The following is a 57,671-nucleotide window of genomic DNA, read 5'->3' on the forward strand; positions in this document are numbered from 1 at the left end:
ATGAAAGATATTAATAATATCTGGGAAGAGGCATTGTCATATTTGTCTTTGGAGATAAGTAGACCTGGGTTTGAAACTTGGATTAAAACCTTAAAACCTCTTTATATAGAGGGAGAAAAAGTCATACTCCAAACACCTAATAAATTTTCAAAAGAATGGTTAGAAGAATACTACTTACCTCTTATTGAAGAGGTAATTAGGAAAGTAACCCAGAAAGATCTAAAAGTTGAAATATTAGCTGATGAAAAGGAAGAAACCATCCCAGAAGAAAAGAGAAACGAATATTTTTCTACATCATATAATAACTTAAATCCTAAGTATACTTTTGACACCTTTGTAGTAGGTGATAGCAATCGCTTTGCCCATGCAGCTGCGTTAGCTGTAAGTCAAAATCCAGGTAAAGCTTATAATCCCCTTCTTATCTATGGAGGCGTAGGATTAGGAAAAACTCACTTAATCCATGCTATTGGTCACTTTATCCAAGAGAAGTTCCCTAAAACTCGAGTAGTTTATGCCTCTATGGAAAAATTTACAGTAGAGTTAATTGATGCCATCAAAGAAGACGGAATGACAAAATTTAGAAGTAGATATAGAAATATAGATGTCTTACTCATTGACGATATCCAATTCTTGGCTGGTAAGGAAAGAACTCAAGAAGAGTTCTTCTATACTTTTAACGCATTATATGAGGCTGGAAAACAAATTGTACTAACCAGCGATAGAGTACCCAAAGAGATTCCTACTTTAGAGGATAGATTAAGATCAAGATTTGAATGGGGACTTATAGCAGATATTCAACCTCCTGATTTAGAAACCCGTATCGCTATATTGAAAAAGAAAGCAGAAGCCGAAAAAGCTAAAGTACCTGACGAGGTTATAGAATTTATTGCCTCTCAAATACAATCTAACATACGTGAATTGGAAGGAGCTTTAATAAGAACTATAGCATTTGCCTCTCTAAATAATATGCCTATAAATTTAGAGTTAGCTAAAACTGTACTAAGAGACATTATTCAACCCCAAATAAAGAATATTACTATAGATAATATATTACAAGCCGTAGCTGAATATTTCCACATAAGTATAGAACAATTAAAAGGAAAGGGAAGATCTCAAGAGATCGCTATACCAAGACAAATTGCTATGTATTTAGCAAGAACATTAACAGATCTCTCCCTGCCCAAAATTGGAGAAGAATTAGGAGGAAGAGATCATACTACGGTACTACATGCCTATGAAAAAATCCAAGAACTCTATCAATCAGACCTCTCTATAAAAAAGGCTATACAAGATATTCAAAATAAACTTAGAAATTCTAATTCTTAAATCATTTACTTCTTAAATATTTAAAAATCTCAGAATCTGGCGTGATAATAAGTACATTCCCAGGAAGAGTCTTTTTATATATCTCAAGACTCTTTAAAAATTGGTAAAATTCGGGATTAGAAGATAATGCTGACTGCAAAATTCTACTTGCCTCAGCTTCTCCACTACCTTTTAACTCTTGAGCCTTTCTATAAGCTTCAGAAAGTATAAATACCTTTTTCTTTTCAGCCTCTGATTTTATTCTTTGGGCTTCTCTTTGACCTTCTGCTCTATAAAGAGAAGCCTGTCTTTCCCTTTCAGCAATCATGGAATCATATATCTTTCTTAAATTTTCTTCTGGCACAGATACCCTTTTCATTCTAACAGTGCTTATCTCGATCCCCAGCTCCTTTGCCTTCTCTTGAGATGACTTTGTAACTTCATCAAATACTTCTTCTCTCTTTATAGAAACAATATCATCAAAATCATATTGTCCTACTATTCTTCTCATTTCACTGTAGATAATATCATCAAGTCTGACTTGAGCTCCAATCTCATTTCTTACAGTTTTTAAGAATAATACAGGATCAGCTATTCTAAATAAAGCAAAAGAATCAAGAATCATAGACTTTTTGTCTTTAGTTACCACTAAGGTAGGTTCTGAATCATATTCAAGAATTCTTTTCTCAAAAAATACTATTTGTTGTATAAATGGTTTTCTGAAATATAAACCCGGCTCTTTTATAATTCTTACTGGTTTACCAAATTCTAATATTACTGCTTGCTTAGTTATATCTACAGTAAAAGCAGAAAATATAAAAATAACAAAAAATATTATTATTACTACAAGAATAGTAATTCCCCACTTCATTTATTCTCACCTTCCTGTCTAATAGTAGTAGTTTGAGTAAATAAATCTCCAGGAAGATTAAATATCTTCATTCCACCCTTAGGATCATCTATAACTACAATCTTTACTTGAGGAAGTATCATCTCCATTGCTTCCATAAAAAGTTTTGTCTTTATAAGAGAAGGTGTTTTATTATATCTTTCAAGTAAAGCTCTAAATCTCTGAGCATCTCCTCTCGCTTTTTCTATTTGCTCTGTTCTATAAGCCTCTGCTTCTGCAATAATCTTTGCTGCTTGTCCTTCTGCTTCTGGAACAATCTTATTATAATATGATTGAGCCTCTAAAATTAATTTATCCTTCTCTGATTTAGCATTTATAACATCTTGAAAAGCAGGTTGTACTGGATCTGGAGGGATCACATCTTGCAATTGTACATTAAGAATCTTAATTCCAAAATTATTACTATTAAGGATATTTTGTAATAAAATCTTTACATCATTTTGAATTTCATCTTTTGAAACAGTTAGAATCTCATCAAAAAGATAACCGCCCACTACTTGTCTCATAGATGCTTGGGCAAGATCTCTCAAAAACTTTTCTCCTTCTTTTACATAACTAATATATTTCACAGGCTCAGATATCTGATATTGAACTACAAAATCTAAATCTACAATTTTTCCATCTTTAGTTAGCAAAAGAGATTCCTCCTGAACATTTCTATATTTAGGGGGATTTAAAGTTATGGTTCTAAATCCTATCTCTAATCTTCTAATAGACATTACATCCACCTTTATTGCCTGATCTATAAAGGGTAATTTCCAGTGTAAACCAGGATCATGCACTGCTATAACCTTTCCAAATCTTTTGACTATTCCCACTTCTGCAGGTCCCACAAAGTAAAAACTTAATGAAAAAAATACCAATATCAAAACAAATAAGATGATCCATACTATACTTTTTAAAGGCACATTTTTCTTTAAAAAAGGAGGATAATCTTTAAAATTTCCCATATTTCAAACCCCCTTTACTTCCTTATAAAAAAGGAAAGGATTCTCAAAACCAAAATCACTATTGAAATAAATTTAGATATTTCCATCTCAATATTTTCAAGTTTATTATTTTCAACATTTTTTGACAATATTTCCTCTATTTTTAAATCTAAATCTTTTGGTAAATTTGTTTCTCTTTGCTTCTTTCTTGTTTCTATACACTCTTTTTGATATTCTTTATATCTTTTTAAAGATTGCAAAGGTACCCACATTCCGAAACAGTTATCGCAGTAACAAATTAAAACATCCTTAGGAATTACAAGATCTCTCAAAAGTTTTAAAGATGTTCTATCATTAGGACATTTAAGAGAATTACAATTTATCTGATCCTTAAAATCTATATCTAAAGAATAAACATCATCAGGCTTCATAGATACCAATTCATATTTATCAAACCATATCCCCCCACAATGTTCACATTGATCAATCTCTATATAAACACCATAATGGGATGAAACTTTTTTAGGAACAAGAACATTTGAACAACATGGACAAATTTTCATTGAATTTTACTTATGTAGGAAGGACTAATGTCCTCCCCATAATCTTATTTTACCTCCACTATAATTTCTTTTATCTTAACATTAATCCCTGAATTTTCCAATAGCTGAATTGATATTAAATTATCCTGATTTATACTAAATAAATCCTTCACATTATACTTTAGAAGGATAAAATCTTTATCCTCAATAGCCAAAGGTAACGTTACAGCTTTCCCATTAAGGTAAATAGCTAAGGATGGATCAATTTCCTCTTTCTTCTTGTTTTTCTCATCAAACATGAAATTTATTTTTAAAATCACATCTCTAAAAATAGCTAATGGAGGTACTTTAACTTCAAATCTTCCTGAAGGACGAATAGCCAAAACATAATCTTTACCTTCCTTATCCATAAACACATTTTCTGCTTTTACTACAATAAGATTTCCATCATATCCACCTTTAGTAAAATTAATATAGTATCTACTTACAGTCCCTATTGGTGTAAGAGTGAAGAGATAACTGCTTTTTTCACCTCTTCTTACCAATATATCAGTATTCAAGTCCACATAGCCATCAAGGGATAATGTAAGTTTATATCTACCTTCTATAAGGGTTAAATTTAAAGGAGTTGTTCCCTTAAATATACCATCTATAAATACCTTTGCTCCTTTAGGATTTGAATCTATATACACTTCTCCTAAATTCATAGGTTTTAATGTAACATTTATCTGTTTAAGATCTCCTGGGGCAAGATAGACTGCCTCATTATATTCTTCGTATCCACTTAAAGAAATCTTCACATTATAGGTACCAGAAGAAAGATCAGTAAGGGATAGGGGTGTCTTTCCTTTATATACACCATTAATATAAACATCTGCTGAGGATGGATTAGAGAATATATTTAATGTGGCGGGTAAAGGAACAAGAGTAAAGTTGTAAGTTGATACCTGACCTGCATATACGTCAACAAAACTCACGTAGTCCTTATAACCACTTAGCCTCAATTGTACCTGATATCTTCCAGGTGATACATTATTGATAACAATTGGCGTCTTTCCTCTATAAACTCCATTAAGATAAAGATCTGCACCCTGTGGATAGGAATTGATATTCAGTGATCCATAAAGAGGTACAAGACTATAAAATACATAGTTTGTTTGATTAGGTAATACATTGACATTCTCAACTTTTTCTTGATAACCAGGATAGGTTACCCTTAATTGATAAGTCTTATTGGCAGGTAAATTATATAATGTCAATGGAGCATATCCTCTAAAGGAACCATCTAAGTAAACACTTGCCCCTTTAGGCTCAGTGTCCACCCTCAAATTTCCATACACAGGTTTAAGATTAAAAGTATAGTCTCTGTCTCTACCTTCTTGAACTACTATATTTGTTGAATAATCTTCATAACCCTCCTTTTTTAGAGTTATCCTATAGTTCCCAGGGTATAGCATTAAGGTAATAGGAGTATCTCCTTGCAATTGACCATTGAGATAAACATGTGCTCCCGAAGGATTAGAATAGATGTTTATCTTAGATTTAGATTGTACCTCTTGTTGTACATAGAAATATGTGACCTTTTGAGCCCATGTTTTTCCTTCTTCCTTCTTCAGGGATTTTTGAAGAGTCTCTAAAGCTTTCTCTATATTTTTTTCTATAACACTTCCAGGAGCCATAGTTTCAAATTTCTTACCAGGAAAGATCTCAATAGGTTTTTTAGTTATGACTCCTACAATATACTCCTTACCATAGGGAGGAGTTACCTTAAAGCTATAAGTTGGCTTATCAGGGAAAGTATATGTTCTATCTTTTTTTATAAAATTATCCTTTGAATAGGAATTAGGAAATATCAAAGTAAACTGACCATCTGGTGTTATATCAAAAATATAAAGGTAAGCATCATCATTAGCCTTTGCATATATTATTAAATTTTCCCCAACCTTATATATGCTTCCTTCTGGTTTATTTAACCACAAGTCAAGACTTAAAGATGTTTCAGGATTTGGTACTATTATAATCTTCTCCCAGTCTTTTTCAGGTTGAATTTGTACTTTTTCCTGAGAATAAGAAATACCTATAAAAAGGATTAACAATAAAAGAAAAACAAACACACATTTCCTCATACACTCTAACCTCCTTTTGAAGTTCTTTTTAGATGAGTATACAATAAGTTAGAAGTCTCTTTAAGTGATATAGCTCACTTTTATCAACCATTAGTTAATGCTTTTTTCTTCTTTTTATTTTCATACATTAATATATCTGCTTTATTAAGAAGTTCTTCAATAGATTTTCGCTCATCTGGGCTAAAGATAATACTTCCATAGCTTAAAGAAAGTCTATACATTCTATTTTCCATACTATTTTTCTCCTCAATCTTCTTGTTTAATCTTGTAATTAGTTCATCCTTATCCTCATCCTTTTCTATAATTCCTAATACCACAAATTCATCTCCACCAACTCTTGCCAAAATATCATTTTCTCTAAATGTGCTTCTTAAAATTTCAGCAGTTTCTTTAAGAACCATATCTCCCACATTATGCCCCAAATTATCATTTATTACCTTCAAATTATCAAGATCAATAAATATGAGCACAAGCTTTTTCTTCAATCTCCTTGTCAAACTTATGGTATGTTCAGCCAATGTGATAAATCCCCTACGATTATATAGGGATGTTAGGGGATCGGTATTAGAGATCTGTTTTAACTCTTCTTCTAAGGCTTTTCTATAAGTGATATCTAAAAATGTATATAATACAGCCGGTTTACCCTTGTATGTAGTATTTATAGCACAGACCTCAATGTGAATAGGCTTTCTATCTATGCTTCTTATGCACTTGAATTCATCAATAATATAACCAAGCTTTCTCTCAGTCAATTCCTTATACCTTAATAAGAATCTCTGCCTATTCTCAGAAACCATCGACTTTGCCAAATCATTAATATTGTTAAATTCTAAAGGATAACCCAAAATTTCTATAAGTTGAGGATTGATATATACAATTTTCTCATCTTGTACAATACATACCCCAATTAGGGATTGTTCCGAAAGAAGTCTAAATCTATCTTCTAACTCTTTATAAGTTTCCCATAGAAGATTTTCAAAAATCACATATGCAAGTAAATTTGACCATATCAATAGATAGGATGTAAGTTTATCATCTAATGGATCTATCTTTTTAAACTCTAAAATGAGTATTCCCAAAATAGAATTATTCTTCCTTAAAGGGATTCCAATAGTGGATAACGATTTTAATGTCATTGTCTTTATTTGGCTTTTTCTCACATCTGGAAAATACATTACTTTATCTTTATTTATTACATGATAATATGCATATTTATCATCATCTTTTTTAAATTCTCCTACTAAGGATTCAGTAAAATGCCTAAATTTTAAATCTCCATTATCCAAAAGTATTACACAACCAAATTTTACTTCAAAAATATGGATAATCTTATCAAATATGATTTTCTCATTATCTAAGTTGTTTTTTCTTCCTAATCCCTGAAAAACCTCTACCAAATTATTAAAATTTATTTCATCAATCTTATCCTCTATGGTTGTAACCGTACCCATTATTTTCCCATTATTAGCCAATGGATAAATAGAAAATTCTTTATAACTCTCATATAAGTCAATTTTCTCACCATTCATAGCTCTCATGTAGTATAGAGATTTATCCTTAAATTGAGGGACTACATCAAAAAGGTTTTTCCCTATAACCTTCTCATTACTTTTTAGAAAAGTTTGTTCAAAAGCCTTATTATAAAAGATTAATTTTAAATTTTCATCTGTAAAAAACACAGGATAATTTATATGGTTATATATGAATGTAGGTAACAGATCTTTTAATTTCAGCCATTGCATTATAACCATTTTTTTATACCTTCCCCCTCTTTGATCATTCGAACAATTTCTTTTAATTTATCACAAATTTTAAAAAAAATGCAATACCATTCAAATAATCTTCATGATAAAATCTTACTATGTTAAATCAAATCTTTAGAAAGGAGGAGAAAAATGAAAAAAATACTCTACATAGTTTTAGATGGACTGGGAGGCACTCCTGATCCAAAACTAAATGGAAAGACTGAGTTAGAAGTAGCCAAAACTCCCAATATGGATGCATTAGCCCAAAAGGCAAAACTTGGGCTTATGGATCCTATTGGGCCTGGCATAGCTCCCGAATCAGATGCAGCAGTACTTAGTATCTTAGGTTTTGATGTAGATAAATACTATACTGGAAGAGGTCCATTAGAGGCTCATGGCGTTGATATTGAAGTAAGAGATGGAGATTTGGCATGGAGAGCTAATTTTGCAACAGTAAACGAAGAAACTCTTGAAATATTAGACAGAAGAGCTGGAAGAAATTTATCTACTGAAGAAGCAAAAGCCTTAGCAGAAGAAGTAAATCAAAAGGTTAAATTAGATGGTGCCGATTTTATTTTTAAAGCAACAGTAGGACACAGAGGAGTTTTGGTTATAAGAAGGAAAGATGGCAAACTTTCAGCTAATGTAGAAAATATAGATCCAGGGTATAAGAGACATGGACCTTATAGCATTGCTATTGCAAATCCATCTAAGGAAGTTCAAAAATGTGTGCCTCTTGATGATTCGGAAGAAGCAAAAGAATCTGCAAGACTTACTAACGAGTTTGTAATGAAAGCTTTTGAGGTATTAAAAAATTCTGAGATAAATAAAAAGAGAAAGGAAGAAGGTAAAAAACCAGCCAATATAATTCTCTTGAGAGATGCTGGCGATTCCCTACCGAAGGTTCCTACACTACAAAGTTTATATGGACTTAACTTTGGAAGTATTGTAGAAATGCCTGTAGAAAGAGGAATAGCTCTTCTTACAGGTATGAAAGAAGTACCCATAGAAGATTCCACTGATTATAAACTTTGGGCAGACAAAGTGTTATATGCATTAGAACATTATGATGGTGTTTATGCTCATCTAAAAGGGCCAGATATACCAGGACATGATGGACTATATGATAAAAAAATTGAAAGTATAGAGAAAATAGATTCTATTTTCTTTGAAAATTTATTACCTAAATTGGATCTATCCAAGGTAGTAATTGCTGTAACTGCTGACCATGCAACACCTTGCTCCTTAAAATCCCATTCGGAAGATCCTGTACCATTAATGGTCATAACTTCGGGAATTACACCCGATGGCTTAGATTATTTTGGGGAGAGTGCTTGTAAGAAAGGAAGCATTGGAAGAATTAAAGGAACCGAATTAATGCCTTTACTTGCAAAAATCGCAAAGGAATAGGAGGTTGCTTTTAAAAGGAAATAAATTTATAATAAATATAAAAATATTTTAAGAGGGGAGTGAACAACATGGCATCAAAAGAACTGTTAGATCTTTTAAATGATGCTATAGCAAGAGAGATTCAAGTATCCATTCAATATATGTGGCAACATGTACAATGGAAAGGTTCTGAACATTTTGCTGTAAAAGATGAGCTTAAAAAAATATCAATCCAAGAAATGAAACATGCAGAAATTATAGCAGAAAGGTTATTCTACCTTGGCGGAATTCCTACTACTAAACCATCCCCTATCTTTGTAGGAGAAAACTTGAAAGAGATGTTAGAACAGGATGTTAAAGATGAAGAAAATGCTATAAATCTTTATAAAAAGATTATTGAGAAGGCAAGATCGGAAGGAGATATTACTACAGCAAAGATCTTTGAAGAAATATTAAAAGACGAGGAAGAGCATCACGATACCTTTACTTCTCTATTAGAAAAATAGCCTCTTAGGGAGGGAGATTTTCTATCTCCCTCCTTCTTTCAATATCCTCCTCATAATCCTATAATGAGCCCAAAACTCTTCTTTATCATTCAATTTTGGAAGATCAATTTCCACATTATACTTTCTCTCTAATGCTTTTTTTATAATATAATCCGCAAGATGAGGATTTTTTGAAAGAAGAGGTCCATGGAGATAAGTACCTATAAGATTTTTATAGATAATACCTTCGGTAAAATCCTTTCCATTATTACCATATCCTTTAATAACTTTACCTAAGGACTTATAATTGTGATATGTTCTTCCACCATGGTTTTCAAATCCAACAAGAGTCTTTGGATATATAGGAAGATCCACTTCTATAAGTATATTTCCTATAAGTCTTCCTTTTTCAGCCTTTGTATAAAAATTCAATATGGATAAACCATCAATCTTATTCCCACAAGCATCCAAGTAATAATCGCCAAGAAGCTGATATCCTCCACATATAGCAAGAAATACTATGTTTTCTTCAATCAAATCCTTTAGTATATCCCTAAACTTAATCATATGAGAAAATATAAGCTCTTGTTCCCTATCAGAGCCTCCACCTAAAAAAATAATATCTGCATTCTCTATATCTTCTTCTCTATCTCTTGTAAAATTTAAAACCTCTACTTTTATCCCTCTCCATCTTGCCCTTCTTTCAAGGACTATAATATTTCCTCTATCCCCATAAAGATTTAAAAGATCTGGATACATGTGAAGAATCTTAAGTTCCATTCCTCAACCTCTTCATTATCAATTTTCTACTTTTAAAAAGGGCAGTATAGGTAGTAAGAATATATGTTTTAGCCTTAAAAGTTAGTATCTTAAGAATAGCATTATTAAGATTATTCTCTAAAATAATCTTATTAAGGGGTATTTCTGCATATTTTAATCTAACCAAAAGATCTTCAGCCCTTGTTCCCGAGCATATTATGGTAGAAATGTTATCATCTTTTATCTTCTCAAAATCTACATCCCATATCCAGGATACATCTCTACCATCCGCTACATTATCATTTAGTATTAAAAGAATTACTTTTTCATTAGGATCATCTTTAATAGTATCTAGTACTTGATTATAACCAGCAGGATTTTTTACAAGTACAAGAATTCTATCGTATCCCCCTAAGTTAAATTTTTCCAGCCTTCCTAATCTAAAAGAAAAGTTAGAAATTATATTTTTTAAACTTTCTTTATCAATACCTAAAACCCTACCCACAGAGTAAGCAGAGATTACATTATATAAATTATAGACACCAGGATATCTAAAGTTTAAAAAAACATCTTCATCCCCATCCTTTATATGAATAAGCCAATAATTTTCTTTATATTCTGCTGATAATATATAGTAATCATAATCGGGATTTTTAAAACCACATTCACAAAAGTATCTACCAAGTTGAGCATAATTAAAAAATTCATACTTAAGTCTTTTTCCACACTTAGGACAATATATACTCTCTTTTATTTCTTCTGTATCCTTTCCTCTTACCTTATTTCTTATACCATAATAAATTTTTCTGTTAGAAAGGTCAGAAAATCTGGAAACAAAAGGATCATCAGCATTAAGTATTAATATCTGTTCCTTACTATCTTTTATAGCACCTTTAATTTTTTCAACAGTAGTATCTATCTCCCCATATCTATCCAATTGATCTCTAAAAAAATTAGTAATAACAACATAATGGGGTTTAAGATCTTTAAAAACAAAACGAAATATCCCTTCATCCACTTCAAAAACCCCAAAATCATAATAGGATGGATTTCTAATAAAAGCAGTAGCAATACCAGTTCTTAAATTTGCACCCTCCAGATTTCCTAAAGCCTTATAACCTGATTTTGTAATTATCTGAAAAATAAGATTATTGGTAGTAGTCTTACCATTTGTACCTGTAACAAGAATAATCTTCTTAAACCTATTTTTTATCTTTATTAAAAATTGGGGATCTATTCTCAAAACTACTTTACCAGGAAAGGTTGTTGCATTCAATCCTAAGATTTTCATAAACAAATACACGAGTCTTCCTACAAATAATGCTAAAGAAAATTTAATTTTTTCTAAGTTCATTTCTTAAACTTTCTAATATCTTTTGATAATCTACGTCACCATTTTCTACTTTATCCATTAAACCTTCTAACTCACGTGTAAAATCTTCCTTGACAAACCTAAAACGATCTTCATTAGAATTAAGATAGTTATAAACCTTCTCACCCAATGGTGTGGGGATCAAATATCCATTCTTCTCTATGACATAACCTCTCTCAAGAAGTCTACTTACAATGGTAGCATAAGTAGATGGCCTACCAAGACCTCTCTTTTTCATTTCTTCCACCAAGGATCCTTGAGTAAACAGAGGTACCTTAGGTACGGTATAGAAGAATTTATTATTTATCACGTCTACCTCACCTTCTGGAACTCTCACAACTTTTATAGGAACAACCTTATTAAAACCATCTTGTATTATCTCTTCAAATAATTCCATACTTCGTACCTTATCAAGTACCTTTATTGTGATATCATAGCCTTTAAGTACAATATTTCTCATCTGAGATGCAATAAACCTCTTAAAGATAAGATCATAAATGGCTAAATGATCCTTAGTAAAACCTTCCATTTCTCCCGAATATATCATAGATTTAATATCTTCCACATCAAGAACTCTTGTAGGCCTTATACATTCATGAGCTCCTCCCTCTCCCCATGTTCTACCTCTAAAATATTCTTCTCCAAATTGTTCAGTTATATATTCTTTAGCTATATTTATTCCTGTATCGGATACCCTGGTAGAATCAGTTCTATGATAGGTGATAAATCCCCTTTCAAAAAGATCCTGTAAAACTTCCATAGTCCGAGAAACTGATAATTTATATCTATCAGAAGCATCTTTCAAGATTACATCCGTTGTATACGGAGGTAAAGGGGCCTTTTCCTCAATCTTTCCTTTCTCCTTTAATACCTCTACCTTAGTTAAAGAATTAAAGAACTTTTGTGCTTCTTCCTTATTTTCAAATTCAAATCTCAATTCCAACCCTTCTTTTCTAATAATTACCAAATATATCTTTTTGTTATGTTCCTTAGCCCTTTCAATTACCCAACCAAGAACTGGAGTCTGTACTCTTCCAGCAGATAAATAATTTCGAGAAAATACCTTTTGAATAAGCTGAGAAAGCTCAAATCCTACCCATCTGTCAGATATTCTCCTCACTACTTGAGCCTTAACCAAATTTTCATTTACATCTCTAAACTCTTTTAAAGAATTTAATATGGCTCTCTTTGTTACCTCGTGAAATTCCATTCTCTTAATATCCTCAGCAAAAATAGCACAAAGATTTTTAAGATCCCAAGATATTTTTTCTCCTTCGGTATCAGGATCAGTAGCTATAAGAATCTGATCAAATTCTTTACTGGCTTCCCTTAAGGCATTTACAATATTTTCCTTTCCCTCTATTGTTTCATAGACTGGAATAAATTTTCCATTTTCTAACACCCCAAAATATCCCATCTCCTTATTTAAATCGAAAATATGCCCAAAGGATGATGTAATAACCAAGTATTTATCTTCAGTAATAACCTCATAGAGCTCCTGACCATCTATATTTCTAGAAATAGGTTTCCCAAAAAAATTTGCTATGGTTCTTGCTTTATGAGGAGATTCCACAATTAACATTACAGGTCTTAGGAAGTCATCTCTTCTTCCCTCTCTTCTTCTAATCCTTAATCTATCCTCATCTATCTCTTGTAGGATCTTATCTATATCTACTGTATTTTCATTCTTAAAAACTATATCTGAACTAAACCACCAGCGTGCTTTTCTTATCAAGTTATTAAATACTTTCCTATCGTCCACAAGTATATAACTCAAACCCTTGGATATTCCCCCTACATATAACCTTGAAGTTCTACCTGATGCCTGCAAATATCCCGTAATATCAGCTACCACAAGAGACCATTTTCCATCTTCTTCTCTAATTGATATATCATCAGATGTATTTATCTTATGATATATCTCTTCCGATAGAATAAATCTCTTTATATTATCTCTTAATTCATCAACTTTATCCTTTGGCGGATTTATCACATTGGAAAACCTATTTAAAGTTTTTAACCATCTATCAACTGTATCTATGTATTTTTCAAGATTTTCGTCCCTTGCTATAAGTGGTCTTAAAGAGGATAAAGCTAAAAGTAAATGCCTTACATTGCCTTCCAGATCAAGATTTACTGAAATTTTAGGTACACCATAAAAAATCGCATATCTAATAACTTCAGGAAGATCAAGTCCTCTTGCTAAAGGATTTCTATAAGAGGATATACCAATAAGAACTTGTATCTTCCCTTGTACGTAATCCTCTAAGACCTCTTCTGTAAGATTATCATAAGATTCACAAGAAATATTATTTTGACTTAAAAGATTCTTTATCCTATAAATATGCTCCCTTCCATAATCCGATGATAAGAATACTAATCCACCCTTTCCAAATCTCTTTACCCTCTCAATAAGAATTTTATCTAAATCCTCCACCTCTTCATAAACATCTTCCACATTTCTCAAGTAAAATACAGGCCTACCCACATCAAAAGATAAAAGCTCTTTAAATAATCTAATTCTTTCAGATCTTGGATTACTGGTAGCAGAAGATACTACCATTACACCTTTTGCTTTTTTGCTTATCTTTCGTATCTCTTCTTGAAGAGTTTTTACATCTTCTTGATTTTCTTCACTATAATTTCTTTTTAGTTTAATATATTTTAAAGTTTTCTCTATATCCTCTTCGGTAAAACCTAAAAGATATAAAGCCTTATCAATATTTTTTGCAGTTTTTAGAAAAGAGTCCACATCATCCACGAATATAAAAGAAAAATCTCGAGGAATTATATCCACATTTTTATAAAGAAACATGGAGGTTGTAATAAGAATTTTAAAATCCCCATTGATAAGCCTTTCCCTTTTTTCTTCCCTTTCCTTCTTAGTTTCATCAAGACCAAAAACCAAAAGGTCTTTTTCTCTTACTTTATCCTTCAATTTTTCATAACTTTGAAGTATTAAAATTCTTGTAGGAAGAATAATATAGGACTTTTTCCCCTTTTTAGCAAAGTGTATAGAAGATGCAAGCCCCAAGGATGTTTTACCTATACCTGTTGGAGCAAGAAGGGCAAAAGATCTACCAAGAAGGAGTTTTCTTGCCCAGAATTTCTGTAATTCCCATGGATAAAAACCGACAAAATTTCTAAATATTTCTTCCCACTTTTCATACTCATCCTTTAGCTTACAATAATCCCTAAGACCTTTAAGAGATATCAAACTACAAAGGGCTTCCTTGCCCTTTTTCTCAGGCATACAGTTTTCACAAGGAAGCCCTTCAAGAAGTCTTTCTGAAGATATATCTCCACCACAGTTTGGACAAAGATTCCTAAATATTGCTTCCATCATTACTCCTCTAAGGTCAGGCCTATATTATGAGCTCCAAGAAGTGGCGATAAGGTAGCGATAATAACTTGTCCTGAAAGATTAGAAATAAATCTTTCCAATAAATGTGCATCTAAAACATTTACAGGCTCATCAAAAAGGAATACTGGCTCATAATGTTTTGTCTTTTCTATTAAACTCTTAAAAGCAAGGACAATAGATAGATAGAATAATCTTTTTTGCCCTTCTGAGGCATAATGTTTAGCTGGATTTCCTTTGTAATAGAGAATATAATCATCCTGTGTGTGAGGTCCCAAAGTAGTAACACCCCTTGATATATCTTCCTCAATATAATCTGCTATATTTTTACCTTTGAACTCACTTTTATATTCTATCCTAAATATGGGATCAAGATATTGAGATAATTCCTCTACCATCTTTTCCCTCTTCTCCACAATCTTTTCTGCTAATGGTTGCATCTCTTTTGCTAAGTATAACACATAATTTTTATCTATTTCATCCATTTTAAGATTTTCATTTCTCTCTTCTAAAAGTTTTTCATAATTTCTTAGTGTCTCATAATAATCTAAATCAATCAGGGAGAATATATCATCAAAGAAATCTCTCCTTTGAGTTGCAGATCCATCAATCATAGAATAGTTTCTGAAGCTAAAAGGTATAGCAATAAAAATCTCTTGAATATCTCTAAACCTTTTAACTTTAAATCCATCAAGATAAGCTGTCTTTTCTTTTTTATTTTCATCTTGCCAATAGGTTATCTTTATCACATGCCTCTCATCTTCACTTAAAACTTTACCTTCTACCTCAAAATAATTCTCTCCAATTTTTAAAATCTGAAAATCCCTTGCTCCTCTAAAAGATCTGGGATTTGAAAGATAAGCAATAGCTTCTAATATGGAGGTTTTTCCAGAACCATTTGGGCCATAAATTACATTTACTCCATCTTTAAAATTTACAGAAAAATTAGGAAAATTTCTGAAATTTTTCAATTTTAATTCCTCAATAAGCATTCTCTTCTTATCCATGATATCCCCCTCCCTTCATATATATTAATTTTTACTATATATATTTTATCTATTCATAAAATTGAAATCAATAGGCTTTATATTCTCTTGACATTATTAATATAAATTATAAACTTATATATGGTTTAGCAGTCCCCATTAAAGAGTGCTAAAATTAAAAGATAGAGGTGAAAGGTATGGAGGAAAAAGAATTAGAAGTTAAAAAAGATGAAGTAGTCTCAGAGGCTCCCCAAGAGGTAGATTGGGAAATTAAGTACGTAAGACTTCAAGCGGAATTTGAAAATTTCCGTCAGAGGCTTAGAAGAGAAAAGGAAGAATGGCAAGAAATTGCCAATGCAAGACTTTTAAAAGAAATCGTAGATATAATGGATAATTTTTATTTGGCTTTAGAAAGTATAAAGCATAATAGAAAAAAAGATGCTATTATAGAGGGGGTCCAAATGATATATAAACAATTTGAAAATCTCCTTCAAAAAGAAGGAGTTACAAAAATTGATGCTTTAGGAAAGCCTTTTGATCCATCCGTTCATGAAGCAGTTGGCATAGAAGAGATTGAGGATGGAGAAGATAATTTAATAGTGAAGGAGATAGCACCTGGATATTTATTTAAAAATAGATTACTGAGACCTGCAAAAGTTATAGTATCAAAAAAAATAGAAAAAGGAGGTAGAGAATAATGGCTAAAATTGTAGGAATTGATTTAGGAACTACAAACTCTCTTATAGCTTATTTAGAAGGTGGCAGACCAGTTATAATTCCAAATGCAGAAGGAAGCAGACTTACTCCATCTATTGTTGCTTTCACCAAAGATGGACAACTTTTAGTAGGAGAACCCGCCAAAAGGCAAGCCATAGTAAATGCAGAAAGGACTATAAAATCTATTAAAAGACACATGGGAACCAATTATAAGGTAAAGATTGATGAAAAAGAATATACTCCTCAAGAAATTTCTGCCATGATCTTAAGAAAACTCAAGAAAGATGCAGAAGCCTACTTAGGTGAACCCATAGAAAAGGCTGTAATAACATGTCCTGCCTACTTCTCTGATGCTCAAAGACAAGCCACAAAAGATGCAGGAGCTATTGCAGGATTAGAAGTAGTAAGAATTATAAATGAGCCTACAGCAGCTGCCCTTGCTTACGGCCTTGATAAAGAAGGACACCAAAAAATTCTTGTTTTTGATCTTGGTGGTGGTACCTTTGACGTATCCATCTTAGAGATTGGTGATGGTGTATTTGAAGTAATCGCAACAGCTGGAAACAATAGACTGGGTGGAGACGATTTTGATGAAAGAATTGTAAATTGGCTTATAGATAACTTCATGGAAGAACATGGAATTAATTTAAGAGAAGATAGAACAGCTCTCCAAAGATTATATGAGGCTGCAGAAAAAGCCAAAATAGAGCTTTCCTCCAAATTATCCACTGAAATTAATCTACCCTTTATTGCCATGAAAGGAAATAATCCCTTACATCTATCCTATACCCTCACAAGAGCAAAATTCGAAGAATTAACATATGATTTAGTTGAAAAAACCCAAGAACCTACAGAAAGGGCATTAAAAGACGCAGGACTTTCACCATCCCAGATTGATAAAATAATCCTTGTAGGTGGATCTACAAGAATGCCAAGTATCCAAGAATGGATTAAGAAACATTTTGGTAAGGAACCTCAAAGAAATGTAAATCCAGACGAAGCTGTTGCGCTTGGTGCAGCAATACAAGCAGGAGTCATAGGTGGAGAGATAAGAGACATAGTTCTTGTAGATGTAACTCCTCTTTCCCTTGGGATTGAAACTCTTGGTGGAGTATTTACAAAAATTATTGAGAGAAATACTCCTATTCCTGTATCAAAAAGTCAGATCTTTACAACAGCTGCTGATTATCAGACAAGCGTAGAGATTCATGTTCTACAAGGAGAAAGAGCGCTTGCTAAGGATAATATCTCCCTTGGAAGATTTATATTAGATGGAATTCCACCTGCCCCTCGTGGTGTACCTCAAATAGAGGTAACCTTTGATATCGATGTAAATGGAATTGTCCATGTATCTGCCAGGGACAAGGCTACAGGAAAAGAACAAAGAATAACCATATCAAATGCCATTAGACTCTCAGAAGATGAGATTAAAAGAATGACTGAAGAGGCAAAGAAATTTGAAGAAGAAGATAAAAAGAGAAGAGAAGAAATTGAAACAAGAAACCAGGCAGAACATCTAATATATACTGCAAGAAAGACTATCAAAGATTATGGGGATAAAGTAAGCAAGGATTTAGTACAGAAGGTGGAAGATAAAATTAAAAACTTAGAAGAATTAATCAAAGGAGAAAGAATAGATGTGGAAAAAGTTAAAAAAGGAATGGAAGAATTAACCCAAGCCCTTGGTGAGATAGGCCAATACATGTATCAGTCTACAGGAGCTACTGGAAATTACCAAGGCCAAAATCCCAATGATAATAAAGGAGAAAAAACCATAGACGGAGAATATAAGGTGAAATAATATGCCCACCAAAAAAGATTATTATGAAATCCTGGGTGTGCCACGAAATGCCACCCAGGATGAAATAAAACAAGCTTACAGAAGGCTTGTTAGGCAATATCACCCTGATCTTAATAAAGATCCCTCTGCCCATGAAAAATTTAAAGAGATAAATGAGGCATATGAAGTACTTTCTGATCCACAAAAGAGAGCCCAGTATGATCAATTTGGAAATGTAGGAGATTTTGCAGGTTATGGAGATTTCCAACAAGGATGGAATCCAGGAGATTTTGATTTTGGAAACTTTGGAAGAACTTTTGAAGACATATTTGAAAATTTCTTTGGAGACAGGATATTTGGGGATATCTTTGGAAGAAGAGAAAAACAAAGAACTTCAAGAAAAGGAGCAGATTTAAGATATGATATTAACATTACATTAGAAGAGGCAGCCTTTGGAGGAAAAAAGGAGTTCTTTGTAACAAGATTGGAAACTTGCCCTGTATGTAAAGGAACAAGGACAGAGCCAGGATCTAATCCTATAACCTGTGATATGTGTAATGGTACAGGGCAGGTACGAACTACAAGACGAACTCCCTTTGGACAATTTGTTCAGATCACCACGTGTCCAAAATGCCATGGAGAAGGAAAAATAATCACAAATCCATGTCATGAATGCCATGGTACAGGAAAAGTAAGAAAAAAGAGAAAGATTGAGTTTAAAATACCCGCAGGTGTAGATGAAGGCTATGTAATAAGACTCGCAGGAGAAGGAGAGCCAGGAGAAAATGGAGGACCAAATGGAGATCTTTATATATACATCCATGTTGAACCACATAAAATATTTAAGAGAGATGGAGAAGATATATGGATGGATCTTCCCATAGATTTTATTACAGCTATCTTAGGAGGAGAAATAGAGGTTCCTACCTTAGAAGGAAAGGAAAGGATAAAAATAAAACCAGGAACTCAAAGCAATGAGATAATTACATTAAAAGGTAAAGGAATACCAAATTTAAATAATCCTACAAAAAGGGGAGATCAAAAAATTAGAGTCTATATTACAGTACCAACCAATTTATCTCAAAAAGAAAAGGAAATCCTTCTTGAACTTGCAAAATTAAGAGGAACAAAGATAGAGGAAAATAAAAATATCTTTGAACAAATTAGGGACGCATTTAAAAAATAATTAAGAGTAAATAAAAAAGCCCCCCAAAAATTGGGGGGCTTTTTTATTTTTAAGGTGGTTAGAATCCTATCATTAACTTGCTCTCTGCGTAAATTTTTCCTCTTACATCAAAGCCCCAGAGATCACCTGCTCCTGTTAAGTTACCTCTATTGAAACCATTACTGCTATAATCATCCCAATCAAAACTATAACCTACTAAGAGGTCATGAGATACACCACCGCCAAGAGATACAGACCATTTACCAAATCCACCAAAGAGTGTATCTGGGCCATTAGCTACTGCTGCTCCAAGGGATAAGGATCCTACTGGTACTGGTAAGGAAGCAGAAACATATCCAAACAATGTATATGTTTGTGCGGTATTATATTCAACGTATACCTTAGATACATTAGGAACTAAATTATCTCCACTAACAGAGACTTTAAAGGTTTTAGCTTGTAATTTATAGTTACCATCAACTGTTACTTTCCCACCAAGAGCCTTAACTGTTGCACCAACAAGTTGTTCTGGAGCTTTTGATGCTTCTGCATAAACAGTTAAGCTTACTGGAGTTGTTACTGGAGTTACAGAACCACCTACTACCCAATTAGTTACACTCATTGTTCCAGTTGCTTTTTCTACTAAACCATATGCAGAAAGTGCTACTGGTGCATTAACAGAAACATCTGCTCTTGCTGCTACAGTAGCATTTAATGTGAAGTCATCAAGCATTCCGCCTGTAGATGGTACCCACCAATCATCGTTTGGTGCAACACCAACTGTCACTTTAACTGGAGCTACATCTGCTACTACGCTTATACCAGTTGCACCGGATAATGAACTTCCAGAAACGCTCAATGTTCCCTTATGGAAGGATACAGTTAATGGTGTATTTAATACTTTGGAGAATGTAATTGTTCCAGATACCCAGTTATCAGAAAATGTTGCCCCTGGTAAATTGATTTTCACATTAGCATTAACACTACCAAGATTGGAGCTTCCAGATAAAGAGTAGTTAATATTTCCAGAAGCCCAAGTTCCCCAAATTACATAGTATTGACCACCATATGGAACTAATCTGGTATGAAATCCTACACCAATCCAATTAGAAGTACTTAAATTGGCGGCAAATGCAGGAACCACAAGAAGAGCTAAAACTAACAACCATACTAATTTCTTCATCTTTCCTTGACCCCCTTAGGATTTAAATTTTTTATATTTTTTATGACTACCTGGTAAGTGTCGTTAACTTACCTTACCAGTTTGCTTCTCACAAGTGGCAACCTAAAGGTCCCTTCTTCACCTCCTTTCTTGCCACCCAGAAAAGCTTTAACTGTTTGTTATTTTACTAAAAATATCTTTTATGTCAAGTACCTTGAAAAAACTTTATTTTAGTTCAGGTAATTATGTTATAATAATTATTATGAGAGTTTACAAAGCATACTTAAGTAAAAAACAAAAAGAAGTCTTAGAATTTATAATAGGTTATTGCAGAAAAGAAAAAAGAATGCCCACTGTAAGAGAAGTAGCAAGAGCTCTTGGTTTAAAATCTTCAGGATCTTCCTATTTTCATCTGAAAGCTCTTGTAGATAAAGGCTATCTCGTACAAGATAAAAATGGAAGATTTCATTTAAGAAGTAATGATGGAGAAGAATATTGTATCTTACCTCTTGTAGGTACTATTAGAGCAGGAGTTCCTGTTGATTCTCCCGAAAATACAGAAGAATATATACCAATACCAAGGAGATTGATTAAAAATCCTGATTTAAGCTTCCTATTAAGAGTAAAAGGAGATAGTATGATAGAGGCCCATATAATAGAAGGAGATCTTATCATTGTGCAGAAGCAACCCACAGCAGAGAAGGGAGATATTGTAGTAGCATTGAAAGATGGAGAATCCACCGTAAAATATCTATCTGAAGAATATGGAATACCATGCTTAAGGCCTGCAAATAAAAGATACTCTGTAATCTATCCTCCCTTTACCATTATAGGGAAGGTTATTGGGCTTCTCAGGGTATTTTAAATAATTAATCTTTATGCTATAATTATAAAAAATTTAAATATAAAAAGGGCGAGGAGATAAGGAGAAGCGCCCCACTTTATAAAAGTGTGGGCGGTTTTTGCTTTTTATAAAAGGAGGGTAAAAAAATGGAAGATGTAATCATAATTGGGGGAGGAATAATAGGAAGCTTAATTGCAAGAGAATTATCCTTTTATAAGATTTCTGTCCTCCTCTTAGATAAAGAGGAGGATATACCAATGGGATCTACAAAGGCAAATAGTGCTATTGTTCATGCAGGATATGATCCACTACCTGGTACTTTAAAGGCTAAAACTAATGTGGAGGGAAACAGACTATACAAAGATTTATGTGACGCATTAAAAGTACCCTTTAAAAGAATAGGAGCCTATGTACTTGCCTTTAATGATGAGGAACTAAAAACTCTTCTTGAGCTAAAAGAAAGAGGAATAATTAATGGAGCAACAGAGATACAACTTTTAAAAAGAGAAGAAATTTTAAAAAGAGAACCAAATATAAATGAAGAAGTAAAATATGCCTTGTTCTTTCCCACCTCGGGTATAACTAACCCATTTCTTCTTACCATCCATGCCTTAGAAAATGCTATTGAAAATGGGGCAAAAATAAAACTTGGTGAAGAAGCAATAATAATAGAGAAAAAGGATGTAGGATACAAAGTAATAACAAATAAATCAGAGTATTATTGTAAATACATAATAAACTGTGCAGGAATATACGCTGATAAAATAATCCACTTATTAGATCCTGATTATCCTTTTGCAATTACCCCAAGAAAGGGAGAATATCTTGTTCTTGATAAAAAGACTCAAAACTTTGTAAAAAGTACCATCTTCCATGTACCTACTCAAAAAGGGAAAGGAGTCCTTGTAACTCCAACAGTAGACGGTAACATCTTATTAGGACCTACTGCAGAAAATATAGAGGACAAAGAAGATAAAAGCACTTCCACGGAAGGACTTTTTGAAGTAAAGGAGAAAGTTAAAAAATTAACTCCTAATGTGCCCTTTAACCTCGTAATAAATATCTTTTCAGGAATAAGAGCATCAAGTACATACAAAGATTTCTTTGTACAAGAGATCCCAGAATTTAAAAACATTTTACATTTTGCAGGTATAGATTCACCAGGGCTTACCTCTGCCCCATCTCTTGCCAAAATTGCAGTAGAATGGCTCATGGAAAAAGAAAATATAAAAAGAAAGAGAAATATAAAAAATTTTGAAAAAATAGTATCCTTTAAAGAATTGACTGAGGAAGAAAAGGAAAATCTTATAAAAGAAGATCCAAGATGGGGACATATAATTTGTAGGTGTGAACATGTTAGTGAGATGGAAGTAAGAAATGCAATTAATTCACCTCTTCCCGCTCGTACCTTAGAAGCTATTAAAAAAAGAACAAGGGCAGGTATGGGAAGATGCCAAGGTGCCTTCTGTAGTTATCACATTATGAAAATCCTCTCCGAAGAATTAGAGATACCCATGAACATGATTACCTTAAGGGGTGGAAAATCTTTCTTACTTAATGGAGAAAATAAAGTGAGGTGGAAATATGCAAAAAGAAGTTGATATAACAATAATAGGGGGAGGACCAGCGGGACTTTCAGCAAGTATTTCTTCAGCAGAAAGGGGAAAAAGCATATTAATCTTAGAAAGGAATGAAGAATTGGGAGGGGTTTTAAACCAATGCATACATCCCGGATTTGGCGTCATATATTTCAAAGAAGAACTTACAGGTCCAGAATATGCATACCGTTTCATAAAAGAAATGGAAAAATATCCTAATATAGAAGTATGGCTTGAAACAATGGTAGTAGATATAACGGAGGATAAAAAAATTACAGCTATAAATAGAGATGGCATCTGGGAAATTAAAACAAAAGCCATAATTTTTTCCACAGGATGTAGGGAAAGAACAAGAGGAAATTTACAAATTCCTGGCACAAGACCAGCAGGTATATATACAGCTGGTACTGCTCAAAGATTAGTAAATATAGAAGGATACCTTCCAGGAGAAAAAATACTTATTTTAGGATCTGGAGATATTGGACTTATTATGGCAAGAAGGTTAAAATGGGAAGGAGCAGAAGTTATAGGTGTGGTAGAAAAACTCCCTTATCCTGGAGGACTCACAAGGAATTTAGTACAGTGCTTAGAAGATTATAATATACCTCTTTATCTAAAACACACAGTAGTTGAGATTTTAGGAAAAGATAGAGTGGAAGGTGTATATATAGCTCCCGTAGATGATAATGAGAATCCTATAATAGAGGATAAAAAATTTATAGAATGTGATACACTGCTCCTTTCTACAGGTTTAATTCCAGAAAATGATTTATTAGAAAACATTAATATACCCTTAGATCCAAGGACCCAAGGACCTTATGTAGACCAATATCTCTATACTTTAAAAGAAGGTATTTTCTCATGTGGAAACTCTTTGCTTGTAAACGACTTAGTAGACTATGTAACTTTACAAGGAATTTTAGCAGGAAAATCTGCAGTAAGTTATATAAATAATGAAATAAATATGGAAAAAAGAGTACATATTCAGATTGATGGAAACTTAAGACTTGTAGTACCTCAATATCTGAGTTTTCCTATTTTAGAAGATATCACTTTTTATTTCAGGGTAAAAGAGCCTCAAAAATCAGCCATTTTAACACTAAAAGATAAAGATAAAAGAATAAAAGAATGGAGATTTCCAGTAGTAAAACCAGCAGAAATGATAGTCATAAAAGTAAAACCTGAATTTTTAAGAGATATTGAAAATCCTAAATTCTTCATGGAGGGATAATATGAAAAAGGAAATAACTTGTATAGTATGTCCCTTAAGTTGCAGTTTAGAGATAGAGATAGGAGAAGATATTATGGTTAAAGGAAATAAGTGTGAAAAAGGAAGAAATTACGCCTTAGAGGAGTTTAAAAATCCTAAAAGAACTTTAACTACTACGGTAAGAATAAAAAATGGCAAATATAAAGTTGTACCAGTAAAAACCACATCTGCTATTCCTAAAGAATGTATCTTCCCTCTCCTTGAAAAGTTATCTGAAATAGAGATTACCGCACCGGTTCCTATGGGTTATAAGGTTTTAGAAAATACATTTCAGTTACCAGTAGATGTAATAACCACTCGCCCTATGGAAACAAAGGAAAATACAAGAAAAATAAAGGAGACAAAAAAGAGCACATAAAAACCCCAATATTTTATTATAGCTCCGTTCAAAAGATGCATTAAAGAAGAAAAAGCCATCACTATAGTGTTACTTACCGCCAAATACACAGGGAGCTCTTTCTTAGGAGATACTCCTGTTATGATAAACCCAGAGGTAAGAATGTTAGAGACAAAAGTTAAATTAACAAGAATACTACCAAGAATTGTACCAATTAAATTTCTAAATATAAAAACTACAATAAATCCAACTAAACCAAGAGCTATACCTAAGGATAATACTTTTTTGTATCCTAAATTTTTTGTCAACTCACCCAAAATAAAACTTCCCAAAACACTGGAGAGAATATAACCAAAATTAAAGGCTGTAACTATATTATTCAAAGACCCAAAATTTTTATTAGCATAAACAATAAAATAAGGCAAAGTGGTAAGAGAAAGACCTAAAAATAGAAGAGATACTACAACTTTCCTAAAGACAGGGTTAATTTTTAAAATAGAAAAAGCCCTCTTCATAAATTGGGAAAAGGATAAACTATCTTTATAAAAATCTCCCTCTTTTTCCTCCATAAAATAAAAAAGCAGAGCATCCAAAAGTAGAATAAAGGTACCGGTAAGAAATATAAGAAAGAAATTATAAGGAAAAGGGATTTTGCTTATATAAAAATTTAAAAGGAAAGTCATAAAAATAGCAATCAAATTTCCTAATGCACTACCTCTACCTACTACACGTCCCCTCTCTTCAAAGGGCAGTATCTTATCCAAAATGCTAAAATAAAAGGGTCCATAAGTTCCCACAAATAAGTTAAATACTCCGTAAAAAAGTAAGAATAAATAAATAGTAGCTGTTTTTCCAAAATATTTAAGAATAAAAGGAAATAAAAAGACAAAAATTAAGAAGCTAAATCTTTGAATAAGAAGAATTTTAGCAAAAACTTTGTTTTTTATCCTTAATCTCTGAACATATCTTGCAATAAAGATAGAAGATAAGAAACTCCCAAGAACAGCTAAAAAGTTTGCCAAGCTTATATGAAAGGTAGTTCCAGAAAGAGCAATAATAAAATAAGGAATCACCGTATTAACATTCAAAAAGATCATCCCATTTATAAAAAAGACTGGATCCCAAAAGGCTAAAATATAATTTCGCTTATTTCTCAAAAGTAAACCTCCTAAACTTTTTTAGATAATTATACCAAAGGCTGAAAAAATACTAAATAAGTATGATATAATTACTCTAAGTTAGATAAAAGCTAATATGGAGGGAAAAATGAAAATAGCAAATAATATATTAGAACTAATAGGAAACACTCCCTTAGTTAAATTAAATAAAATCACACAAGGATGTTATGCAAATGTATTTGCAAAATTAGAATCCTTCAATCCAGGAGGAAGCATAAAAGATAGAATAGCTTTATCCATGATTGAAAAGGCAGAAAAGGAAGGCTTAATATCCAAAGAAAAGACAATTATTGAACCCACCTCAGGGAATACAGGAATAGGTCTTGCCATGGTTTGCGCTATAAAGGGTTATAAATTAATACTTGTTATGCCTGAAAGCATGAGTCTTGAAAGAAGAGCTTTATTAAGAGCCTTTGGGGCAGAACTTATTCTTACTTCAAAAGAGAAGGGTATGAAAGGTGCCATTGAAAAGGTAGAGGAAATAGTAAGAGAAAATCCTGAAAAGTACTTTATACCTATGCAATTTGAAAATCCTGCAAATCCAGAGGTTCATAGAAAAACTACTGCAGAAGAGATTTGGAGAGATACTGATGGGATGGTAGATATAATAGTTGGTGGAGTAGGTACAGGAGGAACTATAACAGGCATAGGAGAAGCTCTTAAAAGTAGAAAAAATAGTATCAAAATCATTGCAGTAGAGCCATCAAAATCTCCAGTACTATCAGGAGGCAATCCTTATCCTCATAGAATTCAAGGTATAGGAGCTGGTTTCATACCAAAGGTGCTTAATTTGAATATTATAGATGAAATAATACAAGTCTCAGACGAAGATGCCATAGAAACCGCAAAAAAATTAATTAGAGAAGAAGGAATATTATGTGGTATTTCATCAGGAGCTGCTACTTATGGAGCGCTAAAAGTTGCAAAAAGGGAAGAGAATAAGAATAAAAATATAGTAGTAATACTACCTGATACTGGAGAAAGATATATTTCTACAGATCTCTTTGAAGAATATAGATTTTAATATGTAAAAGAACTCCCTCCTATAAACTCTCTCAAAATAGAGGTCATAGGAACCTCGGTAGGAGACAAGGGCAGAAAATGAGAGAGAATATCAAGAAGTCTTTTTGCCTCAGGATATTCTGGATAATATGGAGGAATAGCTTTAAGCATTGGTTCAGCAAAAGTTTTGAGAATTGGAAACTCATAAACTAATGCAGAATTAAACATTACATCAGCTCTTTCCTGGGTTGGAAAAATATATAAATCTTCTGCCTTTCTTACAGAAGGCCATTGTCTTATGGAATCTACAACACCATATCCTCTAAAAATACTATCCCTTACAATTCTTCTTATTAAGCGAGAGTCAGTCGTAGGTACCCTATTTTGATTATCTATATTAAGATGGGTCAAGGCACTTACAAAAATATGATACTTCATGTGGCCAGGAACAAGATTTGTCATTTCTGGATTTAAGGCATGGATTCCTTCCATCACTATGATACTTCTCTCATCTATTTTTACTATCCTTCCTGATTTTTCCCTTCTCTTCTTTTGGAAATTATACTTGAAAAGTTCCACTTCTCCCCCATTCATAATTATATTTAAATGCTCATTGAGAAGTTCTATATCTACAGCCTTAGGATTGTCAAAATCATAATTTCCATATTCATCCCTTGATATATATTGGGGAGGTAAAAAATAGTCATCCATCTCTATGACAATAGGTCTCAAGCCATTCACCTTTAACTGAATTTGTAATCTTTTGCTAAAGGTAGTTTTACCTGCGGATGAAGGTCCAGCTATCAATACCAGTTTTAAGTCTGGAAGCTTAGAACAAATTTCATCAGCTATTTGGGCAATCTTTTTTTCATGTAAAGCCTCTGCCACTTTTATTACTTCTGAAACCTCTCCCCTTTCAATTGTTTCATTTAAAGATGCCACATCTATAAGTCCTAATATTTCAAGCCAATTTTTATATTCATAAAAAGCTTGAAATAACTTAACTATCTCTTTAAATTCACTAAGCTTTTCTATATCCTTATCATCAGGAAGAATTAATATAAAACCAGGCTGATAAAGTTTTAAATCAAAGGTCTTCAAAAAAGATGTGGAAGGCACCAAGGGTAAAAAGGAATATTCATAATGGTCATCTACAAAATAAATGGGAATCTTAGAAAAAGGTATGTATTTTATAAGTCTAATTTTATCCTCCTCATTCCTTTCTTTAAAAAGGGTTAGCGCTTCTTCTTTATCCATATATTTTTTTTGTATAGTTATGTCACTTTCTGATAACTCTCTCATCTTTTCTTTTATTTTTTCCATATCATCCCACTTCGGTATATAATTTTTGAATCTACCATAAAGACTCTTATGGTAAGAATGCTCTACCAAAACCTTTTGATCAGGAAAAACCTTGGACACTGCTAAGTTTAAAAGAAATATAAAACTTCTTTCTAATATTCTCCTACCTAAATTAGATCTACTACCAATAATATCTATTCTAATATCCTCAGCAATCATAAAATTAAGATCTTCTATCTCTCCATCTACCCTCACTCCAACAGGAATCTCCCCTTCGTTTAAAAGCTTAGAAGCTATCTCTTTATTGTTATTCAAAATTTCTATAACTCTTTGAGGATTTTCTATCTCTGCTCTTATTGCCCCTCTAAATTCCACATTTATCATGATAAGAACCTCCCAGATATTTAAGTTCTTATTTAAAAAATTTTTAATTTAGTTTATAATATTTCCAAGAAGATTTAAAGAAAGGAGTAGAAAATCTCATGAAGAAGTTTATTACTTTTCTCTTAATCTCTATTTTTTTTATTTTTAGTCTATCCTATGCACAAGAAAATCCCAATAGTATAAAACTAATAGGTGTTGCAATAGCTTCAAGTATAATAGAAGACGAATATGGTCTTACCTTAATTGACGGAATATTTAGTATAATTAATTTTGACAGTCTTCCCCAAACAGATACTTTTCATGTATACGCTCGATGGATGGGGAATGGAAAACACGATATAGAATTAAATCTATTAAATCCAAGTAAAGAGAAGATATTAGGTACTATCAATGGTAGCTTTAAATTGGAAAGAGAAAACGATGTACTATATTCTTTAGGGACTTTTGAAGATGTAGCCTTCGAAGAGCCAGGAGTTCATTGGGTACAAGTGAAAGCAGACGGAAAACTTTTAAAAGAAATACCCTTATTTATTTTAGAAAATGACGAAGATGTGGAAATTCCAGAAGTTTTGACTCAAAAACCTATTTTAGTTTTTTCTCTTCCTGCCCTTGAGATTTATGAAAACCATGATGGTCTAACATCTATAAAAGGAGTCTACGAATATTACGCTACCGATGAGTTACCATTAATAGATTCATTTATTATTATAAATGGCTGGATGTCTGGTGAAGGTGAATACAACCAACACATAGAAATTTTCTCACCTGACAAAAAATTATTGTATAAATCAGAACCTCAAAGCTTTGAAATAAATGCTGGATCTGTTATTACATTATTTGATGAAGTATCCAACTTCTCATTTGAGAGAGAGGGAGATTACTTAGTTAAAGTTTTCCTTAATAATGAAGAAGTTAATTCCTTTGTATTGAAGGTGATTAAAGAATAAGAAATAAGGGAGCATTAATGCTCCCTTATTCTTCTATCTTTGCAAGAATATCTGCTTTACTCAAAATAAGATAATCTTCACCATTAACCTTGATCTCTGTTCCAGAGTATTTTGCAAAGATAATTTTATCTCCTTTTTTCACCTTTATAGTTTCGTCATCTCCTACTTCAATAACTTCAGCTATTTGAGGCTTCTCTTTTGCTACATCAGGAAGAATTATACCTGTAGGTGTTTTTTCTTCTTCCTTTATAACTTTAACAAGCACCCTATCCTCTAATGGGATTACTCTTTTCACGTCTTTCACCTCCTACTATTTTTTATCTAAGGCCTAATAACCTATCTATTTTAGCTCTATCAAAGCCTATTATTATATGTCCATTAATATCTATTACAGGAACCCCCATTTGACCAGATTTTCTTACCATTTCTTCTGCTGCTTTTTTATCCTTAGAGACATCAACATCATAAAATCTGATACCCCTCTCTCGTAAATACCTTTTAGCTGCGTTACACCAAGGACAAGAGGGTGTTGAATATACTATTACTCTTGGCATATTCATTATTACTTCACCTCCAGATATATACTTCATGGGGTATATTATAAAAACATATATCTATTAAGTCAATTTAAAATTTTTTTAATTTTTCTCATAAAAGATCATGCTATACTAAGTAAAATTCCTAAATTTTAAGGAGGTATAAAAATGCCTTTAGTAAACCCAAAAGAATTATTCCAAAAATGTTATGGTAAATATGCAATAGGAGCTTTTAACGTAAATAATATGGAAATTTTACAAGGAGTAATTGAAGCAGCAAAAGAAGAAAGATCACCTTTAATCCTACAAATATCAAAAGGTGCAAGAAACTATGCAAAACTTGTATACCTAATGAAGTTAATTGAAGCAGCAGTACAAGATGCTCCTGATATCCCAATAGTAGTGCATTTAGACCATGGTGATAGTGTAGAACTTTGTAAAGAAGTAATCGATGCTGGTTTCACATCTGTAATGATTGATGGATCTCATCTTCCCTTTGAGGAGAATGTAAGAATTACAAAAGAAGTTGTTGATTATGCGCATCCGAGAGGAGTAGCAGTAGAAGGAGAACTTGGAAGATTGGTTGGTGTTGAGGAACATGTAGTAGTTTCTGAAAGAGAAGCATCTTACACTGACCCAGATAAAGCAGTAGAATTTGTTGAGAGAACTGGAGTAGATTCCCTTGCTATAGCTATCGGTACAAGCCATGGCGCCTATAAGTTTAAAGGTGAACCTAAATTAGATTTTGACAGATTACGAGAAATTGCTAAAAGACTTCCAGGATTCCCATTAGTCTTACACGGAGCATCTTCAGTACTTCCTGAATATGTAGAAAAGGCAAATAAATATGGAGCAAAACTAGGAGGAGCAAAAGGTGTACCAGAAGAAATGATAAGAGAAGCCACAAAAATGGGAATCTGTAAAGTAAATATAGATACTGATTTAAGACTTGCTGTTACTGCTACTATTAGAGAAATTTTTGCATTACATCCAGAGGAATTTGATCCACGAAAATATCTTGGTCCAGCAAGAGACGAGGTCAAAAAATTAGTAAAACATAAATTAAGAAACGTCCTCGGTTCAAGCGAACAGATATAATTTAAAAATAAAAAGGGAGAGAGATTATCTCTCTCCCTTCAAATATCGTATACTTCTTTTTAAATCCTCACGTTTTTCATTTAAAGAGTTAATTTCTAAAATAATAGATCCTTTAAAATTTCTGATAAAACCTAAATATTCCTCAAATTGAATTTTCCCTTTTACTAAGGAAAGATGCTCATCTTTTGTTCCATTATTATTATGTATATGAATATGGTTAATAAGTGGTCTTAATACTTCAAAAGATTTATAAAGCCCTTGAGGTGAAATATTTGCATGTCCAAAATCAAAGCAAACTTTTAATCTTCCTCTAAATGTATCAATAAATTTTTTAAACTCCTCTACATTTTCAAACAAATCATTATCACCAAGGTAGGTATTTTCAAGGGTAATCTCTATACCATATTTATCTGCTTTATCCATTATTATTTCTAAAGATTTTTTCAGCCTTTTCTTTGCGAGATATTTTAGAAGGAAAATTCTTAGAGGGACACGCCCAGGATGTAATACTGCCCTTTCTACACCTATCTTATATGCATAATCCAATGCTTTCAAAACACCATCCACACTACTCTTCCATATAAGGTTATTAAAGGATCCTAAATTAATATCTATATAAGGAAGATGCATAGTAAGAAAGAAATTTTTATTTTCTGCATATTCTCTTATCCTTTCTGGTTTCTCTAACAGTCTTCCATTAAAAAATAAGACAAGATCTCCAAAAAGCTCTAAAGTATTACCCCCTAAATTTTGAGTAATGTCAATAGCTCTTCTTACTGAATAAGTTTTTAAAGATAAAAAAGAAAATCCTATTTTCATATTTGAAATATTATACTATAATTTATTAGGAGATATAACATTATGAAGAAAATACTTTTAATATTTATAATTTTATATCTTTCTATCTTTGGTTCCTCTTTTGCACAAGAGGATCTTACACTTTTTGATGCTAAATCAGCAGGTTTAGGATTTACTTTTGTAACCCTTAATAGTGATGGAGAAACATACTTTTTTAGCCCCGCTACTTTATCTCTAAAAAAATTCTCCTATCTTTCCTTTTCTATAGATTCTACAAATAATCAAACTGTAAAAATATCATACTTTTATCCGTCAACTACTTTTTACGCCTTAAGTGTTGACTTATCCTTTGATCCCAATACTCAGCAATATACCTTTAAAAATATAAGAGGAGCTATATCCTTTCCTCTCACCAATTACCTTTATTTTGGAACATCAGCCAATTATGTGGAAGGACAAAATTTGATAAAGGGTAATTTAGGTATACTTCTAAAAGTTGGAAACATTAGAACAGGTGTTGTAGGAGAGGGAATTACTATAGAAAAATTATCTGATAATGAATATAAAGTAACAACACTTTTAAAATATAGCTTAGGTTTAAATCTTTCTTTCTTTAATGACACAACTAACCTTTATTTAGATTTGGTAGACGTAGAAAAATTTTCAAATACAAAAGATTTAAATCTTTTAAGATTTGGGCTTGAACAAAATCTGGGAGATATATTGGTAATAAGATTGGGAAGCGCAGGAAATATTACAAATATCCAAAACTATACCTTAGGCATAGGTTTAAATCTAAATCTATTAAATCTCAATTTTAGTACTTTTCTTGATAAGGAAGATTCCTCAAATTTAAAATTAAAATATAAGTTCACAGGAACATTAAGATTTTAATAATCAATACCCCACCTTGCTTTAATCCCCTTTTGATATGGATGTTTTATCTCTTTCATTTCTGTAACTAAATCAGCTTTTTCTTTTATACTTTCAGGCATATATCTTCCAGTTAATATTACTTCAAGATATTCGGGTTTTTTATTTAGAAAATCTATTACTTCCTCTTCCTTTATTATCCCATAATATATGGCAAGACTGATCTCATCTAATACCAATAGATCATACTTATTGAAATTATTTAGCACCTTTTGCCATCCCCCTCTCACCACTTCTAAATCCTTATCTGTAGGTCCTTCCTTTCCTATAAAGCATTCCCCACAAACATAACATTCAATAATATTCTCTCTTATGCCAGAAGAATAAATACAATCTCTTCCAAACTGCCAAAAATCTAAATTTTCTACTTTCTGAGCAAAGAGAAATTCTCCTGTAAAACTATTTCCTTTTACAAACTGTACAAAAAGTACTTTTAATCCATGCCCTAAAATCCTTACAACTTGCCCTAAAGCGGCTGTTGTTTTTCCTTTCCCATCACCTGTATATACCTGTATTAATCCATGTATCCTATTAGATGCAGACATAATATACGTCAATGATATTTTCTAATCTTTTTATTTTATTTAATACTTCTTCGCCCACAGGATTATCAATTACAAGTACCATTACTGCATCTTTCCCTACCTCTTTTCTTCCTACCTGCATTGCAGCAATATTGATTTGATTTTCACCTAAAATAGTACCTACTTGACCAATAATACCTGGTTTATCAATATGAAATGCAATTAAAAGGTAAGGAGCAAGAGCAAGATCTAAATAATAGTCTTGTATCTTTAAAAGTCTCTCTTGATCTCTACTTACAGTCCCAGAAAGCTCTATAAATCCCTTTTCTGTTTTCAATCTTAATCTTAATGAAGTCCTGTATGTATCCGTTTCTTCTGTCCTTACTTCTTTGATCTTCAGCTTTCTATCTTTTGCCATAGGAAGAGCATTTATTAGGTTTACTTCTTCACCTAATATAGGTTCCAAAAATCCCTTAATTACTGCTGAGGCAAGAGAAGTCCCTATTTTATTAGCTAATTCTCCACATATTTGTATCTCTAATTCTTCAGGATTAGCATTGACAATTTGTGCCAATAACTTACCCAGCTTCTCTCCAAGCCTTATAAAGGGTAAAATCTCTGAAGAAACTTGGATTGGCAAGTTAACAGCATGAGTAACAACTTCTCCTTTAAAGAATCTTATCATATCCTCCGCAACAATAAGAGCAACCTTTTCTTGAGCCTCTTGAGTAGAAGCACCTAAATGGGGTGTAAGTACCACATTATCTAAGGTTAGAAGAGGATTATCAGGCTCTATAGGTTCACTCTTGAATACGTCTAAGGCTGCACCAGCTATTTTTCTATCCTTTAATACCTCATAAAGAGCAGTTTCATCTACAAGTCCACCTCTTGCACAATTAATAAGATAAGCAGTAGGTTTCATGCTTTCCAATTCTTTTTTTCCAATAAGGTTTTTTGTCTCTTGGGTCAATGGTAAATGTAATGAGACATAATCCGCTTCTCTTAGAAGATAATAAAGATCATTGGTAAGCTCAACTTCAAGCTCTTTTGCCTTCTCTAAGGATATAAAAGGATCATAAGCAATAATTCTCATTCTAAAGGATTTTGCTCTCTTTGCTACCTCAGATCCAATTCTTCCAAGTCCAATCAAACCTAAAGTTTTTCCATAAAGTTCATTACCTATAAAACTTTTTCTTTCCCACTTACCTTGTTTTAAAAGCCAAAAGGCGTGAGGAATTTTACGAGAAATAGCTAACATTAATCCAATAGTATGTTCACAAGCAGCTATAGTATTACCTTCAGGCGCATTTATGACAAGAATTCCCTTCCTTGTTGCTTCCTCTACATCAATATTATCAACTCCTACCCCTGCCCTACCAATAACTTTTAAGTTTTTGGCTCTTTCTATAACTTCTTTTGTAACCTTTGTCTCGGATCTCACCACTAAAGCAACATAATTTTCAATGATATTAAGAAGCTCCTCTTTAGAAAGCCCCGGCTTATAATCTACATCAAAACATTCTTTTAATTTATTTAGTCCAGTTTCCGCTAATGGATCAGAAACCAATACCTTATATCTTTCCATTCTTCCCCCTCCTAATTAGAATTTTGGGAAAAAATTTCTTCTGCTACTTGTACTCCTTTCCCTTTTATTCCCTTATATCCTACATTTTCTAAGGATACTTCTACCGCAGATAATGCTACTAATATATCTGTAGGTTCCACATAGCCTACATGTCCTATTCTAAATATTTTACCCTTTAAGTTGCCTTGTCCTCCTGCCAAAACAACCCCAAACTTACTTCTTATATATTTCCTCAAATCATCGGGATTTACACCGTCAGGGGGAATTACAGGTGTAACTGCATTAGAAGCCCATCTTTCATCTGCAAGAAGTTTAGTTATACCAATAGCTTTTATAGCCTCTCTTACAGCCTTACCTAATAAACTATGTCTCTTAAAGTTATTTTCAAGACCTCTATTTAAGATATTTTCAAGCGATTTTTTTAAGGCAAAGAAAATAGAAACAGCTGGAGTAAAAGGAGTAGCTCCTTCCTCTAAAAATTTCTTTGCTTGTCTTAAATCAAAATAAAATCTTGGTAAATTTGCCTTCTCATTAAACTTCCAAGCCAATTCACTTACCGATACCATAGCAAGACCAGGGGGAGACTCTAATGCTTTTTGAGAAGCAGTAACCACCACATCTATCTTTAACTCATCTGTGGGTAAATCTATAGCTCCCAAAGAACTCACTGCATCTACAATTAAAAGTCTTTCAGGATTTTCTTTTACAATAGGTGCAAGCTCTTTTAAATTATTTGTAACTCCAGTGGAAGTTTCATTATGGGTCAAAAATACAGCTTTAACATTAGGATTTTCCTTTAAAGCTTTTTCAAGTACTTCTGGTTCTATCCCTTTTCCAGGCTCAGTAACTATAGTTTTAACATTTAATCCATAAGCCTTACATATCTTTGCAAATCTCTCACCAAAAACTCCACAAACTCCTACTAAAACCTCATCTCCCTGAGAAAAGAAATTGGCAACTGCAGCCTCCATACCGCCAGTACCAGAAGCTGTTAATATTAGTACATCATTTTCTGTTTTAAATACTTTCTTTAAAAGATCTGTGTTAATCTTTAAAATTTGTGCAAATTCTGAGCCACGATGATTAATCATTTCTCTTGCCATCTCTAAGAGTACATCTTGTGGTACTGGAGTTGGACCTGGAATTAGTAGAAAGTTTTTAGGCATGAATCCTCACCTCCAATATTTTTTACTTAAATCATAATATAACTCCGCATTCTTCCTAATACTTTTAACTTCCTCCTCTGTGACACTACGTACAACTTTACCTGGTATTCCCAAAACAACAGAATAAGGAGGAATTTCTTTGCCTTGAGGTACCAATGATCCTGCGCCTATAATGGAATTTTCACTTATAATAGCCCCATCAAGTATTATTGCTCCCATACCAATAAGAGTATTATCACCAATTTTACATCCATGTAAAACTGCAGAGTGACCTACAGTAACATACTTACCTATATATACAGGTTTTTCTTCATCCACATGAATAATAACATTTTCCTGTATGTTTGAGAACTCATCAATAAAAATAGAGTCAAGATCACCCCTAATTACAGCAAAATCCCAGATACTAACCCCCTTCTTAAGTGTAACTTTACCAATAACAATAGCCCTATCAGAAATAAAAACATCGTCCCCTACTACGGGATAAAAACCATCAAAAGGCTTAAGCATAATTTACAACTCCTTAACAAAAAAGGGGAACCTCATAAGAGAATTCCCCTTTTCATCATTGAAAAGTTCTTGCTTTATATTCTAATATAAACTAATTTAAGGTGACAATAGAGGAAAGATTAAAATTTAATTAAGATGATAAATTTATATCAAAAAACTCAGATATTTTATCCTCTTCCAAAATTTCAGTTTTACCAAGCAACACTCCACCCTCTTCTACCGATATTTTCCCTCCCAGTTTCAAGTCCCCCTTAAATTTTCCTGTAGAAAGAATTTCTAAAGAACCTCTACAGATTATATTGCCAACCACTTCACCTATAATTATCACCTTATTAGCCTTTATATTACCATCAACAAATCCTGTCTTTCCTACAATGACTGCCTCCTTAGCCTCTATATCTCCTTTAAATCTACCATCAATTCTTAAAGAAGCTTTAGAAACAAGCTTACCTTCAAACTCTGATTGTCCCCCTATAACTGTATCCATAACTTCAGGCTTTTCTTTTCTTCCTAACATTATCTTCCTCCTTCCCTAAACTAATATAATTTACCAATTTTAATAATATCCACCGAAAGATATGCAGATGGATTTACTGGATTACCCCCTCTTCTTACCTCATAATGCAAATGAGGTCCTATACTGGTGCCAGTACTTCCAACTCTACCTATAAATTGTCCTTTCTTCACATATTGGCCAACGCTTACAGCATAAGATGAGAGGTGAGCATAGTAAGTAGTAATACCTCTTCCATGGTTTATTTTTATAACTTTTCCATATCCACTTTCCCATCCCACATATGTAACTATCCCATCTGCAGTAGCATATACAGGAGCCCCCCAAAAGGTTACAATATCTATACCTGTATGGAATCTAACCTTCCTAAAAATGGGATGAAATCTCCAACCAAATCCTGAAGATATAAATCCAAAGGTAGGCCAACGGGAAGGTATTACAACAAGAAGACTCTTTCGGCGTTGAATCTCGTTTTCTACTCGTGCCAATTCTCTCTGTTTTTCATCAATTAATGTTTTTACTTCTATTATCTTTCTTTGAAAATCATATGTATCAATATCGGGTGCATAATCAATACCTAAGGAAACCACTTTTTTATCCTTGGGAGGAGGAAGACTTCCTTTTATACCAAGAATACTCTTAAGTTTTTTCTCTGTTTCCTCCAGTTCTTTTAATTTCTCTCTTAATATGTCTATCTCTTTAATTTGTGCTTTTTGTTTTTCTGTAACCTCTTCTAATACTTCCAAATGTTTAACCCTGCTGAATTTGGTTGATGCAATCCTATATAGAGTTAAAGATGTACTAATTATACCTACAATGGCAAATATGACTAAGAGAATTATACTGAGATGAACCCTTCGTGTTTTGGCAGTAGAAGCATCGTGGGGAATTATCATTATTGTAAAAAATTTTCTTTTCCACCACTTACTTTTTTTAGCCATTTTACCTCTTAATAGTTAAAAATTAAACTTAACAAAGCAAATGTTAAAATTTTATAAAAAATTATACCAAAGAATACAAGATGTGTCAATAAATAAGATTTTATCTTATTTTTCTCATGTTTACTCACGAAATAAAAAGAGTATAATTTATTACAAAAGGGGATTTATAAGGGAGGAGTAAAAATGACTTTGTTAAAGACCCTTGCAAACACGTTAACAATAACCAGACTTTTCATAGGATTTATCATATCGTATTTAGGAGTTTTAAAAAAGAAAGCTGGTTTAAAATATGCTGTAATTTGGCTAATAATTGCTTGGATAACAGATGTTCTTGATGGCTTCTTAGCAAGAAAATCAAAAGCCCCAAAGGATTGGATTGGAGAACATGATCTCTATGCAGATATGACAGTATCTGCAGGTGTACTTTTTTATCTTACTTCTTCAGGCTTTATATCCATAACCTTTTCTTTATCCTTTCTTATTATCTCTATAATTCTACTTACCTGGCTCAAGGCAAAAGCAATAGCAGATGGTATCCAAGCAGTACCATACGGATTGATGATTTATACTTCTATTAAAAATGATTTAGCTTTAGGAATCTCTATTGTAATATATTTAATTCTGCTTATAATTATTACATGGCCTCGATTTCCAAAAGAAAAGGTACCAGAGTTTATTGAAGAAATAAAGGAAATATTCAAAAATGGAAAGAAATAATAAAAGCCTTTTATACCTATCTTGGGAAACTGCTTTCTTTTGGGAAGGCTGTCCTTTATGCTTTTTAGTACAAAAATCTTTAAGAAATTATATGGAAAACATACTATATGAAAGCGTTAATGATCCATCTCTGAGAAGAGAGATAAGAGAAAAAGGTGGATTTTGTGAGGAGCATTCTTTGCAACTAATTTCTTTTAATGACCTCTTAGGTATAAGTATTATCTACGAAGATATAATAAAAAATTACACCTTACCAAATCTAAAAAAGAAAATAATAGCTAATAATATCTCTTGTATATTTTGCGAAAAGGAAAAGGAATACGAAAGACTATATATTCTTGCTTTAGAAGATGTACTTAGAAATAAGGATAGTTTTGAATTATGGAAAGAGAATGCCTATGACTTTTGTCAGCCTCATAAAGAGATTATTAAAAATATAGCTCCAAATCTATATGCAAAGATAGAACCCTTCTCAAACACAAAAAGGAAAAAATCTCCAGAATACATTTATAAGGCTTTCCCATGGAATAGAGATTATGCAGAGCTTTTCTTAAAAAAACTTCAAATGACAAGGTATAACAAAGCAAAATGAAAGAATGTACCATATGTGAAAAAATAAAAAAAGAAAAAGAAAAATTCTATAAATCTTTAAATAAACCCGTTTATCTATGTAAGGAACATTTAAAAGAAGCCCTATTATTAAACCCAAGATTGTACCAAGATAAAGAAATTCAAAAAGAGGATATATGCCCTATATGTGAATTAGAAAAAAAGATTATTTCATACTATAATGGTGATTTCTCAGATCTTTGCCTTTACCATCTAAAATTTTTTGAAGATAAAATTTCAGAAAATACCTGGAAAATACTAATAAAAGAATGGGAAGATTATTTAAAACATATACATAATGTCATTGAAAGCTATAGTTATAACCAAACTTCATTAAAAGAAAATTATGTAATGGAAATATTAGATCTTCTTTTGGGAACGGGCAGAAAGATTAGATAATATTTTCTCAGCATAACCTTTCATCTCATTTAAATAATTTCTTCTCTCTTCTTCAGAAAGAGGAGCAAATTTTAAAGCATAATACAGACCAGCAAATTTTATTCCATCTTCTCCCAAAGGACGCATCATCTCATATAAACTTATATTATCCTTTATTAAACCCTTCTTTTTAAGCTTCTTTATTACTCTTCTAAAAATTCTATCCTCTTGAATAAGCCTAACCCTATTCATTAAACATCGGAAAAACAATATAATGAACGGAATAGATAAAGCAAATACAACATATCTATACTCTAAGGTTATCTTATATAAGAGGACAAATAAACCCTCTATTACCTTACCCATAGAAGCAAAAAGTACACTTAATAGATTGATAGAGAAGAACTTATCCCTTTCTTCTATTAAAGGAGTAAAAGGTGTAGGATCGATAGGAATCCAACCTACTGGCTCTAAATAAACCTCTACCCAAGCATGTGCATTTTTTACCTTCACCTCATACATTCCAGTCCAAGGATTCAAATCTCCAGGACCATAACCAGTAATAAATCTTGATGGAATCCCAATAATTCTTGCCATAACAGCAAAAGCGGAAGCAAATTGTTCGCAATATCCCTTCTTTGTAATAAAAAGAAAATCATCCACTGCATCCATATTATCTGGAAGGGGAGGTATATCAAGAGAATACTCATATTTTTCTAAATACTTTTTTATTGCCATCAATTTATCCCATGGCTTTTCATAACTCTTTGTAATTTCAAAGGTTAAATCATATATTCTTTTGGGAAGATTTGGTAACTGAAGATATCTTCTAAACTTATACTTATCTGGAATTTTAGCATTTAGTAAGTCCTTAGCCAACGGATAGATATCATTATAAAAACTTGTATATATAAGACCCTTTGGTAAATCAAAAGGCGCTCTATATCCCTCTTCACCATCTATAAATATCAGGGGAGACGGGAAATAAAGTCTTTGAGTATTATGGGGTAAAAATACTATATTACTTGGTATATCCTTTTCAATAAAATATGTAGCTCTATTTAACATATTTTCAAGGGGAGGATTATTCTTTAAAAGAAATGGCTGAGACACAGTAGTCACATCTTTTATTTCCTCTTCGCTCTGATACCATCCAAAGCCGTTGTATGTATCAAAAGCAATTCCCCGATGATATACCTCCCAGGAAGTTAGTACTCTAAATACTAATGTGGAAGATAACATTCCTCTTTGTCTTAAATCCACAAAAGGTGCAAACCCATAATATTCTTCTTCATTAAAAGGTAAAGGAGGGATTTTTCTTCCCTCAGGCAATTTATATAGATTTGTATTTTGCATACTATAAGGTGAAGATAATTCTCCTTGAATATTTGTAATTCTTGTAATTAACTGAGACATTATATCTTGTCTAAAACCTATATGAATATTCTTAGGCAATATGGGAAATAGTAGAAAACCTATAAGTAATACGATAAAAAATGAGATTGCTACTTTTGAAAATGATGGTTTGTAATTATTTAATAAAAATAAGGTAATTACAAAACCCAAGAGATGAAATAATATAAAGACTATAAAAAGACTTTCACGGGCAAAAATTCCCGAAATAACCATCAAAATTAAACTTATAAAAAAGGAAAAAGATAAATCAAGTCTTGTTGGTAAATCAAGGCTATGGAGAGTATTAAGATTTATAAGAAAAACTCCTAATGGTACTCTGGGATCAAAAGGATTTTTAATGAGTTCCACAAAAAACTGCCTTAAAAGATAAAGCATACCAATAGTCATAAATATTTTTAAAATTACATTATTCTTTCTCCTTCGAAGATAACTAAAAATATAACCAAAAGTTGTAAATAAAAGAATTCCCCCAATATATACTGCAGAAAGATTTAAGAAATACCAAACCGAAAGGATAGATATAAAAACAAGGTAAAAGATCGCCAGTCTTATTGCAATAGAGTCTTCAATTCTATTATCTCTAACATCTATTCTCTTCCTTTCCATAACCTTAATGATTTTACTTCACTCCAATAAGTCTTTTCAAGCTTGTGTAATAAACAAAAACCTATTTAAAAATTCCTGAGGATCTTCTTTTAATGTATAGATCATAAAATTCTTGCTAAAAATCTTCTCTTCATGAAATTCAACCCCTATAAAGTTTTTATAGCTAATTTTCCCATCCCAGAATAAGTAATCCAGCGAGAAAACCAAATCTACCCTATTATGATCATATAGATAATCCTCTCTTGAATTCTCCTTAAGATCCATTTCTGCCAGATAAATCCTTAGATCCTCTATATTTTTTAGATTAATATATTCTTTATCTGTCAAAGTCTTTATGAATAGTTTAGTATTTAAGAAAAGAGATAATAATGCAATAGAATGTACAAACCTTAAAAGCTCATCAAATTCTCTTTCTACCACTTTATCCTTCTTACCTATTATATTATCTATTAAAATATAAATTTCCTTTCTTTTTAACTTTTCAAAACTTTTAGAAAGAAACTTTCCCTTTTTAGCAGAAGCCTTCCAAGCTATTATTTTTAGAGGATCTTGAGGTTGATAATCTCTCAAAGAATGGAATTCTTCTCCTTGTACAGAAGGTATAGAAAAAGAAGTTTTTGTACCCCCTTCACCAATAAGATAGAGATCCTTAGACAACGGATAATATAAAGGATAAACATATGAAATACCATTTACTCCATATTTCTTGTAAAGATATAAAAGTCCTAAGGATCCTGTAAATCTGACCTTCAATTTATTAAAGGATGTAACTCCCCTTTTCTCAAAATTGTACATTAAAGAAATTTCCTTTTTCTCTTTTCTACTTAATCCCCCCACAAAAACCTTATCTTTCCCTAAAAGAATATAAATCTGACTTTTAGGAATATTACCTCTATTCTCGATAAATATATATATGTTTTCTGACGTTCCTTCCATTACAAGTTTTGAAGTTTTAATCTTCAACGTCAAAAAAAGAGGTTGTAATATCAATTCTAAAAGATTCCATAGGAAAAGGCTAAAAATGAAAGAAGACATTAGAATTACTGGTACAGAATAAACATTAATACCCACCAACATAATGATTACATCTAAAAAAAATAGTAAAAATCCTAATGGTGTGAAATTAATATAAATCACAATACCCTTACCTTTGGTATCTTTACCTTCTTTAAAATATCTTTCACCAGCTCTTCCCTACGAGATCTGGTTGTATTATCCACTTCCGCTGGCACTATTCTATGCACAAGTACAGGAATAGCCATTCTAATTACATCCTCTGGTATCACATATTCCCTTCCATCAAGTAGAGCAAAAGCTTGAGATCCCCTCATCAAAGCAATAGAGGCCCTCGGCCCTGCCCCAAGGGAAAAATTAGAATCTTTCCTTGTAGCATCAGTTATATTTACAATATATTTAAGAATATCCCTATCAATATAAACCTCTTTCACTATATCTTGAGCCTTCAAAAGATCTTCCTTCTTCCATACTTGTTCTATTTTTTCAAGAGGATGGTAAAGTATTTGACTTTCCAGCATCTCCACTTCCTTTTCCAAAGGTAAATATCCTATAGAAAGGGAAATAAAAAATCTATCTAATTGGGATTCGGGCAAAGGATAAGTTCCAAAATGCTCCCTTGGGTTCTGCGTAGCAATAACCATGAAGGGTTTAGGTAAGAAATATAAAACACCATCAATAGTTACTTTTCCCTCATCCATAGCCTCCAAGAGACCTGCTTGAGTCCTCGGAGATGTTCTATTAATTTCGTCAGCCAAGAGTATATTAGTAAAAATAGGTCCTGGCTTAAATTCAAATTCTAAGGTTTTAGGATTAAAAACATTTACTCCTATAATGTCAGAAGGCATAGTATCAGGTGTAAACTGAATCCTCTTAAAATCTAATTCAATACTTTCTGCTAAAGCCTTAGCAAGTACAGTTTTACCAACTCCTGGCACATCTTCCAAAAGTACATTTCCCTTACTAATCAATGCTACAATCATATAATCAATTATTTCATCTTTTCCTATAATAACCTTCTTAACATTCTCTCTTAAAACCTTCATTTTTTCTATTATTTCATTTAAAATAGTACTCTTCATAATAACTATTATCCTCTCCTTAACCTATTAATCATGTGTCTTATAACTGCTATGATACCACCAACAGTCATGACAAAATTAAAAATGTTTAGATAAAATTCAAATGGGAAAAACCATTTAGAGATATAATGAATAAAAACCACTATCTCTAAAATAAGCCCCATAAAGAGGATAACTAATATTCCTCTATAAAATTCCATACCATAACCTCCTTAAATATTTTCCAATTAAATTTTACACCAAAATCTTAACTTATTTATAGCCCTCTTTTTATAAACCTTTACACTACTTGGAGAAAGCCCTAAAATCTTTGCAGTCTTTCTTATGCTTAATTTATTGAAATAAACTAACATTACTATCTCCTTTTCTCTTTTCGATAAACCCGAAAAATCAATTATCTTTTCCTCTTGTGCATCTTCTTTGTAAACCTCAATTTCACCTAATTCCTCCACATATTCTTCCTCATATCTTAATCTTGTCCTTATTCTTAAAAGAGTATAATACAGAGATTTTTTTAAGTAAGAAGATAACTCTCCCTTTTGAGGGTCATACCTTTTTAGGAGCTCTAATAATGCTAATTCACCTTCCTGTTTAAAATCCTCAAAATCTATATCCTTTGTAAAAAGAAGCCCTAAATATTTGTAAAGCAATGGTTTATAAGCCAAGAATAATATTTCTACATTCACTTTTCCCTTCCTCCCATAAAATTTTCTATATTATATTTACCATTTGAAAATTTTTCAAGTATTTTTTTAACTAAAAGTAAATTTTTAAAATTGGAACTAAACAATAGGTGATCTAATAAAAAGTGATATAATAATTAACTAAAAGAGAAGAAGGGAGGACAAATCTTGATATTAAGCGATAGAGATATAAAAAAATATCTAAGAGAGGGAAAACTAAACATACATCCCTTAGATGATCCAGAAAAACAGATTCAACCATCTTCTGTAGATTTAAGATTGGGAAATATCTTTCTCCACTTTAAAGTTGAAGGTAGAGCATATATAGACCCTACTCAAGATAAACCCCAAGATTTAATGGAAAAAATAGAGGTAGAAAATGGAAAACCCTTTTTCTTAAGACCTGGTGAATTTGTTCTTGGTACCACCATTGAGACAGTTAAACTGCCTGATGATTTAGTGGCAAGAGTAGATGGTAGATCAAGCCTGGGAAGACTTGGTATTATCGTACATGCAACGGCAGGATATGTGGATCCAGGTTTCTGTGGACAAATCACCTTAGAGCTTTCAAATATAAATCGGGTACCTGTTGCTCTATATCCAGGCATGAGAATATGCCAAATATCTTTTTATACCCTCACATCTCCTGCCGAGATTCCATATTATAAAAAAGAGGGAAGTAAATACCAAAATCAAAAAGGGCCAACCGCCAGTAGGCTTGATATAGATTTTTGCAAAAAGGAGGAAAAATAAAATGGAGTGGAGAAAAGTATCCTTTGGAAAAAGAGAGGTTTGTTATGAAGTTACATTAAATAACTTAAAAATGATTGTTACTGCAGATGTAGGACCAAGGATACTCTTTTTTGGTTTTAAGAATGGCGAAAATGTTCTATTCCATGATGTAGAAGAAAAACTATCCATTGGCGAAATGAAATTTTACGGAGGACACCGTTTTTGGATATCCCCAGAATCTAAAGATACCTATAATCCTGATAATAGCCCTTGTAAAGTAGAAGAAGAAAAGGATAAAATAAGCTTTATCTCTTTTGACCCTATTACCCAAATGGAAAAAAAATTAAGCATTTTAGAGAAAAATGGTAATTTTATTGTAAGACATATCCTAACAAACAAAGGTAAAACTCTATATCCTGGAGCTATATGGGCTCTAACCTGTATTCCCCCTAAAAAGGGCATTATCTTTTTCCCATGGGGCACAAGAGGAGATTGGCAGCTTAAAAAGATTACCTATTGGCAAAAATGGGGCGGATCAAGTAGTACAAATATAAAAAGTAGTCAATTTGTACCTGAAGAAGATCTCTTTCTCATTTATCCTTCAGGAGAAGAAGGAAAAGTAGGTACCGCTGGTTACGAGGGTTTCGTTGGGGTTACAACGGATAATTATACTTTCATAAAGAAGTTTAATTATATGGAAGGAGCTCTTTATCCAGATGATAACTGTGCTATAGAAGTTTATACATCACCCAATTTTTGTGAATTGGAGACTTTAAGTCCCATGTATACTCTCATTCCAAATGCTGAGGTTATGCATGATGAAGAATGGATTCTACTTCCTTATAAAGTAGATCCTAAAAATGGTTATGAGGTGAGAAAAATCTTGAGGTGACCTAAATGAGAAAGAAATTCATAATAGTTATCTTTGGCGGATTAGGAGATCTGGCAAGGAATAAAATATATCCTGTACTTTATAGTCTTTATAAAAAATATAGGCTTGTAAATTGCATAAAAATTATAAGTACAGGAAGAAGACCTAATATAAATAAGGAAGAATTTTATATGATATTAAAGGAATCTATAAAATCAGAAGATAAGAATTTTTCAGCCCTTTTTGATTTTGTTAAATTAGATTTAGAAAAACCAGAAGATTATATTAACCTCAAAAACGTCATATCTAATTATAAAGATGAGGAATATATCTTTTATCTTGCTACTCCTCCTTTTACCTTTGAAAATATAATTAAAAATTTAGGTGAGTTTCTAAAAGATTATCCAAATAAGAAAAAAATTGTTATTGAAAAACCTTTTGGATACGATCTTGAATCAGCAATAAAACTAAATAAACTTTTAAAGAATTATTTTAAAGAGGATGAGATATACAGAATAGATCATTTTCTTGGTAAGGAAACAGTACAGAACATCTTTGGCTTAAGATTCTCCAACATAATATTTGAAGGTATATGGAACAGAAACTTTATAGATCATATTCAAATCTCCGCTTTAGAAGACATAGGAGTTGAAGGAAGGCTCGGATATTATGATAAAGTAGGAGCTTTAAGAGATATGATACAAAACCACTTAATACAAATTTTATCTATCATAGCTATGGAACCTCCGTGCTGTATAGATGAAAAGGCAATAAGAGATGAAAAAGTAAAAGTTTTAAAAAGTATTAGAGAGATAAAATATGAAGAAGTACCAAACTTTGCAGTAAGAGGCCAATACAAAGGATATCTAAAAGATGAAAATCTTAATAAATCAAACACAGAAACATATGCAGCAGTAAAATTTTATATTGAGAATATAAGATGGGATGGCATACCTTTTTATTTAAGAACAGGGAAAAAATTAAAGAAAAAAGAAACCTCTGTAATCATAGTATTTAGAAAAATCCCAGGCTTGTTTTCTAAAATTTTAGATTGCATCCCCCAAGAAAATATTATTGGCTTTAAAATAGCACCTGAAAATAAAATAGTATTAAATTTCCAACTTCGTCCCTTAGGAGGGAGTATACTCTCTTGTCCTATGCCTACATCTATGGAATGGAGCGGACCTAACATTGAAGCATATGAAACCCTATTTTTGGATATTATAGAAGGAGATCAAACCCTTTTTATAAGAGAAGATGAGATAGAAAAATCTTGGGAGATTGTACAACCAATATTGGATTTCTGGAAAAATGATCCCAATATCCCCATATATGAATCATACACTTACGGACCTAAAGAGGCGGAAGAGTTTATAAGAAAAGATGACAGGGAATGGAGGTATCTTTAATATTTGGGAATAAAAAATCTATCAAATTTAAGAAAAATAGTTCTAAATATATCAAACCCTTTAGCATATCAGTAGGAACATCTGTCAATGCTCAAAATATAGAAGTACTTTTAGAAACAGAAGAAGGATACACGGAATTTGGTGAAGCGTCTCCCTCTTTTAGAGTCACAGGAGAAAGGATAGAGTCATTATTAAACTTAGAAAAGACAATAATGACGCTTTAAAAGGAGAAAATACCAGGAAATATAAAAGAATCTTTGCAAAAACAGACAAATTCTTTTCCTATCCAAGTTTGAAAACAGGCATACAATATGCTGTCCTTGATGCCCTATGCGAAGAACTTAGAATACATGTTTGCGAATTTCTTGGAGGGATGAAAGATATTATTGAAACAGATAAAACTATAGGTATAGCATCCATAGAAGAAAGAATTACAGAAGCAGAAAAAGTCTATAAAGAAGGCTTTAGAATACTAAAGATAAAAATTGGAAAGAACATTAATGAAGATTTAGAAGTTATGGAAGAGATATACAAAAGAACAAAAGGTGCCACATATATTTTAGACGCTAATACTTCATATACACCTAAGCTAGCCATTCTATTTACCCAAAAACTTTTCCAAAAAGGAATTGACATAGCTTTATTAGAATAGCCTGTTCCTATCCATGATAAGGAAGGTTTAAAGTTGGTAAGATATAATTCTCCCTATCCAATAGGAGCTGATGAAAGCGCAAAAAATAAATACGATGTATTGGATTTAATAAAAAATAAGGCAGTAGATTACATAAATATTAAACTTATGAAATGTGGCATATCTGATGCTTTGACCATAGTTGAAATAGCTCAAGCATCCCATATGGGCTTAATGATAGGATGCATTGGAGAATCAAGTCTTGGTATTAATCAAAGTATTCGTTTTGCTCTTGGAACAGGAGCCTTTACTTTTCACGACTTAGATAGTGCTTTTATGCTAAAAGAAGATAAATTTAGGGGTAAATATAAAGTAAAGATTCCATATCACAGGGTTAATTAACTATATATATTATGTTATAATATATATGCATTTTATCCATTAGTATTCATGAAGGGGGTGTAACAATGAGGGCTGTAATACTTGCAGGAGGAAAAGGTACAAGACTTTGGCCGCTTTCTCGTGAAAGATTTTCAAAACAATTTATTAAATTAATCTCTGACAAATCACTATTAGAACTAACTTATGAAAGAATTTTAGACCTGATCCAACCTCAGGATATAGTAACTATAACAAACAAAGAATATTTCTATTTTATAAAAAGTATAACAGATAAATTCTACAAAGACATGTCAAAAAATATAATATTGGAGCCTATTGGGAGAAATACTGCTCCAGCTATTGCTTTAGCATGTAAATATATGTTAGAAAGACTACATACTGATACAGATGAAGAGGTATTTGTCTTTCCCTCTGACCATTTAATAGAACCAAAGGAAAAATTTACTGAATATATGAAAAGTGGCCTTTCTGCAGTAAAGGATGGATATATAGTAACCTTTGGAATTAAACCTACAAAACCAGAAACAGGCTACGGATATATAAAAGCAGGAGAAAACTTAGATAAATACACAAAAGTAGAAAGATTTGTTGAAAAACCATCCTTAGAAACAGCAGAAAAATATTTAAAGGAAGGCTCCTACTATTGGAATGCTGGAATTTTTGCTTTTAAAATTTCCACTATCTTAGAAGAATTTAAAAAGTATTCTCCTGAAATTTATTCAAATCTTTCTAAGAGTTATAAAGAAATTATTGAAAACTTTGATTCAATGCCCAATATTTCTATTGATTATGCAATCATGGAAAAAAGTGATAAAGTAGCGTTGATACCCATGGAAATAATATGGAGTGACTTAGGCTCTTGGGATTCATTCTATGAAGTAAAAGAAAAAGATGAGTATGGAAATGTAGTTTTAGGAGATGTTTATACCTTAGACACTAAAAATTCTCTAATATTTAGTAATAAAAGATTAGTAAGCGTTATAGGGATCGAAGATGCAATAATTATTGAAACAGATGACGCCATACTTATTAGCAAAAGGGGTAAAGGACAAGAAGTTAAAAAACTTCTTGAAAAACTTGAAGAAGAAAAAAGAAACGAAATCATATTCCATACTGAGGTATATAGACCGTGGGGAATATACAAAATTCTTGAAAAAAATAAAGGCTATATTATAAGAAAGTTAACTATTAACAAAGGAGCATTCCTAACTTATCATCTTCACAGAAATAGGTCAGAACACTGGATAATTATAAAAGGTACTGCAGAAGTAATAATAGATGATAGAAAATATTTTATATACGAGGGAGAAAGCATATTTGTACCAAAAGGGAAAAAGCACCAACTTATAAACGCAGGAGATACCCCTTTAGAGATAATTGAGATACAAAGTGGAGATATCTTATCCGATGAAGATATTGAAATATTCACCAGAGACGAAGAAGAATTAGAAGAAAAATTAAGGTAGGAACCATCTGGTTCCTACCCTTTTATTATTTTTATCTCAAAATTACTTTTTCTCTTTTTACTCGATTCACTTCATAAAACTCTTGTGCAATATTTACACAATGATCACTAATTCTCTCTAAATCTATCAATAAATCGCTAAATATTATTCCTGCTATAGGATTACAAATACCCTTTTTAATTCTCTCAATATGGTTTTCTTTTGATTGCCTTACTTTATAGTCAATTCTTTCCTCCCTTAATAAAACCTCATCTAAATACGATACAGTACTATCCTTTATCATACTGTAAGAATCTCTTATATTTTCATATAACAATTCTCTTAACTCTGATAAATCCTTCCATGCAAATTCTGTAAATTCTACCCTCTCTGAATTTTTCACATCCACCTTTTCCATTACATTGGTAAGATGATCTGCAATTCTCTCCACATCGTCTACTGCCCTTAAAATTGCATTAAGCTCTTTAGCTTCTCCTTTAGATAAAGAGTCTGTAGAAAGCTGAGTTAGATAATTTATAAGAGAAGTTTTTAAAACATCCGTGATATCTTCCATAATAAGCACATCCTTATAGTTTTGTGTGGAATTTTTAAATAGAGCATCCATTGTAAGATTATACATATCTTCAACTATTTCTGCCATTCTTACAAGCTCGTTTTTAGCTGCCTCTAATGCAGCAGATGGTGTATCTAAAAGTTGAGGCTTAAGAAAAGAAGCTTCTTTTTTATATACTCTCTCTTCTCCTGGTAGGATTTTCCTTATTAGTCCTGCATATTGTTTAGTAAATAAGATCCATATAAAAGCCCAAATCCCATTAAATATGGTATGAGCATTAGCTACTTGTCGTGCTACATCTGAAGAAGTCATAGATACCACTTTTTCAAAGAAATTCAAAAATGGAAAGATTAATAAAACTCCTATCACATTAAAAAATAGATGAGCAAAGGCAGTTCTTTTTGCAGAAATATTAGTCCCTATAGATGCTAAAAGAGCAGTAACACATGTACCAATATTAGCCCCTAAAATTATTGGTATTGCTGAGGAGAGCTCCATAGCACCTTCTCCAGCAAGGGCTACTACTATACTTGTTGTAACACTGCTACTTTGTATTATTGCTGTTATTCCTGCACCAGTTAGGATACCCAGTATAGGATATCTTCCCATGGATATCATTGCATTGAGAAATGGTGCCCATGATCTTAATGCATGAAGAGATGACTCCATAAGAGAAAGCCCCATAAAAATCATACCAAAACCCAGTATGGCTTCTCCCACATTTTTGACATACTTTCTACGTCCTAAAAATAACGTTAAGAATCCAATAAAGAGAAAATAAGGAGCTGCTGTAGTAAGTTTAAAGGCTACTAATTGAGCGGTAACAGTAGTACCAATGTTAGCCCCAAAAATTATCCCCAAAGCTCCCTCTAAGGTTAAAAGTCCAGCATTAACAAATGTAACAGTTAAAACAGTAACCGCACTACTACTTTGCACAATAGCCGTAACTAAAGCTCCGATAAAAAGCCCTCTAAAGGGTGAAGAATTAAGTCTTTCAAAAATTCTCCTGAGACGGGGTCCAACAGCTTTTTCAAGACCTGAGCTCATTTGGATAATTCCATAAAGGAAGAGGCTAAAACCACCTATCAGAAGCCCCACATCTTTGTAAGACAAAGGAAATCCTCTCATAAAATTCTTTCTCCTTTATGTAAAAATTACATGCCCATTTGTATTATACCATTAATAAATCACCTACCTTGATTTTTAATATATTTTTAACCATCTTTAAAAAAACTTTTATAATTTGTATCCCTCCCAGATAATTCTTAAGCTTATTGGTCTTTTCTTATAATATGGAGATTTTTTAAGTAATAAATATCTTATCGTTGGCCTAAATAGCTTTATAAAAAACAACCTAAATCCCAAACTCTTCTTTACATCTTCTACATAATCATCTATGGTTCTTCTCTGATAATGTAAAAGTTCCTCACTTTCTTTAGTATCCATCCAATCAGTAGCAAAAGGAACATTAGAAAATGCTTCCTCAGGAAGCATTCCTACTCCTATTCCTTCCAATACTTTTTCCACTATCTCCCTATAATAATATTGACATCTTGGGCCTCCCCCAATAAGTAACAACTTTCTCCATATATTTTCACTTCTAACACCTTTGGCAATTGCATACCCCACATCTTTTGTATGCACATACTCCATTCTGTTATTAAGAGGTACATCAAACATACCCACATCAAGCTTTAAATTAATAGGAAGAGAAGCTGCAAGTCTATATATACACCACTCTAAATTAGATTTTTTAATCATATTTTCACATTCAACCTTATGCCTTGAATAATGCTCAGGTGGATCTACAGGATCATCAGCTTTTCTTGGAGGATTAAGATGTTGAGTGAAACCATACACGTGTACAGAAGAGGTAAAGATTAACTTCTTGGGATAAGATAATTCCTCCATTGCAGTGACTATATTTTGGGTACCTAAGACATTAATCTGATAAGCAATATCAGGTACCTTCTCAGATTCCATTCCTGTTGCAGAAAGTTTTGGAATAATAAAAGCAAGATGTACTACTACATCCTGTCCTTCTATACCCTTTTTTACCTCATCTTTATTTCTTATATCTCCCCAAAATACCTCAATATTATCTCCATATTTCTTTTTCAAATTTTTAAAGATCTTCTCATTTTTCTTATTTTTTAAATCAAAACATCTTACCTTATCTCCCTGTTTGATCATCTCCTCAATAACACTTAAACCTATGTTTCCAAAGGCACCAGTTAAAAAAACCTTCATAACTTTGATTCCTCCTTTCTTATACTTGAAATTATTAAATTCACACCTTCTCTACTTATCCTTACCCAATCAGAATCCCTATCAAAAATCTGCTGTAATATAATACCTATTGAATAAGAAATTATAAGAGATGAGAATACTTCTGAATCTATATCTTTAAAGCTTCCTTCCCTTTTTCCCCTCTCTATTAAAAGCGAAAAATACTCTTTATATTTTCTAAAATAATCTCCAAGCTTTTTAAGAATTCTTTCATCGTTAATCCCTTTTCTAAGAAATTCCAAAAAGAGATAAAATTTTCCCTTAGATTCTTTAAATATATCATCAAAAATAATCGTAGTCCTTAATAACCCATTTATAACTTTATCCTGTTCTTTAAAATAACTCTCAATTCTTTGTGAAAGATCTGAAAACCATCTATCAAGAATCTCTAAAAAAAACTCCTCCTTAGTAGAGAAATAATGGAAAAAAGCCCCTTTACTAACTCCTGCCCTTTCACATATAAGAGAAACACTTGTAGCATCATAACCTCTCTGAGAAAACAATTCTTCTCCAGCCAAAATGATCCTTTCTCTTGTATCCATTTTTTAATATCCTCCTTCATACCAACCAGTCGGTATTATATTATAACATAAAACACAAAATATTTTAATACAAATTTAACTTATCTTTCTTTTTTTTCATATTTAATAGTTTTATAATAATTGATATGAAAAATATGATAAATAAAGGAGGTAATACAGATTGAAAAGAAAAATATTCGGAATAGCTACTCTTAGTGAAAGAGGACAGATTGTAATTCCTCAAGAAGCTCGTGAAGAATTCAATCTAAAGCCTGGCGACAAATTAATCATAATGAGCTTTGGACCAAAAGCAGGACTAATGATAATAAAAGCAGAAGAATTATTGGAAATTTTCTCAGAAATTAGTAAAGATCTTTTAGAAATTGAAAAATTTATCTCCAACTTAAAGGAGGGAAAAAAAGATGAAGGTAATTGAAGTAAAAGACTTAGCAAAAACTTATTACTCTCCCTTTGGAAATATAGAAGCAGTTAAAGGTATATCCTTTGAAGTAGAAGAAGGAGAAATCTTTGGATTCTTAGGACCAAATGGAGCAGGAAAAAGCACTACAATAATGATGCTTACAACTCTTCTAAAGCCTACACGAGGCACTGCCAAAATATTGGGATATGATATAGTTCATCAACCAAACCAAGTGAGACAAGTTATAGGATATGTATCCCAAGACCTTACTGTAGATGATTCTCTAACAGGATGGGAAAATATGTATCTTCAAGGAAGGTTCTATCATTTACCCAAAGAGGTAATAAAAGAGAGAGCAGAAGAATTATTAAAACTACTTAAAATTTATGATAGGGCCAAGGACAAAGCAGAAACATATTCTGGAGGAATGAGAAAAAGATTAGATATTGCTATGGGACTAATTCATAGACCCAAAATCCTTTTTTTAGACGAACCTACATTAGGTCTCGATGTTCAAACGCGACAAGATATATGGGAGTATGTACAAAAAATAAGAAAAGAAAACAAAATGACCATATTTCTTACTACCCATTATATGGAAGAGGCCGACTCTTTGTGCGACAGAATAGCTATTATTGATAAAGGAGAAATAAAGGCATTAGATACTCCTAAAAATCTAAAAAACTCTATTGGAGGAGATCTTATATTTTTAACCATAGAAGATAATATTCCAGAAAAATTAGAAAGATTTAGAGAAAAGATAAAAAGTTTAGACCCTGTCAAAAATGTTATTACAAAAGATGGTAAATGTAATATAGTCGCTTCTAATGCAGAGAGATTAATTCCAGTCATTTTCTCAATTGCTTTTGAGATGGATATTAACATAACATCAATAACCATGAAAAAACCTTCTCTCGATGATGTTTATTTAGCATATACCGGAAAAGAGTTCAGAGATGAGGAGGGTTCAAGAGAAGATGCTATGAGAATAAGAAGATTAGTGAGGAGGACGAGATAATATGAGGAAACTAATTTATGATACTTATTCTGTAATGTGGAGAGAATTAAAACATTGGCTCGATCAAAAAGTAAGGATCTTGGTAACCATATTCCAACCACTAATTTGGCTTGCTTTAATGGGTAATGTTATGGCCAAATTAACAGATAATCCGTTTAGTAGACAAGCTTTTGGAGGTGCAAACTATCTATCCTTTATGACTCCAGGTATTATAGTTATGACCTCTCTTTTTGGAGGAATATTTGGAGGTATTTCCGTTGTATGGGATAGAAGATGGGGATATCTTTATAAAATGTTAGCATCTCCCATATCAAGGACTGCTATTCCACTTGGTAAAATGCTTGCTACAGCTATTCAAGGAGCCTTTCAATCATTAATAATAATTATCATAGCAACTTTATTTGGAGTAGAATTTTCTACAGGAATTTCAGGCATAATAATTATAATACTTCTTGCCGCATGTTTTAACTTTACAATGGCAGGACTATCTATAGCTATTGCCTCAAGAATAAAAACCATGGAGGTTTTAACTGCAGTTATCAACTTCCTTACTATGCCTCTTATGTTTTCCAGTAGTGCCATGTTTCCAATTCAGGTTATGCCAGACTGGCTTGCTACTATAGCCAGATGGAACCCTATCACCTACGTGGTAAACCCATTAAGAACTCTTGTAATATCAGGATGGGAGATAGAATATTTAATAAAAGGGTTCTTATATATAATATTTTTAGCATTATTAATGTTATTTATCGCAAGACATGAATTCAATAGAAGTATAGCTTAAATTTAAAAAAGAGGGGAAAGTAAATTTCCCCTCTTTAAAATCTACATATTATAAATCCCAATCATTTTCTTAAGTTCTTCTTTTATAGAATCTCTTAAGGATTTAGGCTCTAAAACTTCAGCATGTGATCCATAACCTATGACCCATCTTTTTATCTCTTCCTCATTAGCTGTAACCTCATATAATATGCTTCCATCACCAAGCTCTTCAATTTTTTGTGTCTCATGCCATATTCTTTCCTTAATCCATCTTGCTTGATAAGAATCAAACTTTATTTTTACTGTTATTGCACTCCCTTTATATATTCTAAAAGCGGATCTAATATACTCATAAAAATTAAAATCCTTAGGCATCTCGAACTTCTCATTTAAAGTTTTTACACTTTCAATTCTATCTAAAGCAAAATCCCTAATATCATTTCTTAAATGACAAAATCCGCAAAAATACCATATCCCCTCATAATTGTATATATGATAAGGATCCACTTTTCTTTCATTTACTTCATCAGAATAAATAGTATGGTATTTTATTAATACTCTTTTTTTCTGTGTAATAGCCTCAAAAATCTTCGCAAAAGTATCTCTAATATCAACTTTTGGCTTAATAAAGTTAAAAGGTATAGAAAGAGCCATTCGCAATTTTTCAGAAGATATAACTATTTCATCAGTTAATACGGCCTCTAATTTACTTTGTAGACTTTCAAAATATTTTTCAAGAGGGGTATTTTTAAACTGACTAATTAAATTGGCTGTAACAATAAGTGTAAAAAGTTCACCTTCAGTTAATTTGAGTAGGGGATATTTAGGTTTCTCTTTAAAATAATATCCACCCTTTCTTCTACTATAAAGAATCCTATAACCTAAATCATCTCTTAAAGTACGAATATCCCTCTTTATTGTTCTATCACTTACAGATAAACCTAAGTCTTCTTTTAACCTTCTTTTTATATCTTTCAAGCTTATATAGTCAAGTTCAGATAAATATTTTAGAATTAGATGTATCCTTGCCAAAACTCTTCGAGAATTTATTTTTAAAGTTCTTTTCATAAAATTTATCTCTCCTAATATTACCTATTCAGGTAATACAAAGAATAATTTAATATGGTTGCAAAGGATAACCACAATAAATACGGAATAAAAAGCAAACCAGATAAATGATCTATCTTATAGAATTTTATAGCTGTAATTATAGCAAAAACAAGTAATAATAAGATTACAAAAAGGGCTAATAATCTTTTTTCATAAACAAAAAAGATTGGTGACCAGATAAAATTCAAAAACAGTTGAATACCGAAAAATATTAATGGTAATTTAATATCTTGACCAACTTTTTTCAAAACTCTATATAAAGAAACTCCCATTAAGAAATATAAAATTGTCCAAACAGGACCAAAAAGCCATGGTGGAGGAGCAAAACTTGGCTTAACTAATTTATCAAAGACCTCCTTTGCATTTCTGGAAAAAAATCCAGATATACCTCCAACTACTAAAGGAATAGCAATACTGATTATTAATTTAGGAATATCCATAATATTACCTCCCCCATAATATATTATTTTACGAATTTAAAATATGCCTCCTTAAAAAATCCAATGCATTTATAGTAATATATAATCTAATTCTATTTCTATCACCAGAAAGTTTCAACTCCTTATAATTTTCAGCTCCATTCATGTAGAGCCCCAAATAAACAAGTCCTACAGGCTTATTAGAAGTTCCACCCTCAGGCCCAGCAATCCCAGTAGCAGAAAGACCTATATCTGCTCCTGACATCAAAGCTACATTTCTTGCCATCTCTAATGCACACTCTTTACTAACAGCCCCATATTTTCTCAAAGTCTCTTCCGAAACATTTAGCCTCTTAATCTTT

General features: G+C 32.1%; 56 protein-coding genes and 1 pseudogene (1 of these 57 running past the window's edge). 25 read left to right on the forward strand and 32 right to left on the reverse strand.

Going from position 1 to position 57,671, the window contains the following annotated elements:
* Positions 1–1,326, forward strand: coding sequence for a chromosomal replication initiator protein DnaA (dnaA, locus tag ACY3JO_RS00005; protein ID WP_148806119.1), 1,326 nt, complete (start codon positions 1–3; stop codon positions 1,324–1,326).
* 1 nt (position 1,327) lies between these two features.
* On the opposite strand, the gene hflC is transcribed toward dnaA, so the two are convergent.
* The 5 genes from hflC to ACY3JO_RS00030 all read right to left on the reverse strand — a co-directional run bounded on the left by hflC (position 1,328) and on the right by ACY3JO_RS00030 (position 7,563).
* Positions 1,328–2,176, reverse strand: a complete 849-nt coding sequence (gene hflC / locus ACY3JO_RS00010) for a protease modulator HflC (RefSeq protein ID WP_463084777.1) — start codon at positions 2,174–2,176, stop codon at positions 1,328–1,330.
* Positions 2,173–3,165, reverse strand: coding sequence for an FtsH protease activity modulator HflK (gene hflK, locus ACY3JO_RS00015; RefSeq protein WP_463084778.1), 993 nt, complete (start codon positions 3,163–3,165; stop codon positions 2,173–2,175). The genes hflC and hflK overlap by 4 nt, the downstream gene beginning before the upstream one ends.
* A gap of 14 nt (positions 3,166–3,179) precedes the next feature.
* Positions 3,180–3,707 carry a TFIIB-type zinc ribbon-containing protein gene (locus ACY3JO_RS00020; RefSeq protein WP_463084779.1) on the reverse strand — a complete coding sequence of 176 codons (528 nt, stop codon included), beginning with the start codon at positions 3,705–3,707 and terminating at the stop codon, positions 3,180–3,182.
* A 44-nt stretch (positions 3,708–3,751) separates the two neighbouring features.
* A complete protein-coding gene (locus ACY3JO_RS00025; RefSeq protein ID WP_463084780.1) occupies positions 3,752–5,812 on the reverse strand; it encodes a PEGA domain-containing protein in 2,061 nt (686 codons plus the stop codon).
* A gap of 83 nt (positions 5,813–5,895) precedes the next feature.
* The gene (locus ACY3JO_RS00030; RefSeq protein ID WP_463084781.1) at positions 5,896–7,563 is read right to left on the reverse strand and encodes a sensor domain-containing diguanylate cyclase; all 1,668 of its coding nucleotides are present in this window, start codon (positions 7,561–7,563) and stop codon (positions 5,896–5,898) included.
* Between the two features lie 144 nt (positions 7,564–7,707).
* Between ACY3JO_RS00030 and ACY3JO_RS00035 the strand changes: the two genes are divergently transcribed.
* Entirely contained in the window at positions 7,708–8,967 is a 1,260-nt protein-coding gene (locus ACY3JO_RS00035) for an alkaline phosphatase family protein (protein ID WP_463084782.1), read from the forward strand.
* 68 nt (positions 8,968–9,035) lie between these two features.
* Positions 9,036–9,452: a ferritin-like domain-containing protein gene (locus tag ACY3JO_RS00040; protein ID WP_463084783.1), complete on the forward strand. Its 417-nt coding sequence runs from the start codon at positions 9,036–9,038 to the stop codon at positions 9,450–9,452.
* Between the two features lie 21 nt (positions 9,453–9,473).
* Here the strand turns inward: ACY3JO_RS00040 and ACY3JO_RS00045 are convergent, their stop codons facing one another.
* From ACY3JO_RS00045 to recF, 4 genes are read right to left on the reverse strand one after another with little or no spacing between them, the layout of a single operon-like run.
* Entirely contained in the window at positions 9,474–10,211 is a 738-nt protein-coding gene (locus ACY3JO_RS00045) for a type 1 glutamine amidotransferase (RefSeq protein WP_463084784.1), read from the reverse strand.
* Positions 10,201–11,544, reverse strand: a complete 1,344-nt coding sequence (locus tag ACY3JO_RS00050; RefSeq protein ID WP_463084785.1) for a MurT ligase domain-containing protein — start codon at positions 11,542–11,544, stop codon at positions 10,201–10,203. The genes ACY3JO_RS00045 and ACY3JO_RS00050 overlap by 11 nt, the downstream gene beginning before the upstream one ends.
* Positions 11,525–14,908, reverse strand: coding sequence for a reverse gyrase (gene rgy, locus ACY3JO_RS00055; RefSeq protein WP_463084786.1), 3,384 nt, complete (start codon positions 14,906–14,908; stop codon positions 11,525–11,527). The genes ACY3JO_RS00050 and rgy overlap by 20 nt, the downstream gene beginning before the upstream one ends.
* On the reverse strand, positions 14,908–15,930 hold the full coding sequence (gene recF, locus ACY3JO_RS00060) for a DNA replication/repair protein RecF (RefSeq protein ID WP_463084787.1): 1,023 nt from the start codon (positions 15,928–15,930) through the stop codon (positions 14,908–14,910). The genes rgy and recF overlap by 1 nt, the downstream gene beginning before the upstream one ends.
* A gap of 176 nt (positions 15,931–16,106) precedes the next feature.
* Between recF and ACY3JO_RS00065 the strand changes: the two genes are divergently transcribed.
* From ACY3JO_RS00065 to dnaJ, 3 genes are read left to right on the forward strand one after another with little or no spacing between them, the layout of a single operon-like run.
* Positions 16,107–16,607, forward strand: a complete 501-nt coding sequence (locus ACY3JO_RS00065; RefSeq protein ID WP_463084788.1) for a nucleotide exchange factor GrpE — start codon at positions 16,107–16,109, stop codon at positions 16,605–16,607.
* A complete protein-coding gene (gene dnaK, locus ACY3JO_RS00070) occupies positions 16,607–18,427 on the forward strand; it encodes a molecular chaperone DnaK (protein WP_463084789.1) in 1,821 nt (606 codons plus the stop codon). The genes ACY3JO_RS00065 and dnaK overlap by 1 nt, the downstream gene beginning before the upstream one ends.
* Position 18,428: 1 nt before the next feature.
* The gene (dnaJ, locus tag ACY3JO_RS00075; protein WP_463084790.1) at positions 18,429–19,592 is read left to right on the forward strand and encodes a molecular chaperone DnaJ; all 1,164 of its coding nucleotides are present in this window, start codon (positions 18,429–18,431) and stop codon (positions 19,590–19,592) included.
* Positions 19,593–19,650: 58 nt separating this feature from the next.
* Here dnaJ and ACY3JO_RS00080 read toward each other — a convergent pair whose 3' ends face one another.
* Positions 19,651–20,754 carry a hypothetical protein gene (locus tag ACY3JO_RS00080; protein WP_463084791.1) on the reverse strand — a complete coding sequence of 368 codons (1,104 nt, stop codon included), beginning with the start codon at positions 20,752–20,754 and terminating at the stop codon, positions 19,651–19,653.
* Between the two features lie 193 nt (positions 20,755–20,947).
* On the opposite strand from ACY3JO_RS00080, the gene lexA reads away from it, so the two are divergent.
* The 4 genes from lexA (at position 20,948) to ACY3JO_RS00100 (ending at position 24,803) form a co-directional block, all read left to right on the forward strand.
* Complete coding sequence (lexA, locus tag ACY3JO_RS00085; RefSeq protein ID WP_463084792.1) at positions 20,948–21,598, forward strand: transcriptional repressor LexA; 651 nt, start codon at positions 20,948–20,950, stop codon at positions 21,596–21,598.
* Positions 21,599–21,723: 125 nt separating this feature from the next.
* Positions 21,724–23,178 carry an FAD-dependent oxidoreductase gene (locus ACY3JO_RS00090; protein ID WP_463084793.1) on the forward strand — a complete coding sequence of 485 codons (1,455 nt, stop codon included), beginning with the start codon at positions 21,724–21,726 and terminating at the stop codon, positions 23,176–23,178.
* Entirely contained in the window at positions 23,162–24,406 is a 1,245-nt protein-coding gene (locus ACY3JO_RS00095) for an NAD(P)/FAD-dependent oxidoreductase (protein ID WP_463084794.1), read from the forward strand. Before ACY3JO_RS00090 ends, ACY3JO_RS00095 begins: the two co-directional genes overlap by 17 nt.
* A gap of 1 nt (position 24,407) precedes the next feature.
* Positions 24,408–24,803 (forward strand): DUF1667 domain-containing protein, encoded by a 396-nt coding sequence (locus ACY3JO_RS00100; protein ID WP_463084795.1) that lies wholly within the window; start codon positions 24,408–24,410, stop codon positions 24,801–24,803.
* On the opposite strand, the gene ACY3JO_RS00105 is transcribed toward ACY3JO_RS00100, so the two are convergent.
* A complete protein-coding gene (locus ACY3JO_RS00105) occupies positions 24,716–25,939 on the reverse strand; it encodes an MFS transporter (RefSeq protein WP_463084796.1) in 1,224 nt (407 codons plus the stop codon). The genes ACY3JO_RS00100 and ACY3JO_RS00105 overlap by 88 nt on opposite strands.
* Positions 25,940–26,048: 109 nt before the next feature.
* On the opposite strand from ACY3JO_RS00105, the gene cysK reads away from it, so the two are divergent.
* Positions 26,049–26,984, forward strand: coding sequence for a cysteine synthase A (cysK, locus tag ACY3JO_RS00110; RefSeq protein ID WP_463084797.1), 936 nt, complete (start codon positions 26,049–26,051; stop codon positions 26,982–26,984).
* Here cysK and ACY3JO_RS00115 read toward each other — a convergent pair.
* Positions 26,981–28,648, reverse strand: coding sequence for a uridine kinase family protein (locus ACY3JO_RS00115; protein ID WP_463084798.1), 1,668 nt, complete (start codon positions 28,646–28,648; stop codon positions 26,981–26,983). The genes cysK and ACY3JO_RS00115 overlap by 4 nt on opposite strands.
* 98 nt (positions 28,649–28,746) lie before the next feature.
* Between ACY3JO_RS00115 and ACY3JO_RS00120 the strand changes: the two genes are divergently transcribed.
* Positions 28,747–29,595, forward strand: coding sequence for a DUF6941 family protein (locus ACY3JO_RS00120; protein ID WP_463084799.1), 849 nt, complete (start codon positions 28,747–28,749; stop codon positions 29,593–29,595).
* Positions 29,596–29,620: 25 nt separating this feature from the next.
* On the opposite strand, the gene ACY3JO_RS00125 is transcribed toward ACY3JO_RS00120, so the two are convergent.
* Positions 29,621–29,890, reverse strand: a complete 270-nt coding sequence (locus ACY3JO_RS00125) for a co-chaperone GroES (RefSeq protein WP_463084800.1) — start codon at positions 29,888–29,890, stop codon at positions 29,621–29,623.
* Between the two features lie 22 nt (positions 29,891–29,912).
* Positions 29,913–30,149 (reverse strand): glutaredoxin family protein, encoded by a 237-nt coding sequence (locus ACY3JO_RS00130; protein WP_463085676.1) that lies wholly within the window; start codon positions 30,147–30,149, stop codon positions 29,913–29,915.
* A gap of 150 nt (positions 30,150–30,299) precedes the next feature.
* Here ACY3JO_RS00130 and fba point away from each other — a divergent pair, with 150 nt between their 5' ends.
* On the forward strand, positions 30,300–31,229 hold the full coding sequence (gene fba / locus ACY3JO_RS00135) for a class II fructose-1,6-bisphosphate aldolase (RefSeq protein WP_463084801.1): 930 nt from the start codon (positions 30,300–30,302) through the stop codon (positions 31,227–31,229).
* A gap of 24 nt (positions 31,230–31,253) precedes the next feature.
* Here the strand turns inward: fba and ACY3JO_RS00140 are convergent, their stop codons facing one another.
* Positions 31,254–32,048, reverse strand: a complete 795-nt coding sequence (locus tag ACY3JO_RS00140; protein ID WP_463084802.1) for a sugar phosphate isomerase/epimerase family protein — start codon at positions 32,046–32,048, stop codon at positions 31,254–31,256.
* A gap of 42 nt (positions 32,049–32,090) precedes the next feature.
* Here ACY3JO_RS00140 and ACY3JO_RS00145 point away from each other — a divergent pair, with 42 nt between their 5' ends.
* A complete protein-coding gene (locus tag ACY3JO_RS00145) occupies positions 32,091–32,921 on the forward strand; it encodes a hypothetical protein (RefSeq protein ID WP_463084803.1) in 831 nt (276 codons plus the stop codon).
* Here ACY3JO_RS00145 and ACY3JO_RS00150 read toward each other — a convergent pair.
* The 6 genes from ACY3JO_RS00150 to ACY3JO_RS00175 all read right to left on the reverse strand — a co-directional run bounded on the left by ACY3JO_RS00150 (position 32,918) and on the right by ACY3JO_RS00175 (position 38,200).
* The gene (locus tag ACY3JO_RS00150; protein WP_463084804.1) at positions 32,918–33,505 is read right to left on the reverse strand and encodes a cob(I)yrinic acid a,c-diamide adenosyltransferase; all 588 of its coding nucleotides are present in this window, start codon (positions 33,503–33,505) and stop codon (positions 32,918–32,920) included. The two genes, ACY3JO_RS00145 and ACY3JO_RS00150, sit on opposite strands and share 4 nt — an antisense overlap.
* Complete coding sequence (gene serA, locus ACY3JO_RS00155; RefSeq protein ID WP_463084805.1) at positions 33,492–35,069, reverse strand: phosphoglycerate dehydrogenase; 1,578 nt, start codon at positions 35,067–35,069, stop codon at positions 33,492–33,494. The genes ACY3JO_RS00150 and serA overlap by 14 nt, the downstream gene beginning before the upstream one ends.
* 11 nt (positions 35,070–35,080) lie before the next feature.
* Positions 35,081–36,235: a pyridoxal-phosphate-dependent aminotransferase family protein gene (locus ACY3JO_RS00160; protein WP_463084806.1), complete on the reverse strand. Its 1,155-nt coding sequence runs from the start codon at positions 36,233–36,235 to the stop codon at positions 35,081–35,083.
* 6 nt (positions 36,236–36,241) lie between these two features.
* Positions 36,242–36,745 carry a gamma carbonic anhydrase family protein gene (locus tag ACY3JO_RS00165; protein WP_463084807.1) on the reverse strand — a complete coding sequence of 168 codons (504 nt, stop codon included), beginning with the start codon at positions 36,743–36,745 and terminating at the stop codon, positions 36,242–36,244.
* A gap of 130 nt (positions 36,746–36,875) precedes the next feature.
* Complete coding sequence (locus ACY3JO_RS00170; protein ID WP_463082774.1) at positions 36,876–37,262, reverse strand: bactofilin family protein; 387 nt, start codon at positions 37,260–37,262, stop codon at positions 36,876–36,878.
* Between the two features lie 20 nt (positions 37,263–37,282).
* Positions 37,283–38,200 (reverse strand): peptidoglycan DD-metalloendopeptidase family protein, encoded by a 918-nt coding sequence (locus ACY3JO_RS00175; protein WP_463084808.1) that lies wholly within the window; start codon positions 38,198–38,200, stop codon positions 37,283–37,285.
* Between the two features lie 183 nt (positions 38,201–38,383).
* On the opposite strand from ACY3JO_RS00175, the gene ACY3JO_RS00180 reads away from it, so the two are divergent.
* From ACY3JO_RS00180 to ACY3JO_RS00190, 3 genes are read left to right on the forward strand one after another with little or no spacing between them, the layout of a single operon-like run.
* A complete protein-coding gene (locus ACY3JO_RS00180; protein WP_463084809.1) occupies positions 38,384–38,917 on the forward strand; it encodes a CDP-alcohol phosphatidyltransferase family protein in 534 nt (177 codons plus the stop codon).
* Positions 38,904–39,509, forward strand: coding sequence for a DUF6062 family protein (locus ACY3JO_RS00185; protein WP_463084810.1), 606 nt, complete (start codon positions 38,904–38,906; stop codon positions 39,507–39,509). The genes ACY3JO_RS00180 and ACY3JO_RS00185 overlap by 14 nt, the downstream gene beginning before the upstream one ends.
* On the forward strand, positions 39,506–39,925 hold the full coding sequence (locus ACY3JO_RS00190; RefSeq protein ID WP_463084811.1) for a hypothetical protein: 420 nt from the start codon (positions 39,506–39,508) through the stop codon (positions 39,923–39,925). The genes ACY3JO_RS00185 and ACY3JO_RS00190 overlap by 4 nt, the downstream gene beginning before the upstream one ends.
* On the opposite strand, the gene ACY3JO_RS00195 is transcribed toward ACY3JO_RS00190, so the two are convergent.
* From ACY3JO_RS00195 to ACY3JO_RS00215, 5 genes are read right to left on the reverse strand one after another with little or no spacing between them, the layout of a single operon-like run.
* The gene (locus ACY3JO_RS00195) at positions 39,887–41,926 is read right to left on the reverse strand and encodes a transglutaminase TgpA family protein (protein ID WP_463084812.1); all 2,040 of its coding nucleotides are present in this window, start codon (positions 41,924–41,926) and stop codon (positions 39,887–39,889) included. The two genes, ACY3JO_RS00190 and ACY3JO_RS00195, sit on opposite strands and share 39 nt — an antisense overlap.
* 36 nt (positions 41,927–41,962) lie before the next feature.
* Complete coding sequence (locus tag ACY3JO_RS00200) at positions 41,963–43,063, reverse strand: DUF58 domain-containing protein (RefSeq protein WP_463084813.1); 1,101 nt, start codon at positions 43,061–43,063, stop codon at positions 41,963–41,965.
* Entirely contained in the window at positions 43,060–44,022 is a 963-nt protein-coding gene (locus tag ACY3JO_RS00205; protein WP_463084814.1) for an AAA family ATPase, read from the reverse strand. The genes ACY3JO_RS00200 and ACY3JO_RS00205 overlap by 4 nt, the downstream gene beginning before the upstream one ends.
* Positions 44,023–44,030: 8 nt before the next feature.
* Positions 44,031–44,222, reverse strand: coding sequence for a hypothetical protein (locus ACY3JO_RS00210; RefSeq protein WP_463082782.1), 192 nt, complete (start codon positions 44,220–44,222; stop codon positions 44,031–44,033).
* A 27-nt stretch (positions 44,223–44,249) separates the two neighbouring features.
* Positions 44,250–44,708, reverse strand: coding sequence for a sigma-70 family RNA polymerase sigma factor (locus tag ACY3JO_RS00215; protein ID WP_463084815.1), 459 nt, complete (start codon positions 44,706–44,708; stop codon positions 44,250–44,252).
* Positions 44,709–44,873: 165 nt separating this feature from the next.
* On the opposite strand from ACY3JO_RS00215, the gene dcd reads away from it, so the two are divergent.
* The 5 genes and pseudogenes from dcd (at position 44,874) to ACY3JO_RS00240 (ending at position 50,216) form a co-directional block, all read left to right on the forward strand.
* Complete coding sequence (gene dcd, locus ACY3JO_RS00220; protein WP_463084816.1) at positions 44,874–45,458, forward strand: dCTP deaminase; 585 nt, start codon at positions 44,874–44,876, stop codon at positions 45,456–45,458.
* Between the two features lies 1 nt (position 45,459).
* A complete protein-coding gene (locus ACY3JO_RS00225; RefSeq protein WP_463084817.1) occupies positions 45,460–46,329 on the forward strand; it encodes a hypothetical protein in 870 nt (289 codons plus the stop codon).
* A gap of 5 nt (positions 46,330–46,334) precedes the next feature.
* Positions 46,335–47,717: a glucose-6-phosphate dehydrogenase gene (gene zwf / locus ACY3JO_RS00230; protein WP_463084818.1), complete on the forward strand. Its 1,383-nt coding sequence runs from the start codon at positions 46,335–46,337 to the stop codon at positions 47,715–47,717.
* Positions 47,702–48,750 (forward strand): annotated as a pseudogene (locus tag ACY3JO_RS00235) (L-Ala-D/L-Glu epimerase). The gene zwf and the pseudogene ACY3JO_RS00235 overlap by 16 nt, the downstream one beginning before the upstream one ends.
* A 65-nt stretch (positions 48,751–48,815) precedes the next feature.
* Positions 48,816–50,216, forward strand: a complete 1,401-nt coding sequence (locus ACY3JO_RS00240; RefSeq protein ID WP_463084819.1) for a mannose-1-phosphate guanylyltransferase/mannose-6-phosphate isomerase — start codon at positions 48,816–48,818, stop codon at positions 50,214–50,216.
* Between the two features lie 31 nt (positions 50,217–50,247).
* Here ACY3JO_RS00240 and ACY3JO_RS00245 read toward each other — a convergent pair whose 3' ends face one another.
* The 3 genes from ACY3JO_RS00245 to ACY3JO_RS00255 all read right to left on the reverse strand — a co-directional run bounded on the left by ACY3JO_RS00245 (position 50,248) and on the right by ACY3JO_RS00255 (position 53,600).
* Positions 50,248–51,897 (reverse strand): Na/Pi cotransporter family protein, encoded by a 1,650-nt coding sequence (locus tag ACY3JO_RS00245; protein ID WP_463084820.1) that lies wholly within the window; start codon positions 51,895–51,897, stop codon positions 50,248–50,250.
* Between the two features lie 108 nt (positions 51,898–52,005).
* A complete protein-coding gene (locus ACY3JO_RS00250; protein ID WP_463084821.1) occupies positions 52,006–53,019 on the reverse strand; it encodes an NAD-dependent epimerase/dehydratase family protein in 1,014 nt (337 codons plus the stop codon).
* Positions 53,016–53,600 carry a TetR/AcrR family transcriptional regulator gene (locus tag ACY3JO_RS00255; protein WP_463084822.1) on the reverse strand — a complete coding sequence of 195 codons (585 nt, stop codon included), beginning with the start codon at positions 53,598–53,600 and terminating at the stop codon, positions 53,016–53,018. The genes ACY3JO_RS00250 and ACY3JO_RS00255 overlap by 4 nt, the downstream gene beginning before the upstream one ends.
* A gap of 160 nt (positions 53,601–53,760) precedes the next feature.
* Here ACY3JO_RS00255 and ACY3JO_RS00260 point away from each other — a divergent pair, with 160 nt between their 5' ends.
* Genes ACY3JO_RS00260 through ACY3JO_RS00270 form a run of 3 tightly spaced genes read left to right on the forward strand, consistent with a single transcriptional unit; the run spans position 53,761 to position 55,802 of the window.
* Positions 53,761–54,015, forward strand: coding sequence for an AbrB/MazE/SpoVT family DNA-binding domain-containing protein (locus ACY3JO_RS00260; protein ID WP_463084823.1), 255 nt, complete (start codon positions 53,761–53,763; stop codon positions 54,013–54,015).
* Positions 54,002–55,018, forward strand: a complete 1,017-nt coding sequence (locus tag ACY3JO_RS00265) for an ATP-binding cassette domain-containing protein (protein ID WP_463084824.1) — start codon at positions 54,002–54,004, stop codon at positions 55,016–55,018. Before ACY3JO_RS00260 ends, ACY3JO_RS00265 begins: the two co-directional genes overlap by 14 nt.
* Position 55,019: 1 nt before the next feature.
* Entirely contained in the window at positions 55,020–55,802 is a 783-nt protein-coding gene (locus ACY3JO_RS00270; protein ID WP_463084825.1) for an ABC transporter permease, read from the forward strand.
* A 41-nt stretch (positions 55,803–55,843) separates the two neighbouring features.
* Here ACY3JO_RS00270 and ACY3JO_RS00275 read toward each other — a convergent pair whose 3' ends face one another.
* The 3 genes in view from ACY3JO_RS00275 to ACY3JO_RS00285 are tightly spaced (at most 28 nt apart) and all read right to left on the reverse strand, a layout consistent with a single transcriptional unit that may run on beyond the window.
* Positions 55,844–56,848, reverse strand: coding sequence for a helix-turn-helix transcriptional regulator (locus ACY3JO_RS00275; protein ID WP_463084826.1), 1,005 nt, complete (start codon positions 56,846–56,848; stop codon positions 55,844–55,846).
* Between the two features lie 20 nt (positions 56,849–56,868).
* Positions 56,869–57,330: a TspO/MBR family protein gene (locus ACY3JO_RS00280; protein WP_463084827.1), complete on the reverse strand. Its 462-nt coding sequence runs from the start codon at positions 57,328–57,330 to the stop codon at positions 56,869–56,871.
* A 28-nt stretch (positions 57,331–57,358) separates the two neighbouring features.
* On the reverse strand, positions 57,359–57,671 hold the end of the coding sequence (locus ACY3JO_RS00285) for a competence/damage-inducible protein A (RefSeq protein ID WP_463084828.1). Its footprint extends 923 nt past the window's final position; only the last 313 of its 1,236 coding nucleotides appear in the window; its start codon lies off the right edge, out of view — the gene reads right to left on this strand; the stop codon is at positions 57,359–57,361.

It is taken from the genome of Dictyoglomus sp. LHC4 (genome assembly GCF_055181355.1).

Coding starts and splice junctions, on each gene's coding strand:
- ACY3JO_RS00250 (WP_463084821.1), bottom strand. CDS start 53,019: ATGAAGGTTTTTTTAACTGGTGCCTTTGGAAACATAGGTTTAAGTGTT.
- ACY3JO_RS00175 (WP_463084808.1), bottom strand. CDS start 38,200: ATGGCTAAAAAAAGTAAGTGGTGGAAAAGAAAATTTTTTACAATAATG.
- hflK (WP_463084778.1), bottom strand. CDS start 3,165: ATGGGAAATTTTAAAGATTATCCTCCTTTTTTAAAGAAAAATGTGCCT.
- ACY3JO_RS00145 (WP_463084803.1), top strand. CDS start 32,091: ATGAAGAAAATACTTTTAATATTTATAATTTTATATCTTTCTATCTTT.
- ACY3JO_RS00095 (WP_463084794.1), top strand. CDS start 23,162: ATGCAAAAAGAAGTTGATATAACAATAATAGGGGGAGGACCAGCGGGA.
- ACY3JO_RS00035 (WP_463084782.1), top strand. CDS start 7,708: ATGAAAAAAATACTCTACATAGTTTTAGATGGACTGGGAGGCACTCCT.
- ACY3JO_RS00270 (WP_463084825.1), top strand. CDS start 55,020: ATGAGGAAACTAATTTATGATACTTATTCTGTAATGTGGAGAGAATTA.
- ACY3JO_RS00225 (WP_463084817.1), top strand. CDS start 45,460: ATGGAGTGGAGAAAAGTATCCTTTGGAAAAAGAGAGGTTTGTTATGAA.
- ACY3JO_RS00185 (WP_463084810.1), top strand. CDS start 38,904: ATGGAAAGAAATAATAAAAGCCTTTTATACCTATCTTGGGAAACTGCT.
- dnaJ (WP_463084790.1), top strand. CDS start 18,429: ATGCCCACCAAAAAAGATTATTATGAAATCCTGGGTGTGCCACGAAAT.
- ACY3JO_RS00280 (WP_463084827.1), bottom strand. CDS start 57,330: ATGGATATTCCTAAATTAATAATCAGTATTGCTATTCCTTTAGTAGTT.
- ACY3JO_RS00150 (WP_463084804.1), bottom strand. CDS start 33,505: ATGTCTGCATCTAATAGGATACATGGATTAATACAGGTATATACAGGT.
- ACY3JO_RS00100 (WP_463084795.1), top strand. CDS start 24,408: ATGAAAAAGGAAATAACTTGTATAGTATGTCCCTTAAGTTGCAGTTTA.
- ACY3JO_RS00080 (WP_463084791.1), bottom strand. CDS start 20,754: ATGAAGAAATTAGTATGGTTGTTAGTTTTAGCTCTTCTTGTGGTTCCT.
- ACY3JO_RS00065 (WP_463084788.1), top strand. CDS start 16,107: ATGGAGGAAAAAGAATTAGAAGTTAAAAAAGATGAAGTAGTCTCAGAG.
- serA (WP_463084805.1), bottom strand. CDS start 35,069: ATGGAAAGATATAAGGTATTGGTTTCTGATCCATTAGCGGAAACTGGA.
- ACY3JO_RS00190 (WP_463084811.1), top strand. CDS start 39,506: ATGAAAGAATGTACCATATGTGAAAAAATAAAAAAAGAAAAAGAAAAA.
- ACY3JO_RS00170 (WP_463082774.1), bottom strand. CDS start 37,262: ATGTTAGGAAGAAAAGAAAAGCCTGAAGTTATGGATACAGTTATAGGG.
- ACY3JO_RS00195 (WP_463084812.1), bottom strand. CDS start 41,926: ATGGAAAGGAAGAGAATAGATGTTAGAGATAATAGAATTGAAGACTCT.
- dnaA (WP_148806119.1), top strand. CDS start 1: ATGAAAGATATTAATAATATCTGGGAAGAGGCATTGTCATATTTGTCT.
- ACY3JO_RS00045 (WP_463084784.1), bottom strand. CDS start 10,211: ATGGAACTTAAGATTCTTCACATGTATCCAGATCTTTTAAATCTTTAT.
- ACY3JO_RS00180 (WP_463084809.1), top strand. CDS start 38,384: ATGACTTTGTTAAAGACCCTTGCAAACACGTTAACAATAACCAGACTT.
- ACY3JO_RS00265 (WP_463084824.1), top strand. CDS start 54,002: ATGAAGGTAATTGAAGTAAAAGACTTAGCAAAAACTTATTACTCTCCC.
- cysK (WP_463084797.1), top strand. CDS start 26,049: ATGAAAATAGCAAATAATATATTAGAACTAATAGGAAACACTCCCTTA.
- ACY3JO_RS00275 (WP_463084826.1), bottom strand. CDS start 56,848: ATGAAAAGAACTTTAAAAATAAATTCTCGAAGAGTTTTGGCAAGGATA.
- ACY3JO_RS00130 (WP_463085676.1), bottom strand. CDS start 30,149: ATGCCAAGAGTAATAGTATATTCAACACCCTCTTGTCCTTGGTGTAAC.
- ACY3JO_RS00090 (WP_463084793.1), top strand. CDS start 21,724: ATGGAAGATGTAATCATAATTGGGGGAGGAATAATAGGAAGCTTAATT.
- ACY3JO_RS00245 (WP_463084820.1), bottom strand. CDS start 51,897: ATGAGAGGATTTCCTTTGTCTTACAAAGATGTGGGGCTTCTGATAGGT.
- zwf (WP_463084818.1), top strand. CDS start 46,335: ATGAGAAAGAAATTCATAATAGTTATCTTTGGCGGATTAGGAGATCTG.
- ACY3JO_RS00205 (WP_463084814.1), bottom strand. CDS start 44,022: ATGAAGAGTACTATTTTAAATGAAATAATAGAAAAAATGAAGGTTTTA.
- recF (WP_463084787.1), bottom strand. CDS start 15,930: ATGGATAAGAAGAGAATGCTTATTGAGGAATTAAAATTGAAAAATTTC.
- rgy (WP_463084786.1), bottom strand. CDS start 14,908: ATGATGGAAGCAATATTTAGGAATCTTTGTCCAAACTGTGGTGGAGAT.
- ACY3JO_RS00115 (WP_463084798.1), bottom strand. CDS start 28,648: ATGATAAATGTGGAATTTAGAGGGGCAATAAGAGCAGAGATAGAAAAT.
- ACY3JO_RS00210 (WP_463082782.1), bottom strand. CDS start 44,222: ATGGAATTTTATAGAGGAATATTAGTTATCCTCTTTATGGGGCTTATT.
- ACY3JO_RS00020 (WP_463084779.1), bottom strand. CDS start 3,707: ATGAAAATTTGTCCATGTTGTTCAAATGTTCTTGTTCCTAAAAAAGTT.
- hflC (WP_463084777.1), bottom strand. CDS start 2,176: ATGAAGTGGGGAATTACTATTCTTGTAGTAATAATAATATTTTTTGTT.
- ACY3JO_RS00240 (WP_463084819.1), top strand. CDS start 48,816: ATGAGGGCTGTAATACTTGCAGGAGGAAAAGGTACAAGACTTTGGCCG.
- ACY3JO_RS00120 (WP_463084799.1), top strand. CDS start 28,747: ATGAAGAAGTTTATTACTTTTCTCTTAATCTCTATTTTTTTTATTTTT.
- ACY3JO_RS00030 (WP_463084781.1), bottom strand. CDS start 7,563: ATGGTTATAATGCAATGGCTGAAATTAAAAGATCTGTTACCTACATTC.
- ACY3JO_RS00025 (WP_463084780.1), bottom strand. CDS start 5,812: ATGAGGAAATGTGTGTTTGTTTTTCTTTTATTGTTAATCCTTTTTATA.
- ACY3JO_RS00140 (WP_463084802.1), bottom strand. CDS start 32,048: ATGAAAATAGGATTTTCTTTTTTATCTTTAAAAACTTATTCAGTAAGA.
- ACY3JO_RS00255 (WP_463084822.1), bottom strand. CDS start 53,600: ATGGATACAAGAGAAAGGATCATTTTGGCTGGAGAAGAATTGTTTTCT.
- fba (WP_463084801.1), top strand. CDS start 30,300: ATGCCTTTAGTAAACCCAAAAGAATTATTCCAAAAATGTTATGGTAAA.
- ACY3JO_RS00040 (WP_463084783.1), top strand. CDS start 9,036: ATGGCATCAAAAGAACTGTTAGATCTTTTAAATGATGCTATAGCAAGA.
- ACY3JO_RS00165 (WP_463084807.1), bottom strand. CDS start 36,745: ATGCTTAAGCCTTTTGATGGTTTTTATCCCGTAGTAGGGGACGATGTT.
- ACY3JO_RS00160 (WP_463084806.1), bottom strand. CDS start 36,235: ATGCCTAAAAACTTTCTACTAATTCCAGGTCCAACTCCAGTACCACAA.
- ACY3JO_RS00050 (WP_463084785.1), bottom strand. CDS start 11,544: ATGAACTTAGAAAAAATTAAATTTTCTTTAGCATTATTTGTAGGAAGA.
- dnaK (WP_463084789.1), top strand. CDS start 16,607: ATGGCTAAAATTGTAGGAATTGATTTAGGAACTACAAACTCTCTTATA.